Origin of the sequence: Massilia agri, assembly GCF_024753255.1 — a bacterium.
Classification (GTDB): Bacteria; Pseudomonadota; Gammaproteobacteria; order Burkholderiales; family Burkholderiaceae_D; genus Telluria; species Telluria agri.
The window spans coordinates 1-55,524 of record NZ_JANUHA010000024.1 but is presented as its reverse complement, the minus strand read 5'-3'; the positions used below and the strand labels follow the sequence as shown (position 1 = coordinate 55,524).

Below are 55,524 nucleotides of genomic sequence, written 5' to 3'. Positions count from 1 at the left end.
TACATCGCGCAGGGGCTGATCCAGGTTCGCGAGGATGAAGCCCCAGCGCGCAGCTACCTGCTCGACCAGCGCCACCGCCTGCTGCGGACGGTCGCCCAGGATCTCGGCGCGGTCGACGGTGTCGCCGGTGGCGTCGTCGCTCTTCTCGATCGGCAGGTGTTCGTTCGACAGGTACTCGTGCAGCTGTTCCGCGAGCTGCAGCTTGTTCTTGATCGACAGCTCGACGTTGATGCGCTCGATGCCGTCGGTGTACTCGCCCATGCGGTTCAGGGGGATCACCACGTCTTCGTTGATCTTGAAGGCGTTGGTGTGGCGCGCGATCGCCGCGGTGCGGGCGCGGTCGAGCCAGAATTTCTTGCGCGCTTCCGGGCTGACGGCGACAAAACCCTCGCCCACGCGGGTGTTCGCCAGGCGCACCACTTCCGAGGCCGCGATCGCCACCGCGTTCTCGTCGTCGCCGACGATGTCGCCGAACAGCGCCATCTTGGGCAGCACGCCGCGCTTGGATTTGGTCGCGTAGCCGACCGCGCGCAGGTAGCGCTCGTCGAGGTGCTCCAGGCCCGCCAGGCGCAGGGTCGCGAAGGCCGGGTCGCCGTTCTTCGGCAGGCTGTCCAGGTAATCCTTGATCTCGACGATCGACGGGATCGCATCGCGCGCCTGGCCGAAGAATTCCAGCGCCACGGTGCGGGTGAACTTCGGCATCTTGTGCAGGATCCAGCGCGCCGACGTGATCAAACCGTCGGTACCCTCTTTCTGGATGCCCGGCAGGCCGGCCAGGAATTTGTCGGTGACGTCCTTGCCCAGGCCTTCCTTGCGGAAGCGGCGGCCTTCGATGGAGAGCGTCTCGGTGCGGAAGGGCTCGCCCTTTGCGGCCCCGCGCGGGGTCGGATGCGTCCATTCCAGCTTGAAGGTGGCGACCGGCGCGTCGTGGATCTTGGACAGGTTGTGGTCCATGCGCGTGACTTCCAGCCAGTCGCCGTTCGGGTCGACCATGCGCCAGGACGCCAGGTTGTCGAGCGCCGTGCCCCACAGGACGGCCTTCTTGCCGCCCGCGTTCATGGCGATGTTCCCGCCGATGCAGGAGGCGTGCGCCGAGGTAGGGTCGACCGCGAACACGAAGCCGGCCTTCTCGGCCGCCTGCGAGACGCGCTGGGTGACCACGCCGGCATAGGTGTGGATGGTCGCGTACTCGCGATCTACGCCCGGCAGGCGCGTCATTTCGACTTCGCCCAGGCCAATCAGTTTTTCGGTGTTGATCACGGCCGACATCGGCGTGAGCGGAATCGCGCCGCCCGTATAGCCGGTGCCGCCGCCGCGCGGGATGATGGTCAGGCCCAGTTCGATGCAGCCCTTCACCAGGCCGGCCATCTCTTCCTCGCTGTCGGGCAGCAGGACCAGGAAGGGATACTCGACGCGCCAGTCGGTGGCGTCCGTCACGTGCGAGACGCGGTGCATGCCGTCGAAGCGGATGTTGCGCTTGTCGGTGTAGGCGCCGAGCACCTGTTTTGCGCGCTTGCGCAGGTCATAGGTCTCGCGGAACTCGCGTGCGAAATCGTCGACCGCCTTGCGCGCGGCCCCCAAGAGCTGCTCGACGGCGGCGCTGCGCGTGGCCGCCGCCTGCGCATCGCCCTCCTCGCTCCCATCGACCGTGGTGCGGCGCTTGTCGACTTCGCCCAGGCGGTGATGCAGGGCGTCGATCAGCTTCTGGCGGCGCTTCGGGTTGTCGAGCAGGTCGTCCTGCAGGTAGGGATTGCGGCGCACCACCCAGATATCGCCCAGCACCTCGTACAGCATGCGCGCCGATCGGCCGGTCTGGCGCGCGCCGCGCAATTCGTCCAGCAGGCGCCAGGAAGACTCGCCCAGCAGGCGGATCACGATTTCGCGGTCGGAGAACGAGGTGTAGTTATAGGGGATCTCGCGCAGGCGTGCAGGAGCATTGTCGGCGAGCAGGGTATGGATGTGTGCGGGCGCGTTCATGGATGCAGGGCGTCGGTCGGACGGGTCCGAAGGAGGTTCATTCTAGCTTATTGCGCTGCACCACGCTGGGGAGGGGAAGGAATACTACAGAGACTGGCACAAGAAAATTCCGAAATGGAACTTGGAATGCAAATTTCGTTTGCAGAAAGGGGCTATGATGCATCGTTCGTTTGCACCCGTGACGATAATGACATATTGCGTAAGGAAGGTGACCCTGCCGCCGTTTTGCGCGATGCTGACGGAACGCCCCCATCTCGACAAGGAAAGGAATCCACGTGTCCAGCTGTGAAGACTTCAATCTGCTCGCGCAGTACAACGAGACCATGAACCGCAAGCTCTACGATGCGGCGGCCACGCTGTCGGCCGAGGAAGTCAGTGCGGACCGGGGCGCCTTCTTCGGCTCCCTGCTCGGCACCATGAACCACCTGCTTGCCGGCGATACGATCTGGCTGACCCGCTTCGCCCAGCATCCCTCCGCGTTCCGCGCCCTGGCGCCACTACGCGGGGCGCCGCTTCCCACCAGCCTGCGGCACTCCTTCGGCGACAGCCTGGCGGAGCTGCGCGTGCATCGCGAGCGCCTGGACGGCTTGATCGGCGCGCTGGCAGGCGAGTTGCGGCCGGCGGACCTGGAGCAGACCTTCAGCTACCGGACCATGAGCGGCCAGGCCTTCCACAAACGTTTCGGCAGCGTGCTGCTGCACTTCTTCAACCACCAGACCCATCACCGCGGCCAGGCCAGCACCCTCCTGATGCAGGCCGGCGTGGACATCGGCGTCACCGACCTGCTGGTGTGGATTCCCGAAGCCAGCTGACCGGGGCCGCCATGCCAAGCCTGACCATGCTCGCAATTGGCCTCCTCGCGGCGGCCGCGATCTCCTTCGCCGTCGTGGTGATACGGTTCAATCGCAAACGGAGGGCGATCGTGCGCGCCGCGGCTGCGGCGACGGAGAGCCAGCTCGAGGCCATCTATACGCTGGTCGAGGGCAGCAGCACGCTTCCCGCGGCGGGCCACGTCCTGGCCCGTACCAACAGGCGCAGCACCGCCCCCGGATGCATCATCCCGATACCAGAGGAGCTGCCCGGCTTCCCCTGGGCCGGCAGGCGGATCGAGGTGGCGGTTGCGAAGGAGGTCGAATACCGCTTCATCGAGCCGGCGCCCGGCGCGCCTTCGCTGCTGGGCAAGGTGGTTCGGCCGGTGCGCGTTCCCCGCTACCGCACCGGGCGCGCCGGGACGACCCGGAACGCCTTCGCGCCGGAAAAATACCTGGCAGCCTGTCCGGAGCTGCGTGCGGCGCTGGCGGAGGTCTCTCCGGCCTACCCGACCGAACTGCTCGCCTACCTCCTGTGCATCGGCGGCGAAACCTTCGAGTTCGAGCCCATCAACCAGGCGCGGATCGGCACCAGCGCCGCCTGGGTCCAGTCGCCGGAGCACCAGAACTGCGGCGAGTGCGGCAAGCGCATGGCGCTGATCCTGCAACTGCCCGGCACGGCGATCAGCCGCAAGCACCTGCATGAGGGGACCTTCTACCTGTTCGGCTGCGCTCAGCATCCCGAGCAGACCAGCAGCGTCGCCCAGTTCGGCTAGGGAGCCGGCGCCTGCTTGAGCAGGCCGTCCAGCCTGTCGGCAGCGGCCGCATTCATCTTCACCGAGCGCAGGCAATCGACGACTTCCGCGCGCACGGGCTCGCGGGTCGTCACGTTGCAGGTGTGCGCGAGCTCGACGAGGAAGGCGCGTTCGCCTTCCGGCATGGTCTCGATGTTCGGCCAGACGGTGCCGAGCTGGCTCATGGTCGACGCCGAATGCCTGCCCAGCATGAACTTGGCGCCGACGACGCCGAAGACCGCGAGCAGGACGAGGACGAAGAGGAGAGAAAGAAGGCTGGGTGGCTTGTTCATGATAATTCCCGGATCACGTCCGCATCATACGCGAGCCGGCACGGCCGCGGGCAAGGCGCCGGCGCCACTTGGACAATTTGTCCAGATGCGAGCGCCTTCGAAGACTCCTAGAATGATCCGATGTCCAGACCCTCCCGGCCATCGCTACGCATCCTCAGTTGCCTGCTCGGCCTGCTGCTGTTCGCGCAACTGGGCCTGGCCGGCCTCGTGGCTGCCGCGCAGCCGCAATGGGTGGAGCTCTGCACTGCCAGCGGGACCAAATATCTTCCCCTCGGCGACGCCGCGTCGGCCAGCCCTGGCCACGACAGCGGCGGGCACTGCCCCGCATGCCCGCTTGGACAGGCAGCCGCGCTGCCCGCCCCTCCCTCCCCGCCCGTCTTCCGGGCGGCATTCGCGGGCCCTGTCCTGCCCACGCCGGCCCCGCTCCTTCGCGCAGCGTCGCGCTGGACTGCCATCCTTCCCCGCGCCCCTCCCCTTTTCTCCTGATCGGTACAGCAAGGCCCCATCCACGTTTTCCGCCGCCATGGCCTGACGCTCGCACGCGCGTCCGGGCAGCGTCGGCACGACCATCGAACAGGAATACCATGCATATCACCCGACGGCAGTTCGCCTCCCTGGCGCTCGCCCCTGCCCTGGCCGCACTCGGCGGCTGCATCAGGCCATCGCCCGTCTTCCAGGGCATCAATCTCACCAATGCATCCTATCGCGGCGACTTCGCGCTCACCGATGCGGCGGGCCGCACCCACCGCCTCTCGGATTTCCGCGGCCGCTACCTGATGCTGTTCTTCGGCTATACGCAGTGTCCCGACGTCTGCCCGACCGCACTGTCGCGGGCGGTAGCGATCCGCGAACTGCTGGGGGAGCAGAAGGACAGGCTGCAGGTGGCCTTCATCTCGGTCGATCCCGAACGCGACAGGCCGGACATCGCGTCAGCCTATGCCAGGGCCTTCGATCCCTCGTTCGTTGGCATCGCGGGCGAGCCGGCCGAGACGGCGCAGGTGGCGCAGAACTACCGGGTGTTCTACCGCAAGGTGCCGACCGGGTCTTCCTACAGCATCGACCACACGGCATTGAGCTATGTGGTCGACCCGGAAGGCCGGGTGCGGCTGGCGCTGATGCACGCGCAGACCGCGGGACAGTGCGCGGACGACCTCAGGAAACTGATGCGCCATGACGCCGATCGGAAAGGAGGCTGGGCATGAGCTACCGGACTTTCCTGGCCTTGTTCGCCGGCGCCGCCTGCCTGTCCGCGTCGGCCGCGCCTGCAACCGTGCAGGCCGACGACGCCTGGGTACGCGCCACCGTCCCGCAGCAGCGCGCGACCGGCGCCTTCATGCGGCTGACCGCGGATGCTCCGGTGCGCCTGATCGGCGCCTCCTCGCCCGCGGCGGCCCGGGTGGAGCTGCACGAAATGCGCATGGAAGGGGACCTCATGCGCATGCGCCAGGTCGCCTCGATCGAACTGGCCGCCGGCCGCACCGTCGTGCTGGCGCCCGGCGGCTATCACATCATGCTGCTCGACCTGGCCAGGCAGGCCCGCCCCGGCGAACGCATTCCGCTCAGCCTGGAATTCGAGGGAGCGGACAAGCGCCGCTACAGCGTCGAGGTAAGGGCAAGCGTGCGCGCGCTGGGCGCCGCGGCCCACCCCTGACGCAGCGCTCCTCAAGCGTCGCGGAAAGCCTTCCGGTAGCGGCTCGGTGCGATGCCGACGAGCCGGGTGAACGCGGTCCGGAAGGTCACCGCCGAATTGAAGCCGCAGCGGTCCGAGATCAGGTCGACCGGCATGCGTGTGGTTTCCAGCATGGCCTTGGCCTGGTCGATGCTGAGCGCAAGCAGGAATTTCTGGGGCGAGGTTCCCATCTGTTCGCGGAAGCGGCGCGTCAGCGTGCGCACGCTGATGCCGGCGCGCCGCGCCAGGGCATCCACGCCCAGGCTGCCGGTGCGCTGGGTTCTCGCCCACTCCACCAGCGGCGCCAGACTGCCAGCCGGCGAGGCCTCGCCGGACTTGACGAATTGCGCCTGGCCGCCTTCGCGTACCAGCGGCACCAGGGCCATCCTGGCCGCCTCGGCGGCCGCCGCGCTCCCGTGGTCACGCCGCACCAGGTACAGGCACAGGTCCAGCCCCGCCGTCGCCCCGCCGGAAGTGAAGACATTCCCGTCTTCGGCATACAGGACGTTCGGCAGCACCGCGACGTCCGGATACCTGGCCGCCAGCTCGGCGGCGCCGGACCAGTGCGTGGTGGCGCGCCGCCCGGCAAGCACGCCGGCCGCCGCCAGCACGAAGCTGCCGCTGCAGATCGATACGATCCGCGCACCGCGCCGCGCCGCTTCCGCCACGCTGGCGCATACCGATGCGGGAATGTCGCGCGGGTCGTACATGCCCGGCACGACGACCGTATCGGCGCTGGCCGCATCCTCGAGCGTCCAGGGACTCGCGATGGAAAAGTGGCCGGTGTCGGCGCCGGCCCCGTCGATGCACACCCGGACCGCATAGGCAGGCGCACCTTGCGCATCGCGCACGCGCGCGAAGGTCTCGAGCGGCATCGCCAGGTCGAAGGGCACGACGCCGCGGTAGGCGAGGATGGCAATGCGGTGAATTCCGGACATGGGCTGCGAAAACGATGTTGAGGATCCAGGGACGATGGCCGAAACTGATCGAAAGTTGTCATCCGGCCATGTGGCAGGGCCCGACTATATCACTGACAATGCATCCCGAGACACCGCGGCCCGCGGGTCATCCGCGGAGAACATGCCATGCCCATCGATCCCGACACGGCGCCACAGGGCGCGCAACGCAGCGCCAGGCTGTTTCACCATGCAGCCCTGCTGGAAGGAAGTACACTCGTGCTGCTCGTCGTGGTCGCCGTGCCGCTGAAATACCTGCTCGGCGAGCCAGGCTTCGTGAAGGCGCTCGGCCCCATCCACGGCATGGCTTTCCTCGTCTATGTCTGGGTGCTGATGCAGTCGTCCAGTGCCTGCGCGTGGCCGCGCAAACGGCTGCTGCTCCTGCTGCTGGCCGCCTTCATCCCCTTTGGCACTGTCATCGCACTGACCCGCATGCAACTGGCTGGAAACGGCGGGCGCCACCAGGACAGGGCATGAGCTACCTGTTGCTGAAGTCCCTGCATGTGCTTGCAGTCATGGCCTTCGTCAGTGGACTGGTGATGCAGGCCCACGTCCTGCGCATGTATCGCAGCCTGCCGCTGCCGTCGATGCCCGACGAACGGCGCCTGTTGTCGCGCACGAGGCACTGGGACCGGCTTGTCACAGTGCCCGCCCTGGCGCTGACCTGGACCTGCGGACTGGCAGCGGCCCTGCACGCCGGATGGTTCGCGAGCGGCTGGCTGAAGGCGAAGCTGGCCGTGGTGATCGTGCTCTCGATGCTGCACGGGATGCAGGCCGGCGAATTGCGCCGGCTTGCCGATGCCGGCACGGCGGCGGGAGCGGCACGCGGATGGCCGCCTGCCCTGCTTTACGTCCTGCTGGCCTGCGCGGTGGCGCTGGCCGTGTGCAAGCCTTGGTGAAGCGGCTCAGTCGGCGGTGTTGACGCCGTGTCCCGGAGCCTGGTCCGGCAACCCGGCCAGCACCTCTTCGAACGAGGCGCTGCGCGCCAGGACCTCGACCACGACCGGCAGCGGCTCGACCCAGATGCCCGGCAGGTCGGCCTCGCCCGGATCGTCGCCCGGTGTGAAGGCCAGGGCCTCGCGCGGCGGGTCGAACCGGGCATCCACGCCGGGCTTGTTGCCGCGCGGGTCGATCCGGTACCAGCCGAAGTCGTCCAGCCAGACCGCGTTCAGCCCGTGCAGGCAGTAGGGAGCGCCCGGGTCGCCCGTCGCCAGGCGCTGGTAGCACAGGCCGGCCGGGATGCCGTTGGCGCGCAGCAGGGCCGCCAGCAGGTGGCTCTTGGCGTAGCAGAAGCCTACGCCGTTGCGCAGCACGCTCGATGCGCTGCAGGTGACCGGGCCGCGCCGCACGTCGGCGCTATGGGCGATCTCGTCGCGCACGAACTCGAAGCAGGCCCGCGCGATGTCCTGCTTGCTGCCGCCGCGCGTCGCCAACCGGCGTGCGGTGGCGCGCACCTCGGGATAGCCGAAGTCGATGTAGCGACTGGCGCCAAGGTAGTCCCGCGGATCCGGGTGAAGTCCTGCATTGTCCATACGCAGATTCTACATGCGATTCAGGACTGCTTGGACCGCTCGCGAGGTGGCGGCGCGTCGTACTCGACGAAGAGCTGCCCGCCCGGCGCCAACCAGCGCTCCACCAGGGCGCGCGCCCGCTCCGGCTCGTCCTCGAACAGCCGCACCCGCATGGCGAACACCTTGTCGAAGCGCCGGGCGCCGAGATCCACCGACTCGAGTTCTCCCACCAGAAAGCCGGCGTGGCCCGCGCGCACCGAATCCGCATTGCGCTTCGCGGCGGCCTCGATCATCTTCGGGGAACGGTCGACGGCCAGGTAATGCCCCCCGTCCAGCAGGCGGCACACGAGGGTCGCGGCCACGCCATGTCCGCAGCCAATCTCGAGCACCCGGTCGCCGGGTCCGATGCCCATGGCCTCGATAAAACGCTCGATGCGGCCCGGCGCAGCCATGGCTCAGCCGATGAGGCGCTCGAAGAAATCGCCGACGGTCTTCCAGAAGCCGTTCGGGATGTAGAGCAGCACCGCCGTCATCGTCACATAGCGCAGGAACTTCCCGATCGCCATGTACATCACACTCGGCCAGAACGGCAGGTGCAACCAGCCGGCCAGGGTGCACAGCGGGTCGCCCACGCCCGGCACCCAGGACAGCAGCATGGTCTTGGCGCCGTATTTCTTGAGCCAGCCGAACCAGCGGCTCTGGCGCTCCTTGGCGAAGGCCACCTTGGCCCGGTAACCGATGAAGTAGTCGACCGCGCCGCCCAGGGTATTGCCCAGCGTGCCCACAAACACTGCCGGCCAGAACATGGCCGGATTGGCCTTCACCACGGCGAACACCGCCGGCTCCGAGCCGAGCGGCAGCAGGGTGGCGGAAATGAAGCTGATGATGAAAATCGAGGTCAGCCCGATGCTCGGTGCGGCAAGGACGTCCAGCAACCAGGTAACGGCGGATTCGATCATTGAAGGGATGGGCTTGAGCGATTGCGATAATGGTCCATTATAATGAGGATCACTTTACGTAACGACACGATACGCCGGGCCTGCCATCCAGTCCGCCGCATCGCTACTTAAGCGCCCCGGCCACCCCCTGAGCGGAACAGTTTGCGTCGTCCGGAACCGCCGGCCCACCCCCGCCGGCATTGCACACCCGATTGCCGACCATGACCACCGATTATCTCAAGAGAATCCTGACCGCCCGCGTCTACGACGTCGCCGAAGAAACCCCGCTCGACTACGCCCCGACGCTGTCGAACCGCCTGAGCAACCGCGTCTACTTCAAGCGCGAAGACATGCAGAGCGTGTTCAGCTTCAAGCTGCGCGGCGCCTACAACAAGATGGCGAATCTCACGCCCGAGAGCCTGAAGCGCGGCGTGATCTGCGCCTCAGCCGGCAACCACGCGCAAGGAGTCGCCCTGTCGGCCGCGCGCCTGGGCTGCCGCGCCCTGATCGTGATGCCGACCACGACGCCACAGGTGAAGATCGACGCCGTGAAGGCGCGCGGCGGCGCCAGCGTGGAAGTCGTGCTGCACGGCGACTCCTACACCGACGCCTACAACCACGCCCTGCTGCTGGAAAAGGAGCAGCGCCTGACCTTCGTGCACCCCTTCGACGATCCGGACGTGATCGCCGGCCAGGGCACCATCGGCATGGAGATCCTGCGCCAGCATTCCGGCCCGATCCACGCGATTTTCGTCGCCATCGGCGGCGGCGGCCTGGTGGCGGGCGTGGGCGCCTACGTGAAGGCGGTGCGTCCGGACATCAAGATCATCGGCGTGCAGACCCTGGATTCGGACGCGATGGCGAGAAGCCTGAAGGCCGGCGAGCGCGTCACCTTGAGCGACGTCGGCCTGTTTTCGGACGGCACCGCGGTGCGCCTGGTGGGCGAGGAGACCTTCCGCGTGGCCAAGGAAGTGGTCGACGAGATCATCATCGTCGACACCGACGCCATCTGCGCCGCCATCCAGGACGTGTTCCAGGACACCCGCAGCATCCTGGAGCCGGCCGGCGCGCTGGCCGTCGCGGGCGCCAAGGCCTATGTCGAGCGCTCCCAGATGGGCCGCAACCCGGTGAAGAACGAGACCCTGGTGGCGGTCGCCTGCGGCGCCAACATGAACTTCGACCGCCTGCGCTTCGTGGCCGAACGCGCGGAACTGGGCGAATCGCGCGAAGCCGTGTTCGCGGTGACGATCCCCGAGCAGCGCGGCAGCTTCCGGCGCTTCTGCGCCCTCGTCGGCCCGCGCAACGTCACCGAGTTCAACTACCGCATCAGCGATTCACGCGAGGCGCACATTTTTGTTGGCGTGCAGGTGGGCAGCCGCGGCGAGTCGGGCCTGCTCGCGCACACCTTCGAGGAACACGATTTCCGCACCCTGGACCTCACCCACGACGAGCTGGCCAAGCTGCACATCCGCCACCTGGTCGGCGGAAAAAGCGCGCTGGCCCAGGACGAATTGCTGTATCGTTTCGAGTTTCCCGAACGGCCGGGCGCGCTCATGCGCTTCCTCGACAGCATGGCGCCGAACTGGAACATCTCGCTGTTCCACTACCGGAACCAGGGCGGCGACGTGGGCCGCATCCTGGTCGGGCTGCAGGTGCCGGCGGCGGAGATGGACGAGTTCCGCCAGTCGCTGGCGAAGCTCGGCTACCGCTACTGGGACGAAAGCGCCAACCCGGTCTACAAACTGTTTTTGGGGGCATGACCCCGCCAGCGGGCCTGGCGCCACAAGTGCCGGGCCTGCACCTGACATCTATGAATACTCCTGATCAATCGCCACTCGGCAAAACCTCTGCCTACCAGAGCCAGTACGCTCCCGAGCTCCTGTTCCCGATCCCCCGCCTGCAAAAGCGCGAAGAGATCGGACTGGGCGCGGGCGCCACCCTCCCCTTCTTCGGGGTCGACATCTGGAACGCCTACGAGCTGTCCTGGCTGAACATGCGCGGCAAGCCGCAGGTGGCGATCGCCACCATCACGGCGCCCGCCGATTCGCCCAATATCGTCGAATCGAAGTCCTTCAAGCTCTACCTGAACTCCTTCAACCAGACGAAGCTGGCCGGGACCGATGCCTTGAGCGAACTGCTGCGCCAGGACCTGTCCGCCGCCTTCGGCGCGCCTGTGCACGTGACGATCACGACGCCGGACGCCTTCGGCACCCTCGAGATGGGCGAGCTCGACGGCACGCTGCTGGACCGGCTCGACGTGGAGATCGACCAGTACGTCCCCTCGCCCGAACTGCTGAAGGCCAATACGGACGAAGCCCCGGTCGAGGAAACCCTGGTCTCGCACCTGCTGAAATCGAACTGCCTGGTCACCGGCCAGCCGGACTGGGGCACCGTGCAGATCCGCTACGTCGGGCCGCAGATCGACCAGGAAGGCCTGCTGAAATACCTGATCGGCTTCCGCGAGCACAACGAGTTCCACGAGCAATGCGTCGAGCGCATCTTCATGGACGTGCTGCGCCAATGCAAACCGACCAAGCTGGCCGTCTATGCCCGCTATACCCGCCGCGGCGGCCTGGACATCAATCCCTGGCGCGCCAACTTCAGCACGAGCAAGCCGGGTAACCTGCGCACCGCGCGGCAGTAGTCAAGCGCTGTGCGCTGTACTTTTTCAGCCACAGCTTAATGCCGGTTCATTTAACTAAATGGCAAGCAAACGCAGTGCGAGAATTTAGGGCAGAATGCGTCTAAAAGTCGGCCGAATCGGCTTTCCACACCCGTTTGTGGCGCTTTCTCTGTAATTTCGCTTAGGAAATTGCGTGTTGTGTTCAAAGGCAATTTGTATCAAAACCATACGGTTTCGCCGAGTTGCCCTCATCTGCTTTACTGTACACCCGTACAGATGCGAAATCGAATGCCGCGTCCTGGAAACAGGCCTATAATTCCGCCTCGCAAGCAGCTACCCTGTGCCACGCACACTAGTCATGACGAACCTTAGCAAAATCCTCTCGCTCGAAAACGTGCAGCTGGACCTGGAAGTCTCCAGCAAGAAGCGCGCCTTCGAGCAGGCTGGTCTGATCTTCGAGAACAATTGCGGTATCGCACGGTCGACCGTGTCGGACAATCTGTTCGCCCGCGAACGCCTCGGCTCCACCGGCCTGGGTCACGGCGTCGCCGTGCCGCACGGACGGATCAAGGGCTCCAAGAGCCTGAAGTCGCCGCTGGCCGCCTTCGTGCGCCTGCGCGAGCCGATTCCCTTCGAGTCGCCCGACGGCCAGCCGGTCAGCCTGCTGTTCTTCCTCCTGATCCCGGACCACGTCACCCAGCAGCACCTCGAGATCCTGTCGGAGATCGCCGAGCTGTTCTCGGACGAAGCGGTGCGCACGGCCCTGGCGACCGACCCGGACCCGAAATCCGTCTACGAGCGCATCATCAACTGGCAACCCAGCCTCCAGGCTTTGGGCTGAGCTATACTGAGCTGTCCACACGGCAATCTGCCGAGCTCACTTTACTATGCCCATGCTGCAAACCCCGCTGACGATCCAACGGCTGTACGACGACAACCGTGACAGCCTGCAACTCGGCTGGTTCGCGGGTTTCCCCGGCGGCGAACGCCAGATCGCGGGCGACGCCGCCTCGGCCGCCGACCAGGTCGGCCACCTGAACCTGATCCACCCGGGCCGCATCCAGGTCTTCGGGCACCAGGAACTGAATTACTACCACCGCCTCAAATCGAGCTCGCGTTCCCACGTGATCGGCGAACTGGTCGGCGGCGGCCCACCGGCCCTGATCATCGCGCAGGGCCTGGAAACCCCGCCCGACATCCTCGCCATCTGCGACGAGCAGAACATCCCCCTGTTCTCGACCCCGCTGCCGGCGGCGCAGGTGATCGACTTCCTGCGCGTCTACCTGTCCAAGAAGCTGGCGCAGCGCGTCATCATGCACGGCGTCTTCATGGACGTGCTGGGCGTGGGCGTCCTGATCACCGGCGACTCGGGCCTGGGCAAGAGCGAGCTGGGCCTGGAACTGATCTCGCGCTCGCACGGCCTGGTGGCCGACGACGCCGTCGAATTCTCGCGCATCGCCCCGAACATGATCGAGGGCCGCTGCCCGCCGCTGCTGCAGAACCTGCTGGAAGTGCGCGGCCTGGGCCTGCTGGACATCAAGGCCATCTTCGGCGAGACCGCGGTGCGCCGCAAGATGCGCCTCAAACTGATCGTCCACCTGGTCAAGCGCGGCGCCCTCGACGAAGAGGTCGAACGCCTGCCCTTCCACTTCCCGACCGAGGACGTGCTGGGCCTGCCGATCCGCAAGGTCGTGATCCCCGTCGCGGCCGGCCGCAACATCGCGGTGCTGCTGGAAGCCGCCGTGCGCAACACCATCCTGCAGCTGCGCGGCATCGACACGCTGCAGGAATTCATGGAGCGGCAGCGCCAGGCCATGAGCGGTGACTAACCCCCATTTGGGGTATCATCGCGCCATGCACATCGTCCTCATTACCGGCATTTCCGGCTCGGGCAAATCGGTTGCCCTCAACGTCCTGGAAGACGCAGGCTACTACTGCGTCGACAACCTCCCGCCGGCCCTGCTGCCGGCCCTGGTCTACGCGGTCAACGAAAAAGGCACCGACAAGATCGCCGTCGCGGTCGATGCGCGCAGCGCCGAATCGCTGGTGGAGCTGCCGGTCAGCGTGCGCCACCTGAAGGAAGAAGGCCACAACGTCAAGGTCATGTTCCTGACCTCGAGCACGCACTCGCTGGTGGCGCGCTTCTCGGAGACCCGCCGCAGCCACCCGCTCTCGCACGAACTGCGTCCCGGCGAAAATCCCGCTTCACGCCGCACCCTGATCGAATGCATCGCCGAGGAACGCGAACGCCTGTCGGCGATCGAGAACCTGGGCCACGTGATCGACACCTCGGAACTCTCGGCCAACAAGCTGCGCGCCTGGATCAAGGAGCTGGCCGACATCGAGCACGCGCCGCTGACCCTGTTCTTCGAGTCCTTTGCGTTCAAAGTGGGCGTGCCGCTGGACGCGGACTTCGTGTTCGACGTGCGCGCGATCCCGAATCCCTACTATGACCTGGCCCTGCGCCCGCTGACGGGCCGCGACCAGCCGGTGATCGACTTCCTCGACGCGCAGCCAAGTGCGGCGGACATGCTGGGGGATATCAAGGCCTTCGTGGCCAAGTGGCTGCCCTCGTTCAAGACGGACAACCGCAGCTACCTGACGGTGGCGGTGGGGTGTACTGGGGGACAGCATCGCTCGGTGTACATGGCGGAGCGACTTGGCGCCTACTTCAGCGCGACCGAACGCGTGATCGTTCGTCACCGCGAGCAGCCGAAACACGCAGGCCACTAAACCGTAGGGTGGTCGGCTTCGCCGACCGCGCGTTCAAACTGTGCGTGAATTGCACGCGTCGCATCCATTCGAGCGGGATTTGAACGCGTGGGCGGCAAAGCCGCCCACCCTACGCAAACCATCAAACCAAATGACGCAGCGGGTGGGCGTACTCCGGCCACACCGGCTCGAAGAACTTCGCCACCATCTCGGGCGTTACTTCTTCCAGGCTGGCCGGATTCCACTTCGGCTGATTGTCCTTGTCGATCACCAGCGCCCGCACGCCCTCCAGCACTTCGCCGTGCTCGAAATTGCGGCGCACCAGGTTGCGCTCCATGCGCAGGCAGTCCGCCACGTCGAGCGACGCCCCACGCAGCAAGAGTTCGCGCGTCACGCACATCATCAGGGGCGAACGCTGGCGCATGGCCTTGAGCGCCTTCTGTGCAAAAGGATTCTCGTCGCGCGCCAGCGACTCCATGATGGCCGGCACCGAAGCGGCGCCGAAGTGCGCATCGATCACGCCACGCTGCGCCTGCAGTTCGCTGGCGCCTTCCTGCCCCGCGAACTGCGCCGCGAAGTCGCGGATCGCCTGCGGCAGCTGCGCCCCCGGCGTGGACGCGACGAGCGCGTTCAGCTCGCCCAGCTTCTCGCCCGGCACGAACACGTCCGCCAGCCCCACGTAGAGCGCATCGGCCGCGCCGACGGTCAGCCCGGTCAGGCCCAGGTACTGCCCCAGCTGCCCCGGCGCATGCGAGAGGAAGTGGCTGCCGCCCACATCCGGGAACAGGCCGATGTTCACCTCCGGCATCGCCATCTTGGTGCGGTCCGTGACGATGCGCAGGCCGCAGCCTGGTCCGCCCTGGGCGATGCCCATGCCGCCGCCCATCACCACGCCGTCCATCACCGCGATATACGGTTTCGGATAGAAGTGGATCAGGTGGTTGAGCGCGTACTCCTCGGTGAAGAAATCTTCCAGCAGCGCGCTGCCGCCCTGCACGCCGGCGCGGCTGGCTTCGAAGAAGAAGCGGATGTCGCCGCCCGCGCACAGCGCCTTCTCGCTGGTGCTGGTGATGAGCACCGCATCGATGCCCGCGTCATCCTTCCATTGCAGCAGGATCGCGCTCAAAGCACGCACCATGTCGAGCGACAGCGAGTTCAGGGCTTTCGGGCGGTCGAGCGTGATGACGCCGGTGCGGTTGGCGACGCGGGTCAGGACGTAATCGGTCATGGCGGCTTGTTGTGGTCGAAAAAACATGCATTCTACCGAAGGCCGCCAACAAATTCCTATCTTTACAATGCAAAAAGGGCGTCCCCTCAGACGCCCTTGCTGTATTACCGCGGTAAGTTCAGCGTGCTGTGTTTACGCTGCTGCGGCGGCTTCGCCGTTGTCCGGCATGCGCTTGTGCGCGACGTGGTTATGGTCTTGCAGCATGGATTTGTGTTTTAGAACCTGCCTGTCCAGCCTGTCCATCAGCGTGTCGATCGCGGCGTACAGGTCTTGCGCGGCGCTGGCGACGTGGAGTTTCTTTCCCGATACCGATAGGTTGATTTCGGCTTTCTGCCTTTTTTCTTTTTCGGTGAGGTTGTCGATCGCGAGGAACACGTGGGTATCGATCACGTGGTCGAAATGGCGGGTGATGCGCTCGAGCTTATTCTGAACGTATTCACGGATGGCGGGGGTGACTTCGAGATGGTGGCCGCTGATTGTGAGGTTCATACACACTCCTTTGGGAAGGTGCCCTGCCCGCGCCACAAGGTGAGAGTGGGCAGGTGCTTTACAGGGATTTGCGGAGGCTGACGGGCGGAATCTTGAGCGCTTCGCGGTACTTGGCGACCGTCCTGCGCGCAATGACCATACCTTGTTCCCCGAGCATCTCCGCGATCTTGCTGTCGGATAGAGGATTCCTAGGGTCTTCTGCTCCTGTCAATTGCGCTATGAGAGCGCGAATCGCCGTCGAGGAGGCTTCTCCCCCCGCTTCGGTGGCGACATGGCTTCCGAAGAAGTACTTCAGCTCAAACATGCCGTGCGGGGTCAGCATGTATTTCTGCGTGGTTACACGGGAGATTGTGCTCTCGTGTAGGCCTAGTGTATCAGCTATCTCACGCAAAACAAGAGGGCGCATGGCAACGGCGCCGTGGCTGAAAAAGTTGCGCTGGCGCTCCACAATTGCCTCGGCAACACGCAGGATCGTGTCGAAGCGCTGGCGCATATTCTTGATGAGCCACTTGGCCTCCTGCAACTGCGCGCCCATCTGGCTTTCGCTTTTTCCCTGCTTGAGCAGGCTGGCGTACAGGGAGTTCACCCGCAGCTTCGGCATCACGTCCGGGTTCAGCGAAACCGCCCAGCCGTTCTTGGCGCGGCGCACGATCACGTCCGGCACCACGTAGTCCGACACATTGGAGGCAAAGGCGGCGCCGGGATGCGGATTGCACTGGCGGACCACGGCCTGCACCTCGCGCAGGTCTTCGTCGTCGCAGTCGAGCGCCTTCTTCAGCTTGGTGTACTCGCGCTGGGCGAACCAGGACAGGTAACCCTCGACGATCTTCAGGGCCAGGCGCCGCGTGACGAGCGGCACGCCCGGCATGCGGCGGATCTGGAGCGCCAGGCACTCGGCCGCGCTGCGGGCGCCCACGCCGACCGGGTCGAGGCTCTGGATGAGGGCCAGCGCGCAGCGCAGCTCGTCCATCTCGATCTCGAGTTCTTCGGGCAGGCGCGCGTGGATCTCGTCGAGGGGTTCTTCCAGGTAGCCGTTGTCGTCCAGGGCATCGATCACCAGCTCGGCCAGGGCGCGGTCGCGCGCGCTGCAGCCGGTCAGGCGGATCTGCTCCGCCAGGTGTTCGCGCAGGGTGATGCCGTCGGCCTCCAGTTGCGGGCGCCCGTCCTCGTCGTCGCCGCTGCGTGCGCCGCCGCCCTCGCCGCCCCAATCCGTATCCGCATCGCCGCGCTCGCCCTGCTCGCCGTCCTCATGGCCCTCGCCCTCGGCTTTCGCGCCGCCTTCTTCCTGGGCGGGCTGCGCGCTTGGCGCCTCGCCATTGGCAGGCGCCGTGTTGATGGCGCCGTCGGCCAGCAGGCGCACCGAGCGGTCGAGCGGGTCGTCGAGGCGCTCGAGCAGCGGATTGTCGTGCAGGATCTGCTCGATCTCCTGGTGCAGTTCGAGCGTGGACAGCTGCAGCAGGCGAATCGACTGCTGCAATTGCGGGGTCAGCGCAAGGTGCTGCGAGGTGCGGAGCTGCAGGGACTGTTTCATTACATCCTGAAGTGTTCGCCGAGGTAGACGCGCCGCACGGATTCGTCGGCGATGATGTCGTCGGGACGGCCGGAAGCCAGCACGGCGCCCTGGTTGATGATGTAGGCGCGGTCGCAGATGCCGAGCGTCTCGCGCACGTTGTGGTCGGTGATCAGGACGCCGATGTTGCGCTCCTTCAGGAAGCGCACGATGCGCTGGATCTCGATCACCGCGATCGGGTCCACGCCCGCGAAGGGTTCATCGAGCAGCACGAAGCGCGGGTTGGTGGCCAGCGCGCGCGCGATCTCCACGCGGCGGCGCTCGCCGCCCGACAGCGACAGCGCCGGGTTCTCGCGCAGCTTCTCGATCTGCAGCTCGGCCAGCAGGGTGTCGAGGCGCTCGTTGATCTCGTTCTTGCCCAGGGCCTTGCCGTTCTCGTCGCGCTGCAGCTCCAGCACGGCGCGGATGTTTTCTTCCACCGTGAGCTTGCGGAACACCGAGGCTTCCTGCGGCAGGTAAGAGAGGCCCAGTACCGCGCGGCGGTGGATCGGCAGGCTCGTGATGTCGGTGCCGTTGATGTCGATCGAGCCGGCATCCGACGGCACCAGGCCGACGATCATGTAGAAGGAGGTGGTCTTGCCGGCGCCGTTGGGGCCGAGCAGGCCGACCACCTCGCCGCAGTCGACCTGCAGCGAGACGTCGCGCACCACCAGGCGCTTGCCGTAGCTCTTCTGCAGGCCCTTGACGACCAGGGTGCTGCAGCTGTCGCCGGCGGGATTCTCTAGCACGGCGTTCATTGCTTGGCGCCTTCCGCAGGAGTCGTGCGGCGCGGCGCGATGATCAGGGTGCCGCGGCCGCCGCCAACCTGGGTTTCACCGGTGGCGGTATTGCGCACCTGGGCCACTTCGCGGCGGTTGTCGTAGGAGATGAAGGGACCCTTGATCTCGTTGGTCATGCGGCCGTTCTCCAGCTCGCGCACCTCGGCGGTGGTGAACAGCTTCACGAGTTCGGCGCGCTCGTCGTATTCGATGCGCTGGGCCTGGCCCTCGACCCACAGGTCGGGACCGCCGTCACGCTTCTGGCGGAAGGTGGCGAGCTTGCCGTTGTTGGCGGTGAGCGTCACGCTCATATAGCCTTCCGGCGTTTCCTTCACCAGGGCCCGGTCGGACTTGAGCACCAGGGTGCCGCGGGTGAGCACGACATTGCCGGTCAGGATGCGGGTCTGGGTGACTTCGTCGACGTCGAGCGTGTCGAAGTTGATCACGGCCTGCTTGAGCGAGTCGGCGCGCTCCGCCGTGGCGGTGAGCGATGCCAGGGTAAGGAAAGTGGCAGCGAGTATTTTTTTCATGGTTTTGCTGGTCCTGTTGAAACGCGGCGCACTAGTGGAATCAGCGCTGCGCGCGTGGCGGATAGACGATCTGGCCGCGGCTGGCCAGGTGCAGCTTCTGGGTCGCATTGTTCGCGACCATGCCGGTGCCGGTCACGGTGGCGGCGCCGAGCTGCATCTCGATCGGCTTGTCGGTCTTCATGATCTCTTCGTCGGGCAGCACGGTGAGCGCCTGGGTGCGCACGCGCAGCGCTTCGCTGGTGGGCGTGGCCGGGCGCTGGATGTCGACGTTGCCGAGCAGGTCGACGCGGTGTTCTTCGTGGAAGATGCGGCCCTGCTTCGCCACCACCGTCATGCGCGGACGCCCCGGCGTCATGCCCTGCACCACCGGCGCCTCGACCTCGGACACGTCGCCCAGCGGACGGTGCGCCAGGCGCTTGCCGGAGACGACGTAGCTGGGCTTGCCGTCCTGCGTCATGCGGACGAACGAGAAGTTCTCGACGATGTAGTCCGGCTCGCTGGACGGGCCGGCCAGGCGCGGGTCTTCGTCCTCGCCCTGCATGACCTGCAGCAGCCAGAAACTGCCGAAGGCACAGAACACCCCGACCATCATGATGGTCAGGAGCTTCCAGCGGTGGGCGGTGCGTTTGTAGTTCGACGGGGCCATGCTCGTTCCTGGAAGGTCAGGCGAAGTAAGGCGCCAGCGCCTGTTCGTAGGTGCCCTGGGCGCGCATGATCATGTCGCACACCTCGCGCACCGCCCCCTTGCCGCCCGCATTGCGGGTGACGTAGTGGGCGCGGTACTGCACCTCCGGGTGGCCCGAAGGCACGGTGATGGCGAAGCCCACGCGGGTGAAGAGCGGCAGGTCGATCACGTCGTCGCCGATGTAGCCGCATTCTTCCGGCGTCACGCCGGTAGCCTGCAGGAGCTCGGCGAAGCCGATGCGCTTGTCGTGGATGCCCTGGTAGACGTGGGAGATGCCGAGGTCGGCGGCGCGCTTGACCACGATCGGCGACTTGCGCGCGCTGATGATGGCCGTCCTGACGCCGGTCTTGTTGAGAAGCTGGATGCCGAGGCCGTCGAGCACGTTGAAGGTCTTGGTGACCTCGCCGTCCGGGCCATAGGTCAGGCTGCCGTCGGTGAGGATACCGTCGACGTCGAAAATCATCACCTTCACGCGCGCCGCGCGCTGCATGTGTTCCAGTGGCGTCATATCAGATTACCTTGGCGCGGGTCAGGTCGTGGATGTGCAGGGCGCCGACCAGGCGATCGTCCGCATCGACCACGAGCATCTGGTTGATGCGGAATTCTTCCATCACGGCGACGGCGTCGACCGCCAGCTGCTCCGGGTGGACCCGGCGCGGGTTGGCGTGCATGACGTCGCGGATCAGGATGTTCGAGAAGTCGTGGTAGCGCTCGATCAGGCGGCGCAGGTCGCCGTCGGTGAACACGCCGATCGGGCGGCGCTCTTCGTCGACGATGGCGGTCATGCCCATGCCTTTCTGGCTCACTTCCAGCAGGGCCTTGGCCAGCAGGGTGTCGGGGCCGACGGCGGGGATGGCGTCGCCGGTGCGCATCACGTCGCGCACATGGGTCAGCAGGCGGCGGCCCAGCGCCCCGCCCGGGTGCGACAGGGCGAAGTCTTCCTCGCGGAAGCCGCGCACGTCCAGCAGGGCCACGGCCAGGGCGTCGCCCATGGCGAGCGTGACGGTGGTGCTGGTGGTCGGAGCCAGGTTCAGCGGGCAGGCTTCCTTGTCGACCGCGATGTTCAGGTGGATCTCGGACAGCTTGGCCAGGCGCGAATGCGGCTTGCCGGTCATCGCGATCACGGGCGTGCCCATGCGCTTGATGGCAGGCAGGATTTCCAGCAGCTCGGACGATTCGCCCGAATTCGAGATGGCGATGAAGACGTCCTTGGTGGTGACCATGCCGAGGTCGCCGTGCGCGGCTTCACCGGGGTGCACGAACATGGCCGGGGTGCCGGTCGAGGCCAGCGTCGCGGCGATCTTGCGGCCGATGTGGCCGGATTTTCCCATGCCGGAGACGACGACACGGCCCGTGCAGCCGAACAGCAGGTCGACGGCGCGCACGAAATTGTCGTCGTCGCCGAGACGCGCATGCAGCGCACGGATCGCATCCGCCTCGATGGCCAGGGTCTCGCGGCCCAATTCGAGCACGCGCCGGGCCTGGCCCTCGTCAAAACTTTTCAGCATTGTTTTTTCATCGGTTACACTCATGATGGCAGTATAGCCGAAACGCGCAAGCAAAAAACTTGCCAGACGTAACAAACTACAACAAGACCATGATTGGGGAAGATGCATTCCGGACTTGAACTGACCCTGCTCCTGCTGGGCTGCGCCGTGCTCGGCGTGGTCGCCTTCCGGATGCTTCACCTGCCGCCGATGCTCGGCTACCTGGCCGTCGGCGTATTGATCGGGCCCCATGCATTGGCGCTGGCCGACGACAGCCCCACCACCCATTCGCTGGCCGAATTCGGCGTCGTCTTCCTGATGTTTTCCATCGGGCTGGAATTCTCCCTGGCCCAGCTCAAATCGATGCGCCGCATCGTGTTCGGGCTCGGCCTCGCCCAGGTCGTATTGACGATCGTGGCGGCCATGCTGTTCGGGCTGTTCATTTCATGGTGGGCGCCGCAGCTGCACGTGAGCTGGCAGGCGGCCTTTGCCCTGGGCGGGGCGCTGGCCATGTCCTCGACGGCCATCGTGGTCAAGATGCTGACCGAGCGGCTGGAACTCGAGAGCGAACATGGCCGCCGCATCATCGGCATCCTGCTGTTCCAGGACCTGGCCGTGGTGCCGCTCCTGATCCTGATTCCCTCGCTGGCGCGGCCGGCCGAGGAACTGGTCGTCACGCTCGGCTGGGCGCTGGTGAAGGCGGCGTTTGTCCTGGCCCTGCTGCTGATCTTCGGGCAGAAGCTGATGCGCTTCTGGTTCACCGTGGTCGCCAAGCGCCGCTCGCAGGAACTGTTCATGCTCAACCTGCTGCTCGTGACCCTGGGCCTGGCCTGGATCACGGAGCAGGCCGGCCTCTCGCTGGCCCTGGGGGCGTTCGTGGCCGGCATGCTGATTTCCGAGACCCAGTACAAGCACCAGGTGGAAGAAGACATCAAGCCCTTCCGCGACGTGCTGCTCGGGCTCTTCTTCATCACCGTGGGCATGCTGCTCAACCTGCAGCTGGTGCTGGAACACTGGTGGGTGGTGCTGGCGCTGGTGATCTTCCCGGTGCTGCTCAAGTTCGCCATCATCGCGGCGCTGGCCAAGGCCTTCGGCTCGACGGACGGCGTGGCAATGCGCACGGGCCTGGCGCTGGCCCAGGCCGGCGAGTTCGGCTTCGTGCTGTTGAACCTGGCCTCCGGCTCGAAGCTGATCGATCCCTTCCTGATCCAGCTCGTGCTGGCCTCGATGGTGCTGTCGATGCTGGTGGCGCCCTTCATGATCGCCAACATGGACAAGATCGTCATGAAGGTCGCGGCCAACGAGTGGATGATGCAGTCGCTGCAGCTGACCCAGCTCGCCAGCCGCACCATGAAGACCCAGAAGCACGTGATCATCGCGGGCTTCGGGCGCAGCGGCCAGAGCCTGGCCACCTTGCTGAGCGACGAAAAGCTGCCCTGGTATGCGCTCGACCTGGATCCGGAACGGGTGCAGGAAGCGCAGACGGCCGGCGCCAACGTGTCCTACGGCGACGCGGCGCGCCGCGAAAGCCTGATCGCGGCCGGCATCAACCGCGCCAGCGCGCTCGTGATCACCTTTGCCGATACGAGACTGGCGCTCAAGGTGCTGCACCTGGTACACGAGCTGGCGCCGAACCTGGCCGTCATCGTGCGCAGCCATGACGACAGCGATCTCGATGTCCTGAAACAGGCGGGCGCCACCGAGGTGGTGCCGGAAGCGCTGGAGAGCAGCCTGATGCTGGCCTCCCACGCCCTGGTCACCATGGGCGTGCCGCTGCGGCGCGTGGTGCACCGGGTGCAGAGCGCGCGCGACCAGCGTTATGCCTCGCTGCGCGGCTACTTCCATGGCGCGGGGGATGTGTCGGACGACCTGGAGCACACCTATGTGCGGCTGCACTCGGTGACCCTGCGCGAAGGCGCGGCGGCGGTCGGCAGGCGGCTGGGGGAGCTGGGGCTGGACGAAGTCGAGACCGAGGTGACGACCGTCAGGCGCAATGGCAAGAGCCTGGAGGGGGATCCGGAGACGGTGCTGCTGGCGGGGGATGTGCTGGTGCTGCGGGGCGCCGGCGAGGCAGTCAGCCGGGCTGAGAGCCGGCTGGTTTGATCTGCCGAATACCGTAGGGTGGGCGGTCCTCCGCCCACGCGTTCAACCGGCGCGGATATGGTCGATGCGCGTCAAATCATCCTGTATTTGAACGCGTGGGCGGGGGACCGCCCACCCTACGAAAGCGAAACCACCCTGTTCCTGCCGGTCGATTTTGCCCGATACAAGGCCGTATCCGCCTGCGCCACCAGCTCCTGCGCCACACCCTCGATCGCATGATCGCGCTCGAAATCGTCCAGCGTCGCCACGCCGATCGACACCGTCACCGACACGTGCTCGCCAGCAGCCACATCGACCGGCTGCGCCTCGACACTCGCGCGTATCCGGTCTGCCACCGCGCTCGCGCTTTCCAGGTCCGCGTCGATCAGCAGCACCACGAATTCCTCGCCGCCGAAGCGCGCCAGCGCATCCGAGATGCGCAGCTCGGCCTTGATGCGCTGGGCCACCTCGCGCAGCACCTCGTCGCCGGCCTGGTGGCCGACCGTGTCGTTGACCTGCTTGAAGTGGTCGATGTCGATGTACATGACCGAGATGCGGTAATCCTGGCGGCGCGCCCGCGCGATCTCTTCCACCAGGCGGCGGTCGATGTAGCGGCGGTTGTAGACACCGGTGAGCGAATCGGTCAGGCCGATGAACTTCAGCATCTCGTTGCTGATCACGTTCTCGAGGCAGATCGCGATGATCGAGCCCATGTGCTCGATGAAGTCGGTGCCGAGGGCCGGCGTAAAACGGTTCGGGTCCGAGCTGCCCAGGTTCAGGCTGCCGATCAGGCGGGTATTGCGCAGCAGCGGCACCAGGGCCACGCTCTGCAGGCCCTCGGGCGGATGCGGGAACATCGCCTTGTGTCGCGACGGCGCATACGGCCCCAGCACCGGGCGCGGACGTCGGCCCTCGATGTGCGGGAAGCCCAGCTCGCTTGCGTGTTCGCAAAAGCTCAGGTGGGGCAGCTCTTCATAGTCGACGCCCAGCTTGTGCATGACGGTGTAGATGTCCGCTTCCGGGTCGACCAGCGACAGGGTCACGATGTCGAGCTCGGAAATGACCGGCAGGGTCTGGAAAATCGTCGTCACCAGCTCCTGGAAGGTGCTCGCGCCCACGATTTTCAGGTCGAAAGCCTGGTGCCGGGTCATGATGGAATGGTTGCGCTCGGCCTGTTCGAGCAGGTACGCCATGCGGGAACGCAGGGTCTCGTTCTCCAACATCAGTTCTCGCGTGTGCGCATCCGGCTCGTGCATTGAAAATTCCTTTCAGCAATAACCGTAACATTACGCCAATTGCCGATGCTTGAAAACGAAAAATGCCCTCCAAGGGGCGATTTCGCGACACTGTGGCAGCCATGCGTCGCGCATGGGCCTGGCCACTCGTGGTCAAAAAGCCAAGGAAACTTCCAGCTCCTGGCCGACGCGCAAGGTAGCGCCGTCGCCTTCGCTGACGATGGCGTTCATGCCCATGCAGACGGCGCCTTCCATGCGCGCGTTGCCGCGGTAGGTCTGCAGGATGTCGAGCGGGTCCGGGCCGGGAATGCCGGTGGCCTGGTCGATCGCGGGGATCGGGCAGCGCGCGCAGGGTTTGACCGGGCACAGCGCCAGGCCGCCGGCCGAGAACGATTCGACGTAGTCTTCCTCGAACGCTTCGAGACCATCGACCACCAGGTTCGGGCGGAAGCGGTTCATCGGCAGCGGGTCGCGGCCGGCGTTCTTCAGTCTGGCGTTCAGGTCATCCAAGGAAGCCTGGCCGATCACCAGGATGGGGTAGCCGTCGGCGAAGCGGGTCTCGGCGGGGGCGCCGCCGGTCCACTTGGTGCTGGTAGGACGGTGCACGTCCGGGCGGAAACGCACCAGGCGGCATGGGCCTTGAACTGCGTCGGAGAACCAGGCTGCGGCGGCGTCGCCGCAGTCGGCAGCAATCACGCTGTGGTCCCAGATCTGCACGGTCAAGTTGCTTGCTGCGGGGTCGTGCGCCAGCGGCAGGCGCAGCGGCGGCATGCCGGGGGCCGCCACCTCGACGGCGTCACCATCGATCCGCGGTGTGACCAGCGCCATGCGCGGGTACTCGCGCTGGGTCAGGAACAGGCCTTCGCGGGTGACGAGCATCCATTCGCGGTCGTGCACGCCATTGGCCTGCAGGCCGGAGATGCCGAACTGCGCCTCGGGCACGGAAACGCCGGCGCAGGACTTGATCGGGTAAATGACGAGTTCGGTAACGGTGGCCATGCTGTCGGATCCGGAATGCGAAGGCCGACAGTATGGCAGGGATTGCGGTGCTGTGTCAGCGCCCGGTCGCCTTCGCCTTCTCGTCGCGCTCGCGCTGCAGGCGCTCCTCGAACTTCTGCGCGGCGCCCGCGGCCAGCTTGCGGCAGCCTTCGGGGTCGATGAAGGGGTTCGATTGCGCGGTCTTGGCGGCTGCCTTGCCGAAGGCATCGGTGGCCGACGGATGGGCTGCGATCACGATGTCGCATTTCAGGGCGGCGACCTTGGCGATGCTGGCCTTGGCGCTGGCCGAACGGTCCGGGTAGCCGGGGCCGCCGGTGTAGTAGAAGCCGTCAGTGGAGATCATGGTCAGGCTGTCGGCATAGACCATATCCAGGCACTTACCCCCTTCGCAGGATTGCCAGGTCCAGGTGATGCCGCCGGGCGTGTGGCCGGGCGTGGTGTGGGCGGTGAAACGCAGCGGGCCGACCGACAGGGTTTCGCCGTCCTTTACTTCCTTCACCTGTGCCACCTTCGGGATGTAGGCGCGTTCCTTCGGGTCGTACTGCGGATCGTCCGGCCCCGGCGTGCCGTCGCGCAGCACCTGGGCGCCGTGGGCGGTGTGGGCGACCGTGGCGCCGCTCGCCTTCTGCAGGGCGGCGATGCCGCCGGCATGGTCGAAGTGGGCGTGCGAATTCAGGATCAGTTTCACGTCCTTCATCTTGAAGCCGAGCGCCTCGATGTTCTTCTGGATCAGCGGCGCAGACTGCGGCAGCGCGCCGTCGAGCAGGACGTGGCCTTGCGGGCTGGTTACCAGCACGGAGGACAATCCTTCGGTGCCGACGTAATACGCGTTACCGTAGATGTTGAAGGGCGCGACCGGCTTGTTCCACTCGGCGCAGGAAGTGCAGTTGATCGCATCCTGGGCCAGCGCATTGTTTGCCGCCAGCAGGAAGGCGGCCGTGATCAGGCTTTTTCTCATGGTGTTCACTCGTCGGTTGTCAGGGAAGGACTCAGTCGACGTAGTGGACCATGACGGGCGGGATCGTGAAACGATTGTGGGACGAAGCGGCGTCGATATGGGACGAAATGAAAAGCCCCGCTCAGTGGCGGGGCTTGTCGGGGAGTCCGAAGCGATCAGACGTTGAACAGGAAGTTCAGCACATCGCCATCCTTGACGATGTACTCCTTGCCTTCCGCACGCATCTTGCCCGCTTCCTTGGCGCCCGCTTCGCCCTTGTAGGCGATGTAGTCGTCGAAGGAGATGGTCTGCGCGCGGATGAAGCCGCGTTCGAAGTCCGTGTGGATCACGCCGGCCGCCTGCGGTGCGGTGGCGCCGACCTTGACGGTCCAGGCGCGCACTTCCTTCACGCCGGCGGTGAAGTAGGTCTGCAGGCCGAGCAGCGAGTAGGCGGCGCGGATCAGGCGGTCCAGGCCCGGCTCTTCCATGCCCATGTCGGCCAGGAAGTCCTTCTTGTCGGCGTCGTCCATCTCGGCGATTTCCGATTCGATGGCGGCGGAAATCGCCACGATCGGGGCGTTCTGCTTCTTGGCGAATTCGGTCAGCTTGTCGAGCAGCGGGTTGTTGGTGAAGCCGGTATCGGACACATTGGCCACGTACATCGCCGGCTTTGCCGTGATCAGGTGCAGTTCGCGGATCAGGGCCATCTCTTCGGCGTCCAGTCCCATGGTGCGCACCGGCTGGCCTTCGTTCAGGTGCGGCAGCATGCGCTCGCACATCGCCACCAGCTTGGCGGCATCCTTGTCGCCCGAACGCGCTTTCTTGTTCTCGCGGTGGATCGCCTTCTCGACGGCGCCCAGGTCGGCCAGCGCCAGCTCGGTCTGGATCACTTCGATGTCGTCGATCGGGCTGACCTTGCCGGAGACGTGCACGACGTTGTCGTCTTCGAAGCAACGCACCACGTTGACGATGGCGTCGGTCTCGCGGATGTGGGACAGGAACTGATTGCCCAGGCCCTCGCCTTTCGACGCGCCGGCCACCAGACCTGCGATGTCGACGAACTCGACGATCGCCGGCACGATGCGCTCGGGCTTGACGATTTCAGCCAGCTGCTGCATGCGCGGATCGGGCACCTCGACCACGCCCACGTTCGGCTCGATGGTGCAGAACGGATAGTTCTCGGCCGGGATGCCGGCCTTGGTCAGTGCGTTGAACAGGGTGGACTTGCCGACGTTCGGCAGGCCGACGATGCCGCATTTGAGGCTCATGGGGACTCTTTCTCTCGTATAGATGCGGAGCGGAAGGAAGCCCGGCTCCAAAACCCCACATTGTAACCGCGGACGCCCCCGGTTGCCGAAAAAACCGGCGCAACGCGGGCACGGCGTTGCAGTACGATCATCAGGCCTGCCCGGCTTGGGTAGCGAAATACCAAAGTGCAAGTATTCGTTACTTTCTCGCCGGCATTTATTGCTAAGATCGCCCATCCTCAGCTTTCTGCCCCAGCCATGCCCAACGAAGCCTTCCAGCACATCGGCGACTACATGATGCCTTCTTTCCCGCCGCAGCCGTCCGATCTCGGCTTCCTGTTCGGGACGCGCCATGGGGTGCCGGAATTCTGCGAGGCGGCGTATGCGCTGTGGCGGGAAGGCATGTTTCAGCGCCTGCTGGTCTCCGGTGGGAAGACGGGCGGCCAGGCCCGGTCCGAGGCTGAACTCATCGGCGATCGTTTAGTTGAGCTCGGCATGCCCGCATCAAGCCTGATCCTGGAAACCGCAGCAACCAATACTGGGGAAAACGTCATCCTCGGCCGGGCCGCAGTTGCCGAGCACGTGAGCCTGGAATCGATTCGCAGCGTGCTCGTCATCGGCAAGGTCTGTTCGACGCGGCGCTACCTGATGACCCTGCAGCGCCACTGGCCCGGCCTGCGCATGTCGGTGTGTCCCGTGAATTATTTCGGCGTGCCTGTCGAACGCTGGCACGAGCACGAAGAATTCCGCGCCCGGGTGCTGGGCGAGTTCGGCAAGATCCCGGGCTACCTGGACTGCGACTTCCTGCACGAGATCGAGGGCTGCCCGCCCTACCCGCAGGTGCGCCCGTGATGCGCTGGCGCAGGGTGCTCCTGCTGGTGACGACATTGATATTGGCCTACCTGGCGCTGGCGGGCGCCTGGGCCTGGACCGTGTTCGATGAAGCGCTCGCGACCAGGCCCGTGGCTGATACCGTCCCCCTCTCCGCCCGGCAAACCGCCATCCTGCTGCGCGTGGAAGACCCGACTTTCTTCGAGCATGCGGGCCTGAGCATCGCGCCGGGCCAGGGCATGGCCACGATCTCGTCCGCGCTGGCGCGCGATGTTTTCATAGGTAGCGGCGGGCTCGAGGGTATGAACGGCGCCGTCCAGCGTTTCTATCGAAGCGTGTTCGACTGCTGCAAGCGCATCGACCTGGGGCGCGACGTGATGACCCTGGTACTGGATTCCCGGATGCCCAAGCACGATCAGCTGGCGCGCTACGTGGCGACGGTCTACATGGGGACGCACGCCGGGCAGCAGGTGAGCGGCCTTGCGCCGGCGGCCCGCAGCTACCTCGGCAAGCCGCTCGAGGAAACGAGCGAAGCGGAATTCGTGACGCTGGTGGCGATGATCAAGGCGCCGAACCAGTATCACCCGGTGCGCGATCCGGAAGCGCTGGCGCAGCGCGCGGCCCGCATCCAGGCCCTGCTGGCCGGGCGCTGCGCTGCAAGCGGCTGGTTCGATACCGAGTTCAAGGAGTGCGCTCCCTGAACGGGCGATTCAGATCGGCTTGAGCAGCGACAGGTCGGGCTTCGCCACGAACTCCGCCAGCTCGTCGCGCAAGCGTTGCCCTTCCCCCATGGCGCGTTGCCAGTTGCGGATGCGCTCGTCGTGGTCGAGTCCGTAGAAGGCGAAGTCTGCGCGATCCGGCAGCTTCTTGCGCGGCAGGGTGCGCAGGAATTCCTCGGATGGCGCCACGATCAGCACATTGTCCAGCCATTCCCGGTGCGCACGCGCCGCGCGGCGCCACGGGAAACTCTTGTCGAGCCAGCCCGGCACGATGTGCTGGGTGAAGTGCGGGTACAGCACCAGGTCGCTCTTCGATTCGCCGGCCGCGCGCGCATAAGGCAAGGCCAGGTGGTAGTCGATGATGCCGCCGTCCCAGTAGCTCCCCGGCGGCAGGTCATCAATCCCCGTCACCGGTTTCATGATCAAAGGCAGCGTCCCCGATGCCAGCAGGCTGGCTGCAAGGTTCGTGCGCGTGAGCGAGGAAAAGTGGGTAGTGAAAGCGTCGAAGCGCTCGCGCAGCCAGGGCGCCTGTGCGCGCGTGTCACCGATCACGACGCGCTCCATCAGGCGGCCGAGCCAGGTGCGCGAGCAGGCATTGCTCAGCGCCGCCGCGGCAAAACCGCGCAGTTCGGCGCGCGGATGCCCGGGCGCCGCGAGGCGTCCCTTGCCGCGCACCGCGAGCAGGTGCAGGCGGTGGTGCGGATGGCTGACGATGTCCTCTTCATGGCCGCGCACGAATTCACCGAGCAGGCCTTGCACCACCTTGTCGATGTCGTGCTGGGTCGGCTTCTTGCTGGTGTAGCGCTGGCCCGCGTACAGCTCGCCGAGTCGGGCGAAGGCCTTGACCGGGTCGCGCTGGCAGGCGGCGGCCATGCGCCAGGCGCCGATCGAGGAGCCGATCAGGACGCGCTCGCGCGGACTGGACGGCAGCCACTCGCCGAACATCCACTGGTCGAGCGCCTGGAAGATCAGCCCTTTGGGGCCGCCGGCCGCGGCCGGCACGATGGCAATGTCCTGGGCGCGCAAGCCCTGCGTGCGGATCTGGGCCAGGGCCAGCGGCCCGGCGTGGAAAGTGAGTGCCTTCATGGACAAAATTATCGCAGGAAGAGCGCGCTTGCGCTGACTCAAGGGCGGCGCAAGGGTGCTGCGTAACATGGGTCGCTCGCCCATGCGGAGTCGACTATGCCGTTCCGGTTAGCCCTTGTTTTGCTTCTGCTGTTTGCCTTCGGCCAGGCCGTGGCAAGCGACAGCGGCACCGATCGCTCGGTGGTGGTCGATCGCCACGTCCAGCACTTCACGGTCGACGCCGACGGCGCCTATTTGCTCGAGGTCGAGCTGGTGAAAACGATCGCCAGCGCCAGCGCCATCGAACGTCAGGCCGAGCAGTTCATCGGTTTCAACGCTTCGCTCGACACGGTCAGGTCCATCGAGGCCTGGACCACGAAGGCGGATGGCCGCCGCATCCCGGTCGGCCCCGCCGGTATTCGCGAGCAGCAGGAAGCCGCATCCAGCGACGCCCCGATGTTCCAGGACACGCGCGTGAAAGCGGTCATCTTCCCCGACGTTGCCGTGGGCGACACCCTCACCCTGCGCTACACGGTATGGCGCCACACACCGCTCTTCCCCGGCCATTTCGAGGATTTCACCGTGGCCCGGCCCATCCCCTACGGCGACTTCCGCCTGATCTACGATCTGCCGGCATCGATCCCCCTGCATGCGGACGTCGCCGGCTTCGCTCCCCTGAGCCTCGACAGCCCGCCCGGCCGGCGCCGCTACGGCTGGCGTCACGCGGGTGGCGACAACGAGCGCATCGAGCACGGTTCGGTGAGCTATCTCGACTACGGCAGGCGGCTGGCCGTATCGACCTTTCCCGACTACGCCGCTTTCGCCCGCGCGTATCAGGAGCGCGCCGCGATGGCAGCCAGGCCGGATGCCGCGCTTATCCGGCTGGCGGCCGACATCACCCGCGGCTTAGACGACCCGCATGCGCGGGCGCTCGCGCTGTCGGATTGGGTCCGGCGCGATATCCGCTACGTCGCGGTCTATCTCGGCCCGGGTGGCGTCGTGCCGCACGCTGCGTCATCGGTGCTGGCGAGCCGCTACGGCGACTGCAAGGACCACGCCGTGCTGCTGCAAGCCCTGCTGGCGGCGAGCGGCATCGAGGCCGGGCCTGCGTTGGTCAATGGCGACAATGCCTACCAGCTGCCCTCGGTGCCGACCCTGGGCGTGCTCAACCACGTCATCGTGTATGTGCCGGGGCTGCAGCTCTACCTCGACCCGACCGCCGGCGCGGTCGCCGGCGGCTTCCTGCCCCCTAACCTGCTCGGCAAACCCGTGCTGCTCGCCGCCAGCGGCGAATTCGCCATGACGCCCGTCTTCCAGCCTGCGCCCAGCCGCACCACGACGCGCTTCAATATCAGGCGTGACGGTAGCAGCCGCTTCCGTGTCGCGCGCACCAGCGGCGGCGCCAGCGCCGAACCCTATCGTGACGCCATGCGCTCAACACCGCAGTCGGCGCGTGCGGGGCTGGTGCGGCGCATGCTCGCAGGGCTCGGGCAAACCGGCGACGGCCGGTTCGAAGCGGGCGACACCGAAGCAAAGGGCGACGACTTCACGGTGGCGTTCTCGGGCGCGAGCGATGGCTTCGTACAGCTGCCGGGGCCGGTCGCCTTGGCCACGACCTACAACTTCTGGGGTGGATTGGGCGACGCCGTGTTCGAGCTCGGGCGCGAACCGGAGCGGCGCCAGGACTTCGTCTGCCCCGCCATCGACGCCGAGGACGAGCTGCGCTACGCACTGCCGCCGCGCACCCGCGTGCTGGCGCTGCCCAAGCCTGTGCTCGTCGACGATGGAAGGTTCTATTACCGCGCGCAGTATGCGCGGCAAGGCGATGCGGTGGTGGTGAAGCGGCGCCTGCAGTTCAGGCACACGGCCGCCACCTGCACGCCGGAGGACTACCGCCAGATGCGGCCGGCATTGACGCGCATGATGCGCGACCTGCGCGGGCAGGTGGTGGTGCAGGCACGCTAGCTTGCGACCACCAAGGGATTGGCCTGCTGCTCAGGCCGTATGCAACTGCATCATCGCCACATCCATTTTGCCTTCGCAAGCGAGCGGAATGATGCGCAGGGCCTTGTCGATCGATTCCTCGATCAGGGTCTGCTCTTCGCGGCGCGGGCGGTGCAGCACGAAATCGGCCACGGCCTGCTGCAGGTTGAGGCTGCGCGGGTGGCCTATCCCCAGGCGCAGGCGCCAGTAGTCCTGGGTGCCCAAGGCCGACGTAATGTCCTTCAGGCCGTTGTGCCCGCCCGAGGAGCCGCCCTTCTTCATCTTGGCGACGCCCGGCAGCATGTCGAGCTCGTCGTGCACGACCAGCACTTCGTCCGGGTTGATCTTGTAGAAGCGCGCCAGCGCGCCGACCGACTGGCCGGAACGGTTCATATAGGTCAGCGGTTCCAGCAGCCAGACTTCGTTGCCCGCGATCCGGGTCTTCGCCACCATGGCATTGAAGCGCGATTCGCGCTGCAGGCGGCAGCCCGGCAGCGAGTTGGCCAGGTTGTCGACCAGCCAGAAGCCGGCGTTGTGGCGGGTTTGTTCGTATTCCGGACCCGGGTTGCCGAGGCCGACGATCAGACGGATGGACATGCGCTGTCTACTTTGATTCTGGGAAAAACAGGATTATCGCTGAAAATCGGCGCCGCGTAGGGTGGTCGGCTCTACCGTGAAACGGATTTTGCCGCACCGTGGAGGCCGACCGCGCGTTCAAATCACGGTAGGGCAGCCTGCGCGGCTGTTCTTCCGCTGGCTGAACGCGCGGTCGGCGCACGCGGCGCGGCTTGACTGGGCTGCTGGTCGAGCCGACCACCCTACGAATCCGGGCGACCGACGGCGCACAGGCGAAACCCAAACAAAAACCCGCCGGGCTGGGCCACGGCGGGTTTCGTTTCCAGCTAGCCGCCGAAGCGGCCGAGGAAGATATTACTCAGCAGCGGCTTCAGCCGATGCAACACCGCGCGGGATCGAGGTGGTGACCAGGGTCAGGTTCTGACCGTGGGTCAGCGCGGTGACGCCTTCCGGCAGGGTCAGGTCGTTCACGTGGATCGACTGGCCGGCTTCCAGCTTGCTCAGGTCGACTTCGATGAACTCAGGCAGTTTGCCCGGCAGGCAAGCCACTTCCAGTTCGTTGGCGACGTGCGAGATGACAGCGCTGCTCAGCTTGACGGCTGGCGAGATCTCGGCGTTGACGAAGTGCAGGGTGACCTTGGTGTGGATCGGCTTCGATGCGTCGACGCGCTGGAAGTCAGCGTGCAGGACCAGTTGCTTGTATGCGTGCATCTGGAAGTCGCGCAGCAGGACTTGCTGGGTCTTGCCTTCGATTTCGAGGTCCAGGACCGAACCGTGGAAAGCTTCTTTCTTGAGCGCGTGGAACAGCGCGTTGCCATCCAGAGCGATCAGTTGCGGGGCTTCGGCGCCACCGTAGATGATGCCCGGGGTCTGGCCAGCGTTGCGCAGGCGGCGGCTCGCTCCGGTCCCCTGCTGAGTGCGGTTGAATGCGACTACTTTCATGTGAAACTCCAAAAATAAACGGGTCCGAATGCCGGCACGCATGCCGGCCCGGTAACCCAGTGGTGACCGCCCCGCGACCAGGGCAGTCGAAACAAGCGCCATACTGCGCGCTCAAGAATGTGGAAAACCTAAGATGTTACAACGGCGCGCCGGCCATGTCAGCCAGGCGCGCCGTGAAAAACGGTGCAGTGTTGCTTAATCGACGAACAGCGAGATGACCGAGTCGCCCTTGACGATACGCTTGAAGGTCTCGGCCAGCAGCGGTGCGCAGGTCAGCTGGCGGATCTTGGTGCAGGCGGCGCCGGCTTCGCTCAGCGGGATGGTGTCGGTGACGACCAGTTCGTCGAGCGGCGAATTCTGGATGCGGTCGATTGCAGGACCCGACAGGACCGGGTGCGTGCAGTAAGCGATGACTTTCTTGGCGCCGCGCTCTTTCAGCACTTCCGCTGCCTTGCACAGGGTGCCGGCGGTGTCGACCATGTCGTCCATGATCACGCAGTTGCGGCCTTCGACTTCACCGATGATGTTCATGACTTCCGACACGTTCGCCTTCGGGCGGCGCTTGTCGATGATCGCCAGGTCGCAGCCGAGGCGCTTGGCCAGCGCGCGGGCGCGCACCACGCCGCCGACGTCCGGCGACACGACCAGCAGGTCGTCGTAGTTGCGCTTCTGCAGGTCACCCAGCAGGATCGGCGATGCGTAGATGTTGTCGACCGGGATGTCGAAGAAGCCCTGGATCTGGTCGGCGTGCAGGTCCATGATCAGGACGCGCTCGACGCCGGCTTCTTCCAGCATGTTGGCGACGACCTTGGCCGAGATCGCGACGCGCGCCGAACGCGGGCGGCGGTCCTGGCGGGCGTAGCCGAAGTAGGGAATCGCGGCGGTGATGCGGCCTGCCGATGCGCGCTTGAGAGCGTCGACCATCAGCATGATTTCCATCAGGTTGTCATTGGTCGGTGCGCAGGTCGACTGCAGGACGAAGACGTCCTTGCCGCGCACGTTCTCGTTGATCTCGACCATGACTTCGCCGTCCGAGAATTTCGAAACGACTGCTTTGCCGAGTGGAATGCCGAGGTTCTTAGCGACCCCCTCTGCTAGTGCCGGATTGGCGTTGCCGGTAAAAACCATCAGGTTTTCGTAAGCCATGGAGGGAGTCCCAAGAAATGCGTTGTTGAATCTGGAAAAACAATCAGCCGGAAGAACCGGCTGATTAGCTTATGGATGCAGGCCGAACGCTGCACCGCTGTTTTATCCCGCTGGAGGATTACGCCTCGACAGCCGGGAAAACTTTGGCAGGGGAACAAGGATTCGAACCTTGGAATGCCGGAATCAAAATCCGGTGCCTTAACCAACTTGGCGATTCCCCTACACGACTGAACTGCTTGCCGTTACATTCTACGTATTTTAACGTCTAACGTCGCGACAGGCAAAATTTTATTCCATAACTGCTTGATTCTGCAAGAGCGATTTCATCGGGTGGCTTCCAAGCGAATGCGCTTTCCATGCTTTCCACTTGCCAGGCACTCGTGCCAGGACCAGGTCCGCATCGCGTTCGCTGGAGAAGGCGCAAAACACACATGCCCCCGAGCCAGTCATCCTGGCGTCGCCGTAACTGCCCAACCATTCAACCGCCTCTCTTACCGGCGGGAACAGGCGTTCAGCCACGTCCTGCAAATCATTTTTCCCGAAGCCAATCCGACTGCCTGATTCGGCGTAGCTGCTGGAAAAGTCCGCTATTATGACCGGCTCAGTATCCCTTGTCAAATCGGGCGCCGAAAAAATGGCCGGGGTCGGCACCGACACGCCCGGCTCCAGCACCACGTACCAGCAATCCGGCCCGCGCACGGCTTGCAGCGCTTCGCCAATCCCCTCCGCGAACGCGGTCTCGCCGAACAGGAAGAAGGGAATGTCGGCTCCCAGCGGCAGGGCAAGAATCATCAGCTCCTGTTGCGCCAGCCCCGCCTGCCACAGGTGGTTGGCCGCCATCAGGGCCGTGGCCGCGTCCGAGGAACCGCCACCCAGTCCGCCGCCCATCGGCAGGATCTTCTCCACCCTCACCTCGATGCCCGGCGGCAGGCCTCCGTGGCGGCGCGCGTACTCGGCCTGCAGCAGGCGCAGCGCGCGCACGATCAGGTCCTGCTCTTCCGGCACGCCGGGCACGTCGTTGGTGCGCACGATCTGCTCGTCATCGCGCAGGTCGAAATGCAGGGTGTCGGCGCGGTCGATCAGTTGAAAGACACTTTGCAGCAGGTGGTAGCCGTCGGCGCGGCGGCCGGTCACGTGCAGGAAAAGGTTGAGCTTGGCCGGGGCCGGGCAATGGTGCAGCGAACGCATCTGTACAGAACCTCAGGCCTGGTTGACGATGATGCGGATTTCCAGGTCCTGGATGTCTCCCGCCGCGGCGCGCCTGGCGTGGATCACGCGCGGCGCCGGCTGGGCCGCGTTCGGGTCCTGCCATTCGACGAAGCGCAGGCGCCAGCCGTCCCTGGTCACGACCTCGTTGCGGGCCGGCGAGGCGGCGAAGCGCTGGCCCTGCTCATCCACCGCATAACCCTGCAGCCAGTCGCGCAGGCCGGAGACCGGCAGCGGCCAGCCCAGGGTGCGCTGGGTGAGCGTATCGATGTCGGCCTCGGTGATCGGCGCGCGGCCGGCCTGGGTCAGCGTGGCCGATTGCGGCGTGACGGCGATGGTCGCGATCGTCTGTCCCAGCGGATTGGCCAGCTCGACGTCCACATTGCCCGGACGCTGCGCCCAGTTGAAGCTGCCGGTCAGCGATTCGAGATTGCCGCCCTTGTGATAGTTGACCGACAGGCGGCCGCTCAGGTCGATGGTGTCGCGGTAGGCGCCCACGGTGGCGACATTGCTGCTGTTCGTGGTGGCGCAGCCGCCCAGGGCAAAGGCAAGTGCGAGGGCGGGCAGGATCAGGCGTCGGGTCATCGGCATCGGCTGGAGTGAAGTTGGCGAACGCCGGGCGGCCCCTTCGGCAGGGCGCCCGGCTGGTTCAAAGACGTGGATTATTTCACAAGGTCTGGCGCAGGCGCGCCAGCGTGCTGCGCAGGGTATCGTTCTGCGGGTCCTTGGCGCTCGCCTCGCGCCACAGTTGCTGGGCGTCGGCCTGGCGGCCCTTCTGGAACAGCACCTCGCCCAGGTGCACGGCGATTTCCGGATCGCGGCGCAGCGCATAGGCGCGGCGCAGGAATTTCTCGGCCTCGTCCAGGTTACCCAGGCGGTAGTGCACCCAACCCATGCTGTCCATGATGAAGGGGTCGCCCGGCGCCATCTCGAGCGCCTTGGCGACCAGGGCCTGGGCTTCCTGCAGGCGCACATTGCGCTCCGCCAGCGAGTAACCCAGTGCGTTGTAGGCGTGGTGGTTGTCCGGCGCCAGCGCCATCACCTCGCGCAACTGCTTTTCCATGACCTCGAAGCGGCCCTGCTTCTCGGCCAGCAGCGCGAAGTCATAGAGCAGGTCCGGGTTCTTCGGGAAGCGTTTGGCGGCCGCTTCCATCAGGGTATAGGCCTCCGCCGTGCGGCCGGCGTCGCGCAGCAGCTGCGATTCGGCCACCGCCACCTGGACCTGCTGCGCTTCTTCGGATGGCTTCAGGCTGGCCAGCAGCTTGCGTCCGGCCGCCAGGTCGCCCTGCTTGGCCAGCAGCTGGGCGCGGCGCAGCTGGGCGCTGAAGAGCAGCGCGGGCTCGGTTCCGGGAGGCACCTTGTCGAGCCAGGCGGTGGCGCCGGCGTAGTCCTTGCGCTCCTCGGCCAGCTGGGCCAGGATCAGGAGGGCGCGGGTCGGATCGCGCTCGTCTTCCGGATTGCGCCCCAACACCTCGACGAAGCGGGTGAAATAGCCTTCGGCTGCCGCGGCATCGTTCATCTGGCTGGCCAGTACGCCAAGGGCGTAGAGGTTGCCGGCGTCGTCCGGACGCCCTGCCAGCAGCGCCTCGAACTGGGCGCGCGCCTGCGGATACTGCTTCTGGTTCACCAGCACACGGGCATGCGCCGCACGCACCTCGCGCGCATCCGGATGCTTCCTGAGGAAGGCTTCCAGCATCGGTCCGACCCTGGTCTCGTCTTCCATGGTCTGGGCCACCATCAGCACGGCGATCTCGGAATCGGGCTTGGCGGCCAGGGCCGCTTGCGCCTCGCGCTGGGCGGCCTCGCGCTCGCCCCGCCCCAGGGCCGCCTGGGCGCGCACGATGTGCGCTTCCAGGGTGCCCGCATAGGGCGCCACCACCCGCTCCAGCATGGCGCCGGCGGCTTCCTTGTCCTTGGCGCGGCCAAGGAGCTGCTGGATCTGGAACATCAGCAAACCGCGGCGATCGGGGGCGACTTTCTTCAGGCGCTCCACGAAAATCGGCTCGACCTCCGCGATGTTCTCGGACGTGACCACCATGCCGACGAAATACTGGGTCGCCTCGTCCGAGCCTGGATCGAGCTCGCGCCACAGGCGCACGGCGGCCAGCGTATCCTCGGACTGGCGGGCGGCCACCGCCATCTCGGCGGCGCGGCGCGCCAGGCGCGGGTCGCGGGTCTGCTGGGCCAGCGACAACATGGTCAGGTAAGGCCCTTGCCAGTCGCCCTTGCGGAATGCGAACTCGGCCTTAAGTAGCTGGTTCAGCATGCTGCTGGTCAGTTCCACTTTCGGCAGCTTGGCCTCGGCTTCGAGACGGGCTTTCTCCGCCAGGGCTTCCTCGTCGGCCTCCTCCGCTTCGGCCTGGGCGAGCGGGGTGTCGGACTTCTCGGCCGGCGCGGCCACCGTGGAAGCCGCAGGCTGCTGTTTCGGCGCGACAGCGCACGCCGCCAGGAGACTGGAGAGGGTTACAATGACGAAAGCGTTTTTCAAGGCAAGTCCGAGGTTCTGAGATGTTGTCTGATTCTACGCTCAAGCATGCGCCCGCGTGCACTGCAGCGCCTCTTGACCGCCGCAAACGACTTTACACGAACTTCCTCCCCCATGCCTGAACTGCCAGAAGTAGAAGTCACCCGGCGCGGTGTCGCGCCCCATATCGAAGGCCGCATCGTCGAAACCGCCGTCCTGCGCCGCGAAGGCCTGCGCTGGCCCTTCCCGCCCGACCTGGCCGGATTGCTGGCCGGCCGCCGCATTCTCGGCACGGGCCGGCGCGGCAAATACCTGCTGATCCACTTCGAGCACGGCACCCTGATCGTCCACCTCGGCATGTCCGGCCACCTGCGCGTGCTGCCGCCCGGGATCGAGCCGCGCAAGCACGACCACTTCGACCTGGTGGTCGCCGACCCGAGCCTGGGGCCGCCCAGCCGCCAGGTGCTGCGCCTGCACGACCCGCGCCGTTTCGGCGCCGTGCTCTGGCATGGCAAGGATGAAGGCGAACTGGAAGCGCACATGCTGCTGCGCGGCCTCGGTGTCGAGCCGCTGGGCGATGGCTTTTCCGGCGAGCTGCTGCACCGCGAGACGAGGAAGCGCGGCGCGCCGATCAAGCAGGTGCTGCTGGCCGGCGACATCGTGGTCGGCGTGGGCAATATCTACGCCTGCGAAAGCCTGTTCCGCGCAGGGATCAATCCGAAGACGCCGGCCTCGCGCATCAGCCGCGCCCGCTACGACAGGCTGGCCGAGGCCATCAAGGACATCCTGGCCGCCGCCATCGTGCAGGGCGGCAGCACCTTGAAGGACTTTATTGCAGTAAATGGTCAATCAGGCTATTTCCAGCAGACATATTTCGTCTATGATCGTGCTGGAGTGCCTTGCCGCAACTGTGGTACGCCGGTCCGCCAGATCAAGCAGGGCCAGCGCTCGACGTTCTACTGCGTCCAGTGCCAAAAGTAGGGTGGTCGGCTCCGCCGACCGCGCGTTCAGCCAGTGCAAGCGCAGTGGCGACGCAATCTTTAGTTGAACGCGCGTTCGGCAAGCCGAACACCCTACAAAATCAACGAACGAATAGTGACGATGCAGGATTTTCAACAGTATGGCGCCTGGCGCGCAAAAGTGGCCCAGGCGCTCGACGCCTACGGCACGGCGCTGCGCGAAGCCGGCGCGATCGACGGCGCCGGCGAACAGGGGCTCGAACGGGCCCTGGCGCGCCTGCGCGACGACCGCCTGTCGGTGGCCTTCGTGGCCGAGTTCTCGCGCGGTAAAAGCGAACTGATCAACGCGATCTTCTTCGCCGACTACGGCCAGCGCATCCTGCCCTCCAGCGCCGGCCGCACCACCATGTCCCCGACCGAGCTGCTGTACGACGCCGCCCTGCCGCCCTGCATCCGCCTGCTGCCGATCGAGACGCGTGCGGCCCACCTCTCCACCAGCGACTATCGCGACGACAGCGCCGCCTGGACCGTGCTGCCGCTCGACCTCGATGCGCCCGATCGCATGCAGGAAGCCTTCCGCCAGGTGAGCCTCACGCGCCGCGTGCCGAGCAGCGAGGCACAGGAGTACGGCCTGTGGGACCCGGAAGACCCGGACACCGCCACCAGCGTCGAGGAGGACGGCACGGTCGAGATTCCCCAGTGGCGCCACGCCATCATCAACCTGCCCCACCCGCTGCTCAAGCAGGGCCTGGTGATCCTCGACACGCCGGGCCTGAACGCGATCGGCACCGAGCCGGAACTGACGCTGAACCTGATCCCGAACGCGCACGCGGTGCTCTTCATCCTGGCCGCCGAAACAGGTGTGACGCGCAGCGACATCGAAGTCTGGCGCACCCACATCGGCGCAGGCCCCGGACGCCTGGCGGTACTGAACAAGATCGATGCGATGTGGGACGAGCTGCGCACGCCTGAACAGAACGATGCCGAGATCGCGCGCCAGCAGGCGGACGTGGCCAGGGCCCTGGGCCTGGACAGCGCGCGCGTGTATCCCGTGTCGGCGCAGAAGGCCCTGGTCGGCAAGATCAACGGCGACATGGCCCTGTTCGAGAAGAGCCGCATGGGGGCGCTGGAAGCGGCACTGTTCCACGACCTGATCCCGGCGCGCAAGGACATCGTCCGCCGCCAGCTGCGCCAGGACCTCGAGCTGCTCGCGGCCGGCGAAAAGACCTTCGGCGCGGCGCGCATGCGCGACCTCGTCGAGCAGCTGCAGGAACTGAAAAGCCTGCGCGGCAAGAACAAGGGCGTGATCGCCCACATGATGCGCCGCGTCGACATGGAGAAGAAGGAGTTCGACGCCAGCCTGCTGAAACTGCAGGGCACCCGCGCCGTGTTCGCGCGCCTGTCCACCGAGCTGTACTCGACCCTGGGCATGGACCACGTCGCGGCGCAAGCCGACACGGTACGCGCGGGGATGGCCGCCGCCCGCTTCGCGACCGGCATGCGCGGCCCCGTGCGCGACTACTTCACCGCCGCGCGCACCAGCCTGGATGCGTCCCAGGCCAAGGTCGAGGAGATCGGCGCCATGATGGACAGCATGACGCGCAAATTCTCGGCCGAGCATGGCCTGGCCCTGTCCGGCCCCATGCCGCTGTCGCTCGAGCGCTACCGGCGCGAGATCGATGAGGTCGAAACGCTGTTCCTGAAGCAGTTCGGCACCGCCACCCTGCTCATCACCAGCCGCGCCACGCTGATGGAACGCTTCATCGACTCCATCGTCTCGCGCGTGAAGCGCAGCTACCAGGCCGCGAATGCCGATGCCGAAGCCTGGCTGAAGATCCTGATGGCGCCGCTGGAGACGGCGATCCGCCAGCACCGCGAGCAGCTGCGTCACCGCCTGGCCTCGATCGAACGCATCCACGACGCCACCGATAGCCTGGAGCAGAAGATCACCGCCTTCGAGGCCACCCAACTGGAATGGGAAGGCCGGCGCGCCCACCTGGCCGACATGGCCACGCAGGTCGCCGCCGTCCTGGAGCAGGCGGCATGAAGCGTCTCACCGAATTCGACCAGCTGGCCGACCCGACCTTCTCCCAAGCGGTGATCGACTGGCAGCGCAGCCACGGCCGCCACACGCTTCCCTGGCAGAACACGACGGATGCCTACCGCATCTGGCTGTCCGAGATCATGCTGCAGCAGACCCAGGTCGCCGCGGTGCTCGGCTATTACGCGCGTTTCCTGGAACGCTTCCCGACCGTGCAGGCACTCAGCGAAGCGCCGGGCGAGGATGTGATGGCCCACTGGAGCGGCCTTGGCTACTACACCCGCGCGCGCAACCTGCACGCCTGCGCCAAGCGCGTGGTGCAGGACTACGGCGGCGTCTTCCCGAGCGACCCGGCCCTGCTGGCCGACCTGCCGGGCATCGGCCGCTCCACCGCCGCCGCCATCGCCGCCTTCTCCAGCGGCGCGCGCGCCGCCATCCTGGACGGGAACGTCAAGCGCGTCTTCGCGCGGGTGTTCGGCATCGACCAGTATCCGGGCGAGAAAAAGGTCGAAGACGCCCTGTGGCGCCGCGCCGACGCGCTGCTGCCGGAAGCAGGAATCGAATCCTATACCCAGGGCCTGATGGACCTGGGCGCCACCCTGTGCACCCGTTCGCGCCCCGCCTGCGAGCGCTGCCCCCTGCAGGCGCGCTGCGTGGCCTACGCCACCGGCCGCACGGCGGAGCTGCCCGTGCGCAAACCAAAGAAGGCCAATCCGGAAAAGCGGGCCAGCATGCTGGTCGTGATCGACCGCGGGCAGGTGCTGCTGGAGCAGCGTCCGGGGACCGGGATCTGGGGTGGACTGCTGTCGCTGCCGGAAGTGGATGGGCACCTGGGGGTCGAGGTGGATGCCATGCCGGGGTCCGAAGTCGCAGCCGCGGCGGCGCAGTTCGGGACGGTGGACGAAGTGCAGGCCTTGCGGCCGCTGGTGCATGTGTTCACGCACTACAAGCTGCACATCCATCCCTGGCAGGTGCACCTGTCGGCGCGTGGCGGTGCAACCGGTCGGCACCTGTGGTGGGACCTGCAGCGCATCGAGGAGGCGCCGCTGCCGGCGCCGGTCAAGAAGTTGCTGGTGGAGCTGGCGACGCCGGGGTTGTTTGGGTAGGGTGGACGGCTTCGCCGTCCGCGCGTTCAACTCACGGATGCACTGTGGAGACCTTGTCTGTAGCTGAACGCGCGGACGTTCGTCATTCCGGGCACTGCCCGGAATGACCCCGTCCACCCTACTTAGAAATGATCGAGCGAGAAAATCCGCCGATGCTCGCGGATCGCATACCGGTCCGTCATCCCCGCAATGTAGTCCGCGATCTTCCGCGCTTGCCGCATCGGATCTCCCTCCACCTGGTAATCGTTCGGCAGCAGCACCGGATCCTGCAGGAAGGCCTCGAACAGCTCGCGCACGATGCGGCTGGCTTTGACGCGCATGCGGTTGACCTGGAAGTGGCGGTAGAGGTTGGCGTACAGGAAGCGCTTGAGCGCCGTGGTCTCGCCGCGCATCTGCGGCGAGAAGCGGATCAGGGGCGGGCCGGCGCGCACGTCGTCGATGCTCCGCGGCGCCGCTTCCGCGATCAGTGCCCGTGAGGTCTCGACCAGGTCGGCCGTCATCGCCGTGATCGTCAGGCGGATCGTCTCGTACAGCGCGCGCCGTCCCGGCAGGCCGGGATACTGGGTCTCCACCATGTGCCGGTGACGCGCGAACAGCTCCACCTCTTCCATCTGCGCCATGGTGAGCAGGCCCGAACGCAGGCCGTCGTCGATGTCGTGGTTGTTGTACGCGATCTCGTCGGCCAGGTTGGTCAGCTGCGCTTCCAGGCTGGGCTGGCTGCGGTCCATGAAGCGGCGTCCCAATTCTCCGAGCTGGCGCGCATTGGTGAGCGAGCAGTGCTTGAGGATGCCCTCGCGCGTCTCGAACGTCAGGTTCAGGCCGTCGAAGGCGCCGTAGTGCTCTTCCAGCTCGTCCACCACGCGCAGGCTTTGCAGATTGTGCTCGAAGCCGCCGTAGTCCTTCATGCATTCGTTGAGCACGTCCTGGCCCACGTGGCCGAAAGGCGTGTGGCCGAGGTCGTGCGCCAGCGCGGTGGCTTCGACCAGGTCTTCGTTGAGCTGCAGGCTGCGCGCCAGTGTGCGGCCGATCTGCGCGACTTCGATGCTGTGCGTGAGGCGGGTGCGGAACAGGTCGCCCTCGTGGTTGAGGAAGACCTGGGTTTTGTATTCGAGCCGGCGGAAGGCGGTCGAGTGGATGATGCGGTCGCGGTCGCGCTGGAACTCGCTGCGCGACCCTGCCGGCGGCTCGATGTGGGTCCGGCCGCGCGACTTCGACGAATGGGCTGCGTAGGGGGCAAGGCGTGCGTCGAAGTCCATGGCGTTCATCCTTTCACGCAGCCGTCCAGTGTGGCCCGCAGGGTCTCCAGCGGGACGGTGGTGATCGCGGGACTGCCCAGGGGCTTGAGCAAGATGAACTTGATCGCCCCGCCCTCGTTCTTCTTATCGACCGCCATCAGTTCGATCCAGCGATCAATGCCGAGATCCGGCGCGACGGTCGGCAGGCCTGCCGCCTTCACCAGCGCGCGCACGCGTTCCACCGTGGCGGCATCGATCAGGCCCAGGCGTGCCGACAGGTCGGCCGCCATCACCATGCCGCAGCCGACGGCTTCGCCGTGCAGCCAGTTGCCGTAGCCGAGGCCCGATTCGATCGCGTGGCCGAAGGTGTGGCCGAAGTTCAGCACGGCGCGCAAGCCGCCTTCGCGTTCGTCCTTGCGCACCACGTCCGCCTTGATCTCGCAGGACCGTGCGATCGCGTAGGCCATGGCCTGCGGTTCGCGCGCCACGAGTTTGTCGATGTTCTGTTCGATCCAGGCGAAATACTCGGCGTCGAGGATGGCGCCGTGCTTGATCACTTCGGCCAGGCCGGCCGACAGCTCGCGCGCCGGCAGGGTGTCGAGGGTGGCGGTGTCGGCGATCACGGCGCGCGGCTGGTAAAACGCGCCGATCATGTTCTTGCCCAGCGGGTGGTTGATGCCGGTCTTGCCGCCCACCGAGGAATCGACCTGCGACAGCAGGGTGGTCGGCACCTGGACGAAGGGCACGCCGCGCATGTAGCTGCTGGCGGCAAAGCCCGTCAGGTCGCCGATCACGCCACCGCCCAGCGCCACCAGGGTGGTCTTGCGGTCGCAGCGGTTTTGCAAGAGCGCGTCGTACACGAGATTGAGCGACTCCCAGTTCTTGTGTTCTTCGCCGTCCGGCAGCACGATCTCGACCACCTCGCGCCCTTGCGCGCGCAAGGCGCCGGCGACCTTCTCGAGGTAGAGCGGCGCGACGGTGGTGTTGGTGACGATGGCGACCTTGCCGCCGTCGATGTGGCGGTTCAGCAGGGCGCTGTCGCCGAGAAGGTCGGGGCCGATGGCGATCGGATAGCTGCGCTCGCCGAGTTCGACGTTGAGGATGGTGGGTGCCTGTTCGTTCATTGCGTCCTTGCCCAGCCGGCGCACGCAGGCCGCCGTGCGGGCGGCGTCCAGCGCGGCGAGCTGGTCCAAAATAGTCTGTACCATCGATTGTACGTTAGGTCGGCCGGTATCGATGACCAGGTCCGCAATCTCGCGGTACAGGGGGTCCCGCTGGGCCAGCAGCTCCTCCAGCTTGGCGCGCGGATCCGCCGTCTGCAGCAGGGGACGGTTCTTGTCGTGGGAGGTGCGCTGCAGGATGCTGCCGATCGAGGCGCGCAGGTAGATCACGGTGCCGCGCTCGGCCAGCAGGGCGCGGCTGGCCGGGTTCAGCACGGCGCCGCCGCCGGTGGCCAGCACCAGGTCGTCCTGGCTGCTGAGTTCGCGGATCATGTCCGCCTCGCGGCGCCGGAAGCTGGCTTCGCCCTCGATCTCGAAGATCCAGGGGATGGTCGCGCCGGTGCGCGCTTCAATCTCGTGGTCGGAGTCGACGAAGCGTTTGCCGAGCTTGCGCGCGAGCTGGCGCCCGATGGTGGTCTTCCCTGCTCCCATCAGGCCGACCAGGAAGATGTTGTTGCTCTTTGGATGAGGCACTGCCAGGTCCGCGGAAATAAAAAAAGACGGCCAGTATAGACTGGCCGCCTCTTTTTGCGTCAAACCTTGTGTCGAAACGTCAAGAGCAGCGGAAGGAAACCTTGAAAGGAATCGAGGTCGTGCTGCCCAGGGGCGTCGTCACCGTCACATCGAAAGTCGCGACGCTGCTGGCCGTGCATGGCTTGGGGCCATCGCTGCTGATCGTGAAACGGTGAGTCGAACCCTGCGGGCCGCTGACGTTGTTGCCAGTATGATCGTCCACCCCGGCCGCGTTGTGCGGCAGAATGTTCGGCACGGCGCCCGGAACGACGCCGACGACGGTCGCATTGGCGACCCCAGTCACCTGCACGGTGGAGCCGGCCGGCAGCGGATTCATGTTCAGGTCGTTGAGCTGCAGCGTGAAGACCAGGGGATCGTTCGCCGGAACGGGACCGATTTCCACCGTCTGGTTCGGAAGCTCTGTCTTCGAGCCGTTCAGGAAGATGTGGTCGGCAAAGCTTCCGCTGAAGAAGATCGCTGTCTTGCCGAACTGAGTGTTGGTTCCGTCGGTCGTGCTGGCGCAGATTGTCGCAACTCCCGGGCGGGTGCTGTCTGGGCTCGAGCCAGGCCCCGTATTGCAGGGCGTTGCGGGGGTGTTCGGCTGGGCAACGCGCGGATTCTGCGTGCGGAAATCAACCGAACAGCCGCCGTTGACGGTCGTGCAACCACCCCGGTCGGACGAGCCGATTGCGCCGAGATTAGTCTGGAAGACGATCGGCGTGCCGTCGGCGACCGGATTTCCAGACTGGTCCGCCAGCAGGATTCTAACTACACTTGCCGGCGTCACCGGGCCACTGTCGACGCGCCAACCTTCGACGTTCGCACGCGTCGTGCTCAGTGACAAGGAGCGCTGCACCGGCAGACCGGTTGTCACGACGATCGAGTCCGATAGGGTGAAGATATTCGGACGGGTGGCGTTCGCGGTGCCCGGTAGAGTAGCCTGGACCCGGAAAGTCGTCGGGGTATCAAGCGAATTGACCGTGGTAATGACCTCACCATTCTGGTCAGTCGTGTCGCTCCGCTTGTTGATGGTGACCGCGCCATTCGGCACAACCGAGAATTCCACGGCCTGTCCCACGAGAGGACGATCGAACACGTCAAAAACGCGGAAGCGCAGTGTGGCGGTCTCGGTACGATTGATGCCGCCCTGGCCGCGGATCACGATGGACTTATCCACCGGCGCGGCCGAGACGAATTGCACAGATGCCGCAGCTGGCGGGGCGATTTGCAAGCTGGCAGTCACCGGCGTATTGACGCCGTCCGCCGATGCCGTGATCACGTCATTGTTGCCGCAGCCCTGGTCGCGATAGACCGCCCTGGCTGTGCCCTGATTAGTCGTTGCGGTGGCGACCAGCGTTGCCTTGCCTGCGGCGACACAGGCGGAGCTGAGCCGCACGGTGATCTGCTGCGAGGTGTACAACGCGCCGTCGGCCAGGACATCGACCGATACATCGGTCGAGCCGTAGGCCGGAATGCTGGATTGCGATAGGCGCAGCGTGCTGAAGGACAGCGCGGTAGCGCCGACCGAATAGTTCCCTTCGCTGGTAACCGTGGTTCCGGCGACGGCCGTAGTCGCAGTCACCTTGCCGGCGCCGCTGGCCGAAAGGCTGGCGGTGCGCATTGTAACGGTAGCGACACCGTTCGCGTCCGTCAGGCTAGTGCCGGCGGTCGGCGAAAACACGGCGAGCTCATTGTCAGTGGCGAACGAAACAAGCGCGTTCGGGACCGGTTTACCGGCCGAGTCGCGGACCGTCGCCTGTACCGTCAGCGGGGTAGCGCCGGTGAGCGAGTTGCTCGCCTGTCCACTCGCATTGACGAAGGTGATCGCCACGGTCGGCGTCGCGGGCGCGGTTGGTGATCCGCCACCGCCGCCATTGCCACTCCCATTGCCGCCCACGGTCGTGCCGGGATCCCCGCCACCGCCGCCGCAGGCGGACAGGACCGCCACCAACAGCAGGGTCATGCCGGTATTCAGGTACTTCGTTTTTTTGTTCATTTTGAAGCCGTGTTTATGTTGAAAAAAGCTGATGATCAGCGGCCGACTTCGGCCACGATCTTCGGCGTGATGAACACCAGCAGTTCGGTCTTGGTGCTCTCGCGGCCGGTCGACTTGAACAGGTAGCCGAGCACCGGCACGTCGCCCAGCACCGGCACCTTGTTCTCGTTGTTGCGCTCGGTCTGCTGGTAGATACCGCCCAGCACCACCGTGCCGCCGTTCTCCACCATCACCTTGGTCTTCACGTGCTGGGTGTTGATGGCCGGGCCGGCGCGGGTCTCTTCGCCCTTGCTGTCCTTGTTGACGTCCACCTCGAGCACGACGTTGCCGTCCGGGGTGATCTGCGGCGTCACCTCGAGGCGCAGGTTGGCCTTCTTGAAGGTGATCGAGGTCGCGCCGCTGCTGGTGGCGACCTGGTAAGGCAGTTCGATACCCTGCTCGATCACGGCGATCTGCTTGTCCTCGGTGACCACGCGCGGGCTCGAGATGATCTTGCCCTTGCCGTCCGCTTCCAGCGCCGACAGCTCCAGGTTCAGGAAGCGGTTGGCGGCCGAGGAGAACAGGCTGAAGGCGATCGAGGGCGCCGAGGCGCCGCCGATCGCGGCCGCCGGCAGGTTGACCAGGGTGGTGTTGGTGTAGCCGTCGCCGGTGTCCGGGGTCTGGCCCGTCACCTGGCCCACGCCGGTCAGGTTGCCGCCGATGGCGACGCGCTCGTTGCCCTTGACCGCCCAGCCGGTGTCGCCGCCGCGCAGGGTGCGCAGGTCGGCGAAACCGAGCTTGGCGCCCAGGTTGCGCGAGAAGCCGTCGTTCGCTTCCACCAGGCGCGCTTCGATCAGCACCTGCTTGGAAGCCACGTCGGTCTTCTGGATCAGTTTGCGGATGTCCTCGATCTTGGACGCGATGTCGGTCACGAACATCTGGTTGGTGCGCGGATCGATGATGGCGCTGCCGCGCTTGGACAGCACGCGGTTCTTGCTGTCGCCGGTCGAACCGCCGCTGGCGTCGATGCCGAACACGGTACGGAAGGCCTCGACCTTCTGGTAGTTCAGCTGGAAGATCTCGGAACGCAGCGGCTCGAGGTCGGCGATCTGGGCGCGCTGCTCGAGCTCGAGCTTTTCCTTGGTCAGCAGTTCTTCCTTGGGCGCGATCCACAGCACGTTGCCGTTCTTGCGCATGTCCAGGCCCTTGGCCTGCAGGACCACGTCGAGGGCCTGGTCCCAGGGCACGTCGCGCAGGCGCAGGGTCAGGTTGCCGGTGACGGAATCGCTGGTGATGATGTTCAGGCCCGAGATGTCGGCGATCGCCTGCAGGGCGGCGCGCACGTCGACGCTCTGGAAGTTGAAGGAGAGCTTCTCGCCGCGGTAGCCGGTGGTGCCCTGGGCCAGGCGGTTCGGGTCTTCCTTGATCGGACGCACGTCGACCACCAGCTGGGTGTCGCTCTGGTAGACCGACTGTTCCCACAGGCCCTGGGCGTCGATGGTCATGCGGGTGTTCTCGCCCTGCGGGCTTGTCGTGATGCGCGACACCGGGGTGCCGAAATCGGTCACGTCGAGGCGGCGGCGCAGGGTCGCCGGCACGCCGGTGCGCAGGAAGTCGACGATGATCTGGTTGCCGGCCTGGCGCACGTCGACGCCGGTCTGGCCGTTCGGCAGGTCGACCACGATGCGGCCTTCGCCGTTGGCGCCGCGGCGGAAGTCGAGGTCGCGCAGCATTTGACGTGCGCTTGGTGCGTGCGCGCTGGAAGCCGGTGCGGCGGCGGCCACGGCCTGGGCGCCGCCCGGGCCTTCGACGGTGACGCGCACCGACTTGCCGTCGATGGCGGTGCTGTAGTTCAGCGGTCGCGCCAGGTTCAGCACCAGGCGGGTGCGCTCGCCGGCCTGCACCACGTTCAGGCTGCGCACGTCGCCCAGGTTGATGTCCTGGGCCGACTTGCCGGTGGCGTTGCTGGTGGCGCCGAAGTCCAGCGCGATGCGCGCCGGATTGGTGATCGAGAAGCCGATCGGCGGCTTCGCCATGGCTTCGCGCATGGCGATCTGCAGGACCACGTTGGGGCCTTGCTGGGTGGCGGTGATCGATTCGATCGCATTGCTCTGCGCGGCCACCGTACCGGCTCCCAGAGCCAGCAGCAGTGCGACGCCGCAGCGCGCCAGCCAGCCTGGCACGACAATGCGCATGTTCATGGTTTGGGTCATTTCCCGCTCTCCTTGCTTTCCGCCAGCTCGATCGTCGCCTTGCGCTCGACCCAGTCGCCGGTGGCGTCCTGCACTACTTCCCTGATGTCGATCGCGCCTTCACTGATACGCGTGACCAACCCGTGATTCTGGCCGATGCGCTGGCCGGCCTTGACCTGGTGGATCGAGGTGTCGATCTGCACCAGCGCGTAACTGACGCCGCCCTTCTGCAGCGTGCCCACCATCCGCATCGTGTCGAGCGGGTAGTTCTCGAGCACTTCGCGCGGACGGTTGGCGTCCGGCGCCAGCGGATTGGTGGTCGTCGCCGCCACCCGCTGCATTTCATTGAGCAGCTTGGCCTCGCTGAAGGGCTCGATCGCGCCTTCCGGATCGTAGGCATAGGGCACGAATTCCTTCGGCTCCGGCAGCGGCTTGACTGCAGGCGTGGTCTCGCGCTTGACCTGCTCCATCCAGTCGCGCACTTCCTTGACGTCGCCGTCGCCGCAGCCCGCGAGCAGCAGGCCGGAGGCAAGCAGGGCGCACATTTTCTTCAGCATCATGCGCCCCCCTTCTTCTTCATCTTCTCTTCGCGCGCTTTCTTCTTCTGGGCCGCGATCTCCTCGGGGTCCAGGTAGCGGAAGGTCTTGGCCACGGCTTCCAGCTGCAGGACGCCGTCCTTGGTGCTGACCGCCATATTGTTGAGCGTGACGATGCGCGGCAGGTTGGCCATGTCGGCGGCGAACGCGCCGACGTCGTTGTACTTGCCGGTCACCTTGACGTCGATCGGCTGCTCGGCGTAGTAGTCGCGCACGACTTCCGCGCCCGGCTTGAACAGCTCGAACTGCAGGCCGCGGCCGACGCCGGCCTGGTTGATGTCGGACAGCAGGTCCGCCATCTCCGACTTGCTCGGCAACTGCTTCTCGAGGCGTTCGACATACATGTCGACCTGGGCCTTCTGCGCCTGCAGCGCTTCCAGGTTGATCGCCTGGGCCATCTTCATGCGGTATTCGTCGCGCAGCCGCACTTCTTCGGCGGCGCCCTGTTCCTGGGTCTCGAACTGGCCGCTCCAGTAGAAGAAGTAGCCCAGGCCCGTCACGAAGGCCATCACGCCGGCGGCGCACAAGAGGCGCGGGGCCAGCGGCCACTGGCCGGGCTGGCGGCCCTGCAAGTCCTGGAATTGCGCGGCCAGCTGGGAGCCGAGGTCTTTGAGATCGATATTCATGGTCATGGTGCCTTCGCGACGGCGGCGGCGCCTGGCTTGGCCGCTGTGTCTTCCTGCTCGCGCGGACGCTTGATCGCCACGTCCATCTGGAACTCGACGACCTTGCGGCCGGTCTTGCTCTGGCCCAGGGTGGCGACCTTCACTTCGGTCAGGTTCGGGCGTTCCAGCCAGGGCGAGCCGCCGGACACGTTGCGCAGCAGCTCGGCCACGCGTTCCTGCGACTGGGCGTAGCCGTTCAGGGTGACCAGCTGGCCGTTCTGGCGGAAGGATTTCAGGTACACGCCCTCGGGGGTCTGGCGCACCAGTTCATCGAGCAGGTAGACCGGCTGGTTGCGGTCGCCCTGCAGGTCCTCGACCGCCTGCTGGCGCGCCTTCAGGGCCTCGATTTCTTCCTTCAGGGTCTTGATGTCGGCGATCTTCTTGTCCAGTTCCGCGCTGGCGGTCTTGAGCACCAGGTTGCGCTCGTCCTGGACCGCGATGCGGCTGGCGTTCCAGGCGCCGACCAGCAGCACGATGGCCGCGCCGGCGACGCCGCCCAGCGCCATCAGGGCAACAAAAGCCGCCTGCTTCTGCTTGCGCTTGGCTTCGCGGTGGGGTAACAGGTTAATGCGGATCATCCGAACCTCCGCAGGGCCAGGCCGCAGGCCACCAGGTAGGCGGCGCCTTCCTGGCGCAGCTGCTGTTCGCGCACCAGCGGGCCGTAGCTCATGCCTTCGAAAGGCGCCACGATGCTGCTCGGGATGCGGGTGCGGCTGCCGATCAGTTCCAGCAGGCCCGGCAGGCAAGCGCAGCCGCCGGCCAGGTACAGCTGGTCGATCCGGGTGTAGGGCGTCGAGGTGAAGAAGAACTGGATGGCGCGCGTGATTTCCAGCGCGGCGCTTTCCAGGAAGGGGTTGAGGATGTCGGCCCGATAATTCTCCGGCAGGTCGCCGGCCTTCTTGCGCGATTCGGCTTCCTCGAAGGAGAGGCCGTAGGCGCGCACGATGTCCTGGGTCAGCGCGTTGCCGCCGAAGGGCTGCTCGCGCTCGTAGATGGTTTCGCCGTTCTGCAGCACCGACACGTGGGTGGCCTGGGCGCCGATCTGGAACAGGGCGATGATCTGTTCCGGCCTGGCGCCGGCCACGCGATCCAGCGCGGCGCGCGCGGCGTAGGATTCGATGTCCATCACGGTGGCGGTGAGGCCGGCCGCTTCGGCGATCGCCACGCGGTCCTCGACCTTCTCGCGGCGCGCGGCGGCCAGCATGACTTCCATGTCCTCGGCGGAGTTGGGCGCTTGCCCGATCACGTCGAAGTCGAGGCTGACCTCGTCCAGCGCGAAGGGGATGTACTGGCTGGCTTCGGATTCGACCTGCACTTCCAGCTGGTCTTCCGACATGCCGGCCGGCAGGATGATTTTCTTGGTGATGACGGAGGCCGGCGGCATGCCGAGCGCGACCAGCCTGGCGCGGGTGCCGCTTTTCTTCCAGACGCGGCGCACGGCCTCGGACACCTGGTCGATGTTTTCGATATTGCCATCGACGACCGCGCCACGCGGCAGCGGTTCGGCCGCATAGCGCTCCAGGCGCAGTTCGCCCCTGCCGGCGTCGGCCAGCTCGACCAGGCGGACGCCTGACGTGCTGATGTCGAGTCCGGCCAAAGGCGGACTGGACTTTCCGAACAAGGAACTGAGATTGATCACGAGCGTACTCCCTGGCTGCCCTTCCCGTTTTCCACGGGATTCGATGTTGAACGCCCGCGGACGGGAAATTCTTTCAATAAAACCGATACCTGAACCTATCCCGATGGGGATGGGGAAGTTGATAGCGATGCATGGCAAGCGGGGGCAAGGCGCGAGGAGGCCGCATGGCTGGCCATGCAACGACGAGCAACGCAGCACCCGCTTGTCAGGCGCGCTAGCAACGACTCATCCCTGTCGGGATAGGTTCTTAGTGCATATATATGAGGCACCGCGTTAGATCGTAGCGAAAAGGATGCACCCGGACAAGATATTTCTATGAGGGAACAAGGCATTCCGGGGCGTGCGCGCCACACTCTGGCGCAGAGTGTTATCACCCCTGCCACGACCGTTTCCAGCTTGATATTGACGAGCGTTTGTTTGGCGACATTTTGGCTCAGCCGTGCGGATATCCCCTGCCAATCGTGTGACTTATAATGGGTCGATTAACGGAGTAAAGTTTATTCAGCGAAAGCCAGCATGAAAGAGAAACAATCTTCCGGTAAGGCATCGGGCAAATCCGGTTCCCCCGCCCCATCGAAATACAGTCCGAAACGCCTGGTCCTGATGGCCATCGGCGCCATCACCGGCCTGGCCGTGATCGGCGTGCTGGTGCTGGTGTTCGCCCTCGCGATGGCCTACCCCAACCTGCCCGCGCTCGACACCATCACCGACTACCGCCCCAAGATGCCGCTGCGGATCTTCACCGCCGATAACGTCCTGATCGGCGAGTTCGGCGAGGAGCGCCGCACCCTGGTGCATTTCAAGGACATCCCGGACGTGATGAAGAAGGCCGTGCTCTCGATCGAGGACGACCGCTTCTACCAGCACAGCGGCATCGATTACTGGGGCATCCTGCGCGCCGTGTTCAAGAACGCCACCGGCGGCTCGCGCCAGGGCGCCTCGACCATCACCCAGCAGGTCGCGCGCAACTTCTTCCTCTCCTCCGAACAGACCTTCAAGCGCAAGGCCTACGAGGCGATGCTGGCCTGGAAGATCGAGAAGAACCTCAGCAAGGACCAGATCCTCGAGCTCTACATGAACCAGATCTACCTGGGCCAGCGCGCCTTCGGCTTCCAGTCGGCGGCCCAGATCTACTTCGGCAAGGACCTGCGCGACATCAGCGTGGCCGAAGCCGCGATGCTGGCCGGCCTGCCGAAAGCGCCCTCCGCCTACAACCCGGTCGTCAACCCGACCCGCGCCCGGACCCGCCAGCAGTACATCCTGCAGCGCATGCACGACCTGGGCTACATCACCGACGCCCAGTACCAGCAGGCCAAGAACGAGCCGCTCAAGATCAAGACCGACAGCACCGCCTTCGGCGTGCACGCCGAGTACGTGGCCGAGATGGCGCGCCAGCTGGTCTACGAGCAGTTCAAGGAAGACACCTACACGCGCGGCCTGAACGTGTTCACCACCATCACCAAGGCCGACCAGGACGCGGCCTATCTCGCGGTGCGCCGCGGCGTGATGGACTACGAGCGCCGCCACCCCTACCGCGGCCCGGAATCATATATCGAGATCCCGAGCGACAAGGGCGAAGCCGACGAGGCCATCGAGGCCGAGCTGGCCGAGCACCCGGACAGCGACAACATCGTGGCCGCCATCGTGCTGCAGGCGTCCCCAAGCCAGGTGACCGCCACCATCGCCTCGGGCGAGACCATCAAGATGAGCGGTCCGGGCCTGGCCTTCGCCAAGGCCTGGCTGTCCGAGAAGGCCGCGCCGAACCGCCGCATCCGCCGCGGCGCCGTGATCCGCGTGATGCAGGACGACGAATCGAAGTGGGTCATCACCCAGATGCCGGAAGTGGAATCCGCCTTCGTGGCGGCCAGCACCGAGGACGGCGCGATCCGCGCGCTGGTCGGCGGCTTCGACTTCAACCGCAACAAGTTCAACCACGTGACACAGGCCTGGCGCCAGCCGGGTTCCTCGTTCAAGCCCTTCATCTATTCGGCTTCGCTGGAACGCGGCCTGTCGCCGGCGACCATCGTCAACGACGCCCCGATCTCGTTTGACGCCGGCCAGACCGGCGGCCAGGCATGGGAACCGAAGAACTACGACAACAAGTACGAAGGCCCGATGACCATGCGGCGCGGCCTGACCCAGTCGAAGAACATGGTCTCGATCCGCATCCTGAACAAGATCGGCGCGCGCTACGGCCAGGAATTCGCGACCCGCTTCGGCTTCGATGCCGAGCGCAACCCGGCCTACCTGACCCTGGCTCTTGGCGCCGGTTCGACCACGCCGCTGCAGATGGCCGGGGCGTACGCCGTCTTCGCCAACGGCGGCTACCGCATCAGCCCCTACCTGATCTCGAAGGTGACCGACGCCGACGGCAAGGTGCTGTCGGAGGCGCGTCCGGAACGCGCCGGCATCGAGGCCAACCGCGTGATCGACGCGCGCAATGCCTTCCTGGTCGACAGCATGCTCAAGGACGTGGTGCGCTACGGTACCGCGGCCAAGGCGATGGCGCTCAAGCGCACCGACCTGGCGGGCAAGACCGGCACCACCAACGACTCGATCGACGCCTGGTTCGCCGGCTACAACCCGAAGCTGGTGGGCATCGCCTGGATCGGCTACGACCAGCCGAAGAACCTCGGCAACCGCGAGACCGGCGGCGGCCTGGCCCTGCCGATCTGGATCGGCTACATGAGCAAGGCCCTCAAGGGCGAGCCGAACGTGGAGCGCGAAGTGCCGCCGGGACTGATCCTGGCCAATGGCGAGTACTACTACGCCGAGATGCCGCCAGGCACCGGGGTGGCGACGCTGGACGTCGGTCCGCCGCCGGCGCCGGCGGAGCAGAAGCAGCGCGACGCGGTCAGGAACGAATTGTTCTGAGTTCGACCGACGGGCAAGCAAACGGCAGCCGAGGCTGCCGTTTTTCTT

At 65.9% G+C, this 55,524-nt stretch carries 53 protein-coding genes and 1 tRNA gene (1 of these 54 only partly in view); 20 read left to right on the top strand and 34 right to left on the bottom strand.

The genetic code is table 11. From position 1 onward, the window contains the following. Window positions 1–1,977, bottom strand: partial view of a DUF3683 domain-containing protein gene (locus NX780_RS22955; protein WP_258830212.1) — the 5' portion only. Its footprint begins 2,034 nt before the window's first position; 1,977 of the gene's 4,011 nt are visible here — the first part of the coding sequence; it begins with the start codon at window positions 1,975–1,977; the stop codon falls past the left edge of the window. A 275-nt stretch (window positions 1,978–2,252) separates the two neighbouring features. On the opposite strand from NX780_RS22955, the gene NX780_RS22950 reads away from it, so the two are divergent. Together NX780_RS22950 and NX780_RS22945 are read left to right on the top strand one after the other, a co-directional pair. After that, entirely contained in the window at window positions 2,253–2,789 is a 537-nt protein-coding gene (locus NX780_RS22950; protein WP_258830211.1) for a DinB family protein, read from the top strand. 11 nt (window positions 2,790–2,800) lie between these two features. Beyond that, window positions 2,801–3,562, top strand: coding sequence for a hypothetical protein (locus tag NX780_RS22945; protein ID WP_258830210.1), 762 nt, complete (start codon window positions 2,801–2,803; stop codon window positions 3,560–3,562). Here the strand turns inward: NX780_RS22945 and NX780_RS22940 are convergent. Further along, window positions 3,559–3,873: a hypothetical protein gene (locus NX780_RS22940; protein WP_258830209.1), complete on the bottom strand. Its 315-nt coding sequence runs from the start codon at window positions 3,871–3,873 to the stop codon at window positions 3,559–3,561. The genes NX780_RS22945 and NX780_RS22940 overlap by 4 nt on opposite strands. Window positions 3,874–3,993: 120 nt before the next feature. Here NX780_RS22940 and NX780_RS25350 point away from each other — a divergent pair, with 120 nt between their 5' ends. The 3 genes from NX780_RS25350 (at window position 3,994) to NX780_RS22930 (ending at window position 5,524) form a co-directional block, all read left to right on the top strand. Further along, window positions 3,994–4,359, top strand: a complete 366-nt coding sequence (locus tag NX780_RS25350) for a DUF2946 family protein (protein WP_370663642.1) — start codon at window positions 3,994–3,996, stop codon at window positions 4,357–4,359. A gap of 98 nt (window positions 4,360–4,457) precedes the next feature. Beyond that, a complete protein-coding gene (locus NX780_RS22935; RefSeq protein WP_258830208.1) occupies window positions 4,458–5,075 on the top strand; it encodes an SCO family protein in 618 nt (205 codons plus the stop codon). Beyond that, entirely contained in the window at window positions 5,072–5,524 is a 453-nt protein-coding gene (locus NX780_RS22930; protein WP_258830207.1) for a copper chaperone PCu(A)C, read from the top strand. The genes NX780_RS22935 and NX780_RS22930 overlap by 4 nt, the downstream gene beginning before the upstream one ends. Window positions 5,525–5,535: 11 nt before the next feature. On the opposite strand, the gene NX780_RS22925 is transcribed toward NX780_RS22930, so the two are convergent. Next, window positions 5,536–6,480 carry a GlxA family transcriptional regulator gene (locus NX780_RS22925; RefSeq protein WP_258830206.1) on the bottom strand — a complete coding sequence of 315 codons (945 nt, stop codon included), beginning with the start codon at window positions 6,478–6,480 and terminating at the stop codon, window positions 5,536–5,538. A gap of 147 nt (window positions 6,481–6,627) precedes the next feature. Between NX780_RS22925 and NX780_RS22920 the strand changes: the two genes are divergently transcribed. Next, window positions 6,628–6,975 carry a DUF3817 domain-containing protein gene (locus tag NX780_RS22920; protein WP_258830205.1) on the top strand — a complete coding sequence of 116 codons (348 nt, stop codon included), beginning with the start codon at window positions 6,628–6,630 and terminating at the stop codon, window positions 6,973–6,975. Further along, the gene (locus NX780_RS22915) at window positions 6,972–7,397 is read left to right on the top strand and encodes a CopD family protein (RefSeq protein WP_258830204.1); all 426 of its coding nucleotides are present in this window, start codon (window positions 6,972–6,974) and stop codon (window positions 7,395–7,397) included. Before NX780_RS22920 ends, NX780_RS22915 begins: the two co-directional genes overlap by 4 nt. 6 nt (window positions 7,398–7,403) lie before the next feature. Here the strand turns inward: NX780_RS22915 and NX780_RS22910 are convergent, their stop codons facing one another. From NX780_RS22910 to NX780_RS22900, 3 genes are read right to left on the bottom strand one after another with little or no spacing between them, the layout of a single operon-like run. Next, window positions 7,404–8,030 carry a transglutaminase-like domain-containing protein gene (locus NX780_RS22910; RefSeq protein ID WP_258830203.1) on the bottom strand — a complete coding sequence of 209 codons (627 nt, stop codon included), beginning with the start codon at window positions 8,028–8,030 and terminating at the stop codon, window positions 7,404–7,406. A 20-nt stretch (window positions 8,031–8,050) separates the two neighbouring features. Beyond that, window positions 8,051–8,461, bottom strand: coding sequence for a class I SAM-dependent methyltransferase (locus NX780_RS22905; RefSeq protein ID WP_258830202.1), 411 nt, complete (start codon window positions 8,459–8,461; stop codon window positions 8,051–8,053). 3 nt (window positions 8,462–8,464) lie between these two features. Continuing rightward, on the bottom strand, window positions 8,465–8,968 hold the full coding sequence (locus NX780_RS22900) for a YqaA family protein (protein ID WP_258830201.1): 504 nt from the start codon (window positions 8,966–8,968) through the stop codon (window positions 8,465–8,467). Window positions 8,969–9,168: 200 nt separating this feature from the next. Here NX780_RS22900 and ilvA point away from each other — a divergent pair, with 200 nt between their 5' ends. The 5 genes from ilvA (at window position 9,169) to rapZ (ending at window position 14,303) form a co-directional block, all read left to right on the top strand. Continuing rightward, complete coding sequence (gene ilvA, locus NX780_RS22895; protein WP_258830200.1) at window positions 9,169–10,707, top strand: threonine ammonia-lyase, biosynthetic; 1,539 nt, start codon at window positions 9,169–9,171, stop codon at window positions 10,705–10,707. A gap of 50 nt (window positions 10,708–10,757) precedes the next feature. Further along, window positions 10,758–11,591, top strand: coding sequence for an NADPH-dependent 7-cyano-7-deazaguanine reductase QueF (queF, locus tag NX780_RS22890; protein ID WP_258830199.1), 834 nt, complete (start codon window positions 10,758–10,760; stop codon window positions 11,589–11,591). 337 nt (window positions 11,592–11,928) lie between these two features. Further along, window positions 11,929–12,411 (top strand): PTS sugar transporter subunit IIA, encoded by a 483-nt coding sequence (locus NX780_RS22885; protein WP_258830198.1) that lies wholly within the window; start codon window positions 11,929–11,931, stop codon window positions 12,409–12,411. Window positions 12,412–12,463: 52 nt separating this feature from the next. After that, window positions 12,464–13,399, top strand: coding sequence for an HPr(Ser) kinase/phosphatase (hprK, locus tag NX780_RS22880; protein ID WP_258830225.1), 936 nt, complete (start codon window positions 12,464–12,466; stop codon window positions 13,397–13,399). A 25-nt stretch (window positions 13,400–13,424) separates the two neighbouring features. Further along, the gene (gene rapZ, locus NX780_RS22875) at window positions 13,425–14,303 is read left to right on the top strand and encodes an RNase adapter RapZ (RefSeq protein WP_258830197.1); all 879 of its coding nucleotides are present in this window, start codon (window positions 13,425–13,427) and stop codon (window positions 14,301–14,303) included. Between the two features lie 121 nt (window positions 14,304–14,424). On the opposite strand, the gene NX780_RS22870 is transcribed toward rapZ, so the two are convergent. The 8 genes from NX780_RS22870 to NX780_RS22835 form a co-directional block, all read right to left on the bottom strand. Next, entirely contained in the window at window positions 14,425–15,510 is a 1,086-nt protein-coding gene (locus tag NX780_RS22870; RefSeq protein WP_258830196.1) for an enoyl-CoA hydratase/isomerase family protein, read from the bottom strand. Window positions 15,511–15,642: 132 nt separating this feature from the next. After that, on the bottom strand, window positions 15,643–15,999 hold the full coding sequence (hpf, locus tag NX780_RS22865; RefSeq protein WP_258830195.1) for a ribosome hibernation-promoting factor, HPF/YfiA family: 357 nt from the start codon (window positions 15,997–15,999) through the stop codon (window positions 15,643–15,645). A 58-nt stretch (window positions 16,000–16,057) separates the two neighbouring features. After that, on the bottom strand, window positions 16,058–17,530 hold the full coding sequence (locus NX780_RS22860) for an RNA polymerase factor sigma-54 (protein WP_258830194.1): 1,473 nt from the start codon (window positions 17,528–17,530) through the stop codon (window positions 16,058–16,060). Further along, the gene (gene lptB, locus NX780_RS22855) at window positions 17,530–18,306 is read right to left on the bottom strand and encodes an LPS export ABC transporter ATP-binding protein (RefSeq protein WP_258830193.1); all 777 of its coding nucleotides are present in this window, start codon (window positions 18,304–18,306) and stop codon (window positions 17,530–17,532) included. The genes NX780_RS22860 and lptB overlap by 1 nt, the downstream gene beginning before the upstream one ends. Next, a complete protein-coding gene (gene lptA, locus NX780_RS22850) occupies window positions 18,303–18,857 on the bottom strand; it encodes a lipopolysaccharide transport periplasmic protein LptA (protein WP_258830192.1) in 555 nt (184 codons plus the stop codon). The genes lptB and lptA overlap by 4 nt, the downstream gene beginning before the upstream one ends. Window positions 18,858–18,897: 40 nt before the next feature. Continuing rightward, window positions 18,898–19,503 (bottom strand): LPS export ABC transporter periplasmic protein LptC, encoded by a 606-nt coding sequence (gene lptC, locus NX780_RS22845; RefSeq protein WP_258830191.1) that lies wholly within the window; start codon window positions 19,501–19,503, stop codon window positions 18,898–18,900. 16 nt (window positions 19,504–19,519) lie between these two features. Continuing rightward, window positions 19,520–20,050: a KdsC family phosphatase gene (locus NX780_RS22840; RefSeq protein WP_258830190.1), complete on the bottom strand. Its 531-nt coding sequence runs from the start codon at window positions 20,048–20,050 to the stop codon at window positions 19,520–19,522. A 1-nt stretch (window position 20,051) separates the two neighbouring features. After that, a complete protein-coding gene (locus NX780_RS22835; protein ID WP_307733035.1) occupies window positions 20,052–21,074 on the bottom strand; it encodes a KpsF/GutQ family sugar-phosphate isomerase in 1,023 nt (340 codons plus the stop codon). 78 nt (window positions 21,075–21,152) lie between these two features. Between NX780_RS22835 and NX780_RS22830 the strand changes: the two genes are divergently transcribed. Beyond that, the gene (locus NX780_RS22830; protein WP_258830188.1) at window positions 21,153–23,132 is read left to right on the top strand and encodes a monovalent cation:proton antiporter family protein; all 1,980 of its coding nucleotides are present in this window, start codon (window positions 21,153–21,155) and stop codon (window positions 23,130–23,132) included. A 116-nt stretch (window positions 23,133–23,248) separates the two neighbouring features. Here NX780_RS22830 and NX780_RS22825 read toward each other — a convergent pair whose 3' ends face one another. The 4 genes from NX780_RS22825 to ychF form a co-directional block, all read right to left on the bottom strand. Then, a complete protein-coding gene (locus NX780_RS22825) occupies window positions 23,249–24,367 on the bottom strand; it encodes a GGDEF domain-containing protein (protein ID WP_258830187.1) in 1,119 nt (372 codons plus the stop codon). A gap of 132 nt (window positions 24,368–24,499) precedes the next feature. Continuing rightward, window positions 24,500–25,345 (bottom strand): MOSC domain-containing protein, encoded by an 846-nt coding sequence (locus NX780_RS22820; RefSeq protein WP_258830186.1) that lies wholly within the window; start codon window positions 25,343–25,345, stop codon window positions 24,500–24,502. A gap of 55 nt (window positions 25,346–25,400) precedes the next feature. Then, a complete protein-coding gene (gene bla, locus NX780_RS22815) occupies window positions 25,401–26,303 on the bottom strand; it encodes a subclass B3 metallo-beta-lactamase (RefSeq protein ID WP_258830185.1) in 903 nt (300 codons plus the stop codon). Between the two features lie 155 nt (window positions 26,304–26,458). Next, window positions 26,459–27,550 carry a redox-regulated ATPase YchF gene (gene ychF, locus NX780_RS22810; RefSeq protein ID WP_258830184.1) on the bottom strand — a complete coding sequence of 364 codons (1,092 nt, stop codon included), beginning with the start codon at window positions 27,548–27,550 and terminating at the stop codon, window positions 26,459–26,461. 237 nt (window positions 27,551–27,787) lie between these two features. On the opposite strand from ychF, the gene NX780_RS22805 reads away from it, so the two are divergent. Together NX780_RS22805 and NX780_RS22800 are read left to right on the top strand one after the other, a co-directional pair. Next, entirely contained in the window at window positions 27,788–28,381 is a 594-nt protein-coding gene (locus NX780_RS22805; RefSeq protein ID WP_258830183.1) for a YdcF family protein, read from the top strand. After that, window positions 28,381–29,061, top strand: coding sequence for a transglycosylase domain-containing protein (locus NX780_RS22800; protein WP_258830224.1), 681 nt, complete (start codon window positions 28,381–28,383; stop codon window positions 29,059–29,061). Before NX780_RS22805 ends, NX780_RS22800 begins: the two co-directional genes overlap by 1 nt. A 9-nt stretch (window positions 29,062–29,070) precedes the next feature. On the opposite strand, the gene NX780_RS22795 is transcribed toward NX780_RS22800, so the two are convergent. Beyond that, window positions 29,071–30,165, bottom strand: coding sequence for a patatin-like phospholipase family protein (locus NX780_RS22795; RefSeq protein WP_258830182.1), 1,095 nt, complete (start codon window positions 30,163–30,165; stop codon window positions 29,071–29,073). 120 nt (window positions 30,166–30,285) lie between these two features. Between NX780_RS22795 and NX780_RS22790 the strand changes: the two genes are divergently transcribed. Next, window positions 30,286–32,109, top strand: coding sequence for a DUF3857 domain-containing transglutaminase family protein (locus NX780_RS22790; RefSeq protein WP_258830181.1), 1,824 nt, complete (start codon window positions 30,286–30,288; stop codon window positions 32,107–32,109). 30 nt (window positions 32,110–32,139) lie between these two features. Here NX780_RS22790 and pth read toward each other — a convergent pair whose 3' ends face one another. From pth to NX780_RS22755, 7 genes are all read right to left on the bottom strand, one after another. Then, entirely contained in the window at window positions 32,140–32,724 is a 585-nt protein-coding gene (gene pth / locus NX780_RS22785) for an aminoacyl-tRNA hydrolase (RefSeq protein ID WP_258830180.1), read from the bottom strand. A 333-nt stretch (window positions 32,725–33,057) separates the two neighbouring features. Further along, window positions 33,058–33,645 (bottom strand): 50S ribosomal protein L25/general stress protein Ctc, encoded by a 588-nt coding sequence (locus NX780_RS22780; RefSeq protein ID WP_258830179.1) that lies wholly within the window; start codon window positions 33,643–33,645, stop codon window positions 33,058–33,060. A 195-nt stretch (window positions 33,646–33,840) separates the two neighbouring features. Then, window positions 33,841–34,791, bottom strand: a complete 951-nt coding sequence (locus NX780_RS22775; RefSeq protein WP_258830178.1) for a ribose-phosphate pyrophosphokinase — start codon at window positions 34,789–34,791, stop codon at window positions 33,841–33,843. 144 nt (window positions 34,792–34,935) lie between these two features. Continuing rightward, window positions 34,936–35,012 (bottom strand) — tRNA-Gln (locus NX780_RS22770). A gap of 67 nt (window positions 35,013–35,079) precedes the next feature. Continuing rightward, complete coding sequence (ispE, locus tag NX780_RS22765) at window positions 35,080–35,979, bottom strand: 4-(cytidine 5'-diphospho)-2-C-methyl-D-erythritol kinase (RefSeq protein ID WP_258830177.1); 900 nt, start codon at window positions 35,977–35,979, stop codon at window positions 35,080–35,082. Window positions 35,980–35,991: 12 nt separating this feature from the next. Beyond that, window positions 35,992–36,582 (bottom strand): outer membrane lipoprotein LolB, encoded by a 591-nt coding sequence (locus NX780_RS22760; protein WP_258830176.1) that lies wholly within the window; start codon window positions 36,580–36,582, stop codon window positions 35,992–35,994. 82 nt (window positions 36,583–36,664) lie between these two features. Beyond that, entirely contained in the window at window positions 36,665–38,485 is a 1,821-nt protein-coding gene (locus tag NX780_RS22755) for a tetratricopeptide repeat protein (RefSeq protein WP_258830175.1), read from the bottom strand. A 111-nt stretch (window positions 38,486–38,596) separates the two neighbouring features. On the opposite strand from NX780_RS22755, the gene mutM reads away from it, so the two are divergent. The 3 genes from mutM (at window position 38,597) to mutY (ending at window position 42,567) form a co-directional block, all read left to right on the top strand. After that, window positions 38,597–39,442 carry a bifunctional DNA-formamidopyrimidine glycosylase/DNA-(apurinic or apyrimidinic site) lyase gene (mutM, locus tag NX780_RS22750; protein WP_258830174.1) on the top strand — a complete coding sequence of 282 codons (846 nt, stop codon included), beginning with the start codon at window positions 38,597–38,599 and terminating at the stop codon, window positions 39,440–39,442. A gap of 120 nt (window positions 39,443–39,562) precedes the next feature. Further along, entirely contained in the window at window positions 39,563–41,467 is a 1,905-nt protein-coding gene (locus tag NX780_RS22745) for a dynamin family protein (RefSeq protein WP_258830173.1), read from the top strand. Next, the gene (gene mutY, locus NX780_RS22740) at window positions 41,464–42,567 is read left to right on the top strand and encodes an A/G-specific adenine glycosylase (protein WP_258830172.1); all 1,104 of its coding nucleotides are present in this window, start codon (window positions 41,464–41,466) and stop codon (window positions 42,565–42,567) included. The genes NX780_RS22745 and mutY overlap by 4 nt, the downstream gene beginning before the upstream one ends. A gap of 122 nt (window positions 42,568–42,689) precedes the next feature. Here the strand turns inward: mutY and NX780_RS22735 are convergent, their stop codons facing one another. The 8 genes from NX780_RS22735 to NX780_RS22700 all read right to left on the bottom strand — a co-directional run bounded on the left by NX780_RS22735 (window position 42,690) and on the right by NX780_RS22700 (window position 52,602). Further along, window positions 42,690–43,823, bottom strand: a complete 1,134-nt coding sequence (locus NX780_RS22735; protein ID WP_258830171.1) for a deoxyguanosinetriphosphate triphosphohydrolase — start codon at window positions 43,821–43,823, stop codon at window positions 42,690–42,692. Between the two features lie 5 nt (window positions 43,824–43,828). After that, window positions 43,829–45,454, bottom strand: a complete 1,626-nt coding sequence (gene aroKB, locus NX780_RS22730) for a bifunctional shikimate kinase/3-dehydroquinate synthase AroKB (protein WP_370663644.1) — start codon at window positions 45,452–45,454, stop codon at window positions 43,829–43,831. Window positions 45,455–45,575: 121 nt separating this feature from the next. Next, window positions 45,576–47,531: an Ig-like domain-containing protein gene (locus tag NX780_RS22725; RefSeq protein WP_258830169.1), complete on the bottom strand. Its 1,956-nt coding sequence runs from the start codon at window positions 47,529–47,531 to the stop codon at window positions 45,576–45,578. Window positions 47,532–47,566: 35 nt separating this feature from the next. After that, window positions 47,567–49,723, bottom strand: coding sequence for a type IV pilus secretin PilQ (locus NX780_RS22720; RefSeq protein WP_258830168.1), 2,157 nt, complete (start codon window positions 49,721–49,723; stop codon window positions 47,567–47,569). After that, entirely contained in the window at window positions 49,720–50,262 is a 543-nt protein-coding gene (locus NX780_RS22715) for a pilus assembly protein PilP (protein WP_258830167.1), read from the bottom strand. Before NX780_RS22715 ends, NX780_RS22720 begins: the two co-directional genes overlap by 4 nt. Next, entirely contained in the window at window positions 50,259–50,924 is a 666-nt protein-coding gene (locus NX780_RS22710) for a type IV pilus inner membrane component PilO (RefSeq protein WP_258830166.1), read from the bottom strand. The genes NX780_RS22715 and NX780_RS22710 overlap by 4 nt, the downstream gene beginning before the upstream one ends. A gap of 2 nt (window positions 50,925–50,926) precedes the next feature. After that, the gene (locus NX780_RS22705; RefSeq protein ID WP_258830165.1) at window positions 50,927–51,541 is read right to left on the bottom strand and encodes a PilN domain-containing protein; all 615 of its coding nucleotides are present in this window, start codon (window positions 51,539–51,541) and stop codon (window positions 50,927–50,929) included. After that, a complete protein-coding gene (locus tag NX780_RS22700; protein WP_258830164.1) occupies window positions 51,538–52,602 on the bottom strand; it encodes a pilus assembly protein PilM in 1,065 nt (354 codons plus the stop codon). The genes NX780_RS22705 and NX780_RS22700 overlap by 4 nt, the downstream gene beginning before the upstream one ends. Window positions 52,603–53,118: 516 nt before the next feature. Here NX780_RS22700 and NX780_RS22695 point away from each other — a divergent pair. Continuing rightward, window positions 53,119–55,476 carry a penicillin-binding protein 1A gene (locus tag NX780_RS22695; RefSeq protein ID WP_258830163.1) on the top strand — a complete coding sequence of 786 codons (2,358 nt, stop codon included), beginning with the start codon at window positions 53,119–53,121 and terminating at the stop codon, window positions 55,474–55,476. Window positions 55,477–55,524 lie beyond the last annotated feature (48 nt).

What these genes read in the sequence shown, in the direction of transcription:
- queF (WP_258830199.1), top strand. Translation starts at nt 10,758, where the DNA reads ATGAATACTCCTGATCAATCGCCACTCGGCAAAACCTCTGCCTACCAG.
- NX780_RS22695 (WP_258830163.1), top strand. Translation starts at nt 53,119, where the DNA reads ATGAAAGAGAAACAATCTTCCGGTAAGGCATCGGGCAAATCCGGTTCC.
- NX780_RS22725 (WP_258830169.1), bottom strand. Translation starts at nt 47,531, where the DNA reads ATGAACAAAAAAACGAAGTACCTGAATACCGGCATGACCCTGCTGTTG.
- NX780_RS22735 (WP_258830171.1), bottom strand. Translation starts at nt 43,823, where the DNA reads ATGGACTTCGACGCACGCCTTGCCCCCTACGCAGCCCATTCGTCGAAG.
- NX780_RS22760 (WP_258830176.1), bottom strand. Translation starts at nt 36,582, where the DNA reads ATGACCCGACGCCTGATCCTGCCCGCCCTCGCACTTGCCTTTGCCCTG.
- hpf (WP_258830195.1), bottom strand. Translation starts at nt 15,999, where the DNA reads ATGAACCTCACAATCAGCGGCCACCATCTCGAAGTCACCCCCGCCATC.
- NX780_RS22915 (WP_258830204.1), top strand. Translation starts at nt 6,972, where the DNA reads ATGAGCTACCTGTTGCTGAAGTCCCTGCATGTGCTTGCAGTCATGGCC.
- NX780_RS22705 (WP_258830165.1), bottom strand. Translation starts at nt 51,541, where the DNA reads ATGATCCGCATTAACCTGTTACCCCACCGCGAAGCCAAGCGCAAGCAG.
- NX780_RS22805 (WP_258830183.1), top strand. Translation starts at nt 27,788, where the DNA reads ATGCCCAACGAAGCCTTCCAGCACATCGGCGACTACATGATGCCTTCT.
- NX780_RS22910 (WP_258830203.1), bottom strand. Translation starts at nt 8,030, where the DNA reads ATGGACAATGCAGGACTTCACCCGGATCCGCGGGACTACCTTGGCGCC.
- NX780_RS22840 (WP_258830190.1), bottom strand. Translation starts at nt 20,050, where the DNA reads ATGACGCCACTGGAACACATGCAGCGCGCGGCGCGCGTGAAGGTGATG.
- NX780_RS22800 (WP_258830224.1), top strand. Translation starts at nt 28,381, where the DNA reads ATGCGCTGGCGCAGGGTGCTCCTGCTGGTGACGACATTGATATTGGCC.
- ispE (WP_258830177.1), bottom strand. Translation starts at nt 35,979, where the DNA reads ATGCGTTCGCTGCACCATTGCCCGGCCCCGGCCAAGCTCAACCTTTTC.
- NX780_RS22925 (WP_258830206.1), bottom strand. Translation starts at nt 6,480, where the DNA reads ATGTCCGGAATTCACCGCATTGCCATCCTCGCCTACCGCGGCGTCGTG.
- mutM (WP_258830174.1), top strand. Translation starts at nt 38,597, where the DNA reads ATGCCTGAACTGCCAGAAGTAGAAGTCACCCGGCGCGGTGTCGCGCCC.
- NX780_RS22905 (WP_258830202.1), bottom strand. Translation starts at nt 8,461, where the DNA reads ATGGCTGCGCCGGGCCGCATCGAGCGTTTTATCGAGGCCATGGGCATC.
- NX780_RS22900 (WP_258830201.1), bottom strand. Translation starts at nt 8,968, where the DNA reads ATGATCGAATCCGCCGTTACCTGGTTGCTGGACGTCCTTGCCGCACCG.
- NX780_RS22715 (WP_258830167.1), bottom strand. Translation starts at nt 50,262, where the DNA reads ATGATGCTGAAGAAAATGTGCGCCCTGCTTGCCTCCGGCCTGCTGCTC.
- ilvA (WP_258830200.1), top strand. Translation starts at nt 9,169, where the DNA reads ATGACCACCGATTATCTCAAGAGAATCCTGACCGCCCGCGTCTACGAC.
- NX780_RS22820 (WP_258830186.1), bottom strand. Translation starts at nt 25,345, where the DNA reads ATGGCCACCGTTACCGAACTCGTCATTTACCCGATCAAGTCCTGCGCC.
- NX780_RS22795 (WP_258830182.1), bottom strand. Translation starts at nt 30,165, where the DNA reads ATGAAGGCACTCACTTTCCACGCCGGGCCGCTGGCCCTGGCCCAGATC.
- ychF (WP_258830184.1), bottom strand. Translation starts at nt 27,550, where the DNA reads ATGAGCCTCAAATGCGGCATCGTCGGCCTGCCGAACGTCGGCAAGTCC.
- NX780_RS25350 (WP_370663642.1), top strand. Translation starts at nt 3,994, where the DNA reads ATGTCCAGACCCTCCCGGCCATCGCTACGCATCCTCAGTTGCCTGCTC.
- NX780_RS22830 (WP_258830188.1), top strand. Translation starts at nt 21,153, where the DNA reads ATGCATTCCGGACTTGAACTGACCCTGCTCCTGCTGGGCTGCGCCGTG.
- lptA (WP_258830192.1), bottom strand. Translation starts at nt 18,857, where the DNA reads ATGAAAAAAATACTCGCTGCCACTTTCCTTACCCTGGCATCGCTCACC.
- NX780_RS22920 (WP_258830205.1), top strand. Translation starts at nt 6,628, where the DNA reads ATGCCCATCGATCCCGACACGGCGCCACAGGGCGCGCAACGCAGCGCC.
- lptC (WP_258830191.1), bottom strand. Translation starts at nt 19,503, where the DNA reads ATGGCCCCGTCGAACTACAAACGCACCGCCCACCGCTGGAAGCTCCTG.
- pth (WP_258830180.1), bottom strand. Translation starts at nt 32,724, where the DNA reads ATGTCCATCCGTCTGATCGTCGGCCTCGGCAACCCGGGTCCGGAATAC.
- mutY (WP_258830172.1), top strand. Translation starts at nt 41,464, where the DNA reads ATGAAGCGTCTCACCGAATTCGACCAGCTGGCCGACCCGACCTTCTCC.
- NX780_RS22835 (WP_307733035.1), bottom strand. Translation starts at nt 21,074, where the DNA reads ATGAGTGTAACCGATGAAAAAACAATGCTGAAAAGTTTTGACGAGGGC.
- aroKB (WP_370663644.1), bottom strand. Translation starts at nt 45,454, where the DNA reads ATGGGAGCAGGGAAGACCACCATCGGGCGCCAGCTCGCGCGCAAGCTC.
- NX780_RS22885 (WP_258830198.1), top strand. Translation starts at nt 11,929, where the DNA reads ATGACGAACCTTAGCAAAATCCTCTCGCTCGAAAACGTGCAGCTGGAC.
- NX780_RS22940 (WP_258830209.1), bottom strand. Translation starts at nt 3,873, where the DNA reads ATGAACAAGCCACCCAGCCTTCTTTCTCTCCTCTTCGTCCTCGTCCTG.
- NX780_RS22870 (WP_258830196.1), bottom strand. Translation starts at nt 15,510, where the DNA reads ATGACCGATTACGTCCTGACCCGCGTCGCCAACCGCACCGGCGTCATC.
- rapZ (WP_258830197.1), top strand. Translation starts at nt 13,425, where the DNA reads ATGCACATCGTCCTCATTACCGGCATTTCCGGCTCGGGCAAATCGGTT.
- NX780_RS22930 (WP_258830207.1), top strand. Translation starts at nt 5,072, where the DNA reads ATGAGCTACCGGACTTTCCTGGCCTTGTTCGCCGGCGCCGCCTGCCTG.
- NX780_RS22780 (WP_258830179.1), bottom strand. Translation starts at nt 33,645, where the DNA reads ATGAAAGTAGTCGCATTCAACCGCACTCAGCAGGGGACCGGAGCGAGC.
- bla (WP_258830185.1), bottom strand. Translation starts at nt 26,303, where the DNA reads ATGAGAAAAAGCCTGATCACGGCCGCCTTCCTGCTGGCGGCAAACAAT.
- lptB (WP_258830193.1), bottom strand. Translation starts at nt 18,306, where the DNA reads ATGAACGCCGTGCTAGAGAATCCCGCCGGCGACAGCTGCAGCACCCTG.
- NX780_RS22860 (WP_258830194.1), bottom strand. Translation starts at nt 17,530, where the DNA reads ATGAAACAGTCCCTGCAGCTCCGCACCTCGCAGCACCTTGCGCTGACC.
- NX780_RS22825 (WP_258830187.1), bottom strand. Translation starts at nt 24,367, where the DNA reads ATGCACGAGCCGGATGCGCACACGCGAGAACTGATGTTGGAGAACGAG.
- hprK (WP_258830225.1), top strand. Translation starts at nt 12,464, where the DNA reads ATGCTGCAAACCCCGCTGACGATCCAACGGCTGTACGACGACAACCGT.
- NX780_RS22935 (WP_258830208.1), top strand. Translation starts at nt 4,458, where the DNA reads ATGCATATCACCCGACGGCAGTTCGCCTCCCTGGCGCTCGCCCCTGCC.
- NX780_RS22745 (WP_258830173.1), top strand. Translation starts at nt 39,563, where the DNA reads ATGCAGGATTTTCAACAGTATGGCGCCTGGCGCGCAAAAGTGGCCCAG.
- NX780_RS22945 (WP_258830210.1), top strand. Translation starts at nt 2,801, where the DNA reads ATGCCAAGCCTGACCATGCTCGCAATTGGCCTCCTCGCGGCGGCCGCG.
- NX780_RS22775 (WP_258830178.1), bottom strand. Translation starts at nt 34,791, where the DNA reads ATGGCTTACGAAAACCTGATGGTTTTTACCGGCAACGCCAATCCGGCA.
- NX780_RS22710 (WP_258830166.1), bottom strand. Translation starts at nt 50,924, where the DNA reads ATGAATATCGATCTCAAAGACCTCGGCTCCCAGCTGGCCGCGCAATTC.
- NX780_RS22720 (WP_258830168.1), bottom strand. Translation starts at nt 49,723, where the DNA reads ATGACCCAAACCATGAACATGCGCATTGTCGTGCCAGGCTGGCTGGCG.